General features: G+C 46.6%; 46 protein-coding genes and 1 tRNA gene (1 of these 47 running past the window's edge). 28 read left to right on the top strand and 19 right to left on the bottom strand.

The features are described 5' to 3' along the window. Together QUB04_RS16180 and QUB04_RS16175 are read left to right on the top strand one after the other, a co-directional pair. Positions 1-27: the final stretch of a glycosyltransferase family 4 protein gene (locus QUB04_RS16180; RefSeq protein ID WP_333285798.1), read on the top strand. The gene continues 1,161 nt to the left of window position 1, outside the view; only the last 27 of its 1,188 coding nucleotides appear in the window; its start codon lies off the left edge, out of view; it ends in the stop codon at positions 25-27. A gap of 320 nt (positions 28-347) precedes the next feature. Then, positions 348-1,592 carry an MFS transporter gene (locus QUB04_RS16175; protein WP_333285796.1) on the top strand — a complete coding sequence of 415 codons (1,245 nt, stop codon included), beginning with the start codon at positions 348-350 and terminating at the stop codon, positions 1,590-1,592. Between the two features lie 284 nt (positions 1,593-1,876). Here the strand turns inward: QUB04_RS16175 and QUB04_RS16170 are convergent. Further along, positions 1,877-1,950 (bottom strand) — tRNA-Arg (locus QUB04_RS16170). A 78-nt stretch (positions 1,951-2,028) separates the two neighbouring features. Between QUB04_RS16170 and moaC the strand changes: the two genes are divergently transcribed. From moaC to QUB04_RS16155, 3 genes are all read left to right on the top strand, one after another. After that, complete coding sequence (moaC, locus tag QUB04_RS16165; RefSeq protein WP_333285794.1) at positions 2,029-2,550, top strand: cyclic pyranopterin monophosphate synthase MoaC; 522 nt, start codon at positions 2,029-2,031, stop codon at positions 2,548-2,550. An 88-nt stretch (positions 2,551-2,638) separates the two neighbouring features. After that, positions 2,639-2,896, top strand: coding sequence for a 2TM domain-containing protein (locus QUB04_RS16160; RefSeq protein ID WP_006633890.1), 258 nt, complete (start codon positions 2,639-2,641; stop codon positions 2,894-2,896). 64 nt (positions 2,897-2,960) lie between these two features. Continuing rightward, complete coding sequence (locus QUB04_RS16155) at positions 2,961-3,263, top strand: DUF3181 family protein (protein WP_333285792.1); 303 nt, start codon at positions 2,961-2,963, stop codon at positions 3,261-3,263. Between the two features lie 76 nt (positions 3,264-3,339). Here the strand turns inward: QUB04_RS16155 and murJ are convergent, their stop codons facing one another. Further along, complete coding sequence (gene murJ / locus QUB04_RS16150; RefSeq protein WP_333285791.1) at positions 3,340-4,953, bottom strand: murein biosynthesis integral membrane protein MurJ; 1,614 nt, start codon at positions 4,951-4,953, stop codon at positions 3,340-3,342. A gap of 67 nt (positions 4,954-5,020) precedes the next feature. On the opposite strand from murJ, the gene QUB04_RS16145 reads away from it, so the two are divergent. From QUB04_RS16145 to QUB04_RS16115, 7 genes are all read left to right on the top strand, one after another. After that, positions 5,021-6,190 (top strand): DUF3095 domain-containing protein, encoded by a 1,170-nt coding sequence (locus tag QUB04_RS16145; protein WP_333285790.1) that lies wholly within the window; start codon positions 5,021-5,023, stop codon positions 6,188-6,190. Between the two features lie 74 nt (positions 6,191-6,264). After that, entirely contained in the window at positions 6,265-6,996 is a 732-nt protein-coding gene (gene sfsA / locus QUB04_RS16140) for a DNA/RNA nuclease SfsA (RefSeq protein ID WP_333285788.1), read from the top strand. Positions 6,997-7,614: 618 nt separating this feature from the next. Further along, positions 7,615-8,937 carry a 3-isopropylmalate dehydratase large subunit gene (locus QUB04_RS16135; protein ID WP_333285787.1) on the top strand — a complete coding sequence of 441 codons (1,323 nt, stop codon included), beginning with the start codon at positions 7,615-7,617 and terminating at the stop codon, positions 8,935-8,937. Between the two features lie 282 nt (positions 8,938-9,219). Next, the gene (locus tag QUB04_RS16130) at positions 9,220-10,008 is read left to right on the top strand and encodes a hypothetical protein (protein WP_333285785.1); all 789 of its coding nucleotides are present in this window, start codon (positions 9,220-9,222) and stop codon (positions 10,006-10,008) included. 42 nt (positions 10,009-10,050) lie between these two features. Then, complete coding sequence (locus QUB04_RS16125) at positions 10,051-10,812, top strand: DNA-binding protein (protein WP_333285783.1); 762 nt, start codon at positions 10,051-10,053, stop codon at positions 10,810-10,812. 335 nt (positions 10,813-11,147) lie between these two features. Beyond that, positions 11,148-11,846 (top strand): aquaporin Z, encoded by a 699-nt coding sequence (aqpZ, locus tag QUB04_RS16120; protein ID WP_333285781.1) that lies wholly within the window; start codon positions 11,148-11,150, stop codon positions 11,844-11,846. Positions 11,847-11,985: 139 nt separating this feature from the next. Next, positions 11,986-12,474, top strand: coding sequence for a gluconokinase (locus QUB04_RS16115; RefSeq protein WP_333285779.1), 489 nt, complete (start codon positions 11,986-11,988; stop codon positions 12,472-12,474). Positions 12,475-12,736: 262 nt separating this feature from the next. On the opposite strand, the gene QUB04_RS16110 is transcribed toward QUB04_RS16115, so the two are convergent. Next, positions 12,737-13,714: a carbohydrate kinase gene (locus tag QUB04_RS16110; protein ID WP_333285777.1), complete on the bottom strand. Its 978-nt coding sequence runs from the start codon at positions 13,712-13,714 to the stop codon at positions 12,737-12,739. A 166-nt stretch (positions 13,715-13,880) separates the two neighbouring features. Then, a complete protein-coding gene (locus QUB04_RS16105; protein ID WP_333285776.1) occupies positions 13,881-14,102 on the bottom strand; it encodes a hypothetical protein in 222 nt (73 codons plus the stop codon). Positions 14,103-14,155: 53 nt separating this feature from the next. Between QUB04_RS16105 and QUB04_RS16100 the strand changes: the two genes are divergently transcribed. The 7 genes from QUB04_RS16100 to QUB04_RS16070 all read left to right on the top strand — a co-directional run bounded on the left by QUB04_RS16100 (position 14,156) and on the right by QUB04_RS16070 (position 20,266). Then, positions 14,156-14,431 carry a photosynthetic electron transport-dependent transcriptional regulator PedR gene (locus QUB04_RS16100; RefSeq protein ID WP_006633901.1) on the top strand — a complete coding sequence of 92 codons (276 nt, stop codon included), beginning with the start codon at positions 14,156-14,158 and terminating at the stop codon, positions 14,429-14,431. A gap of 34 nt (positions 14,432-14,465) precedes the next feature. Further along, positions 14,466-14,747: a hypothetical protein gene (locus tag QUB04_RS16095; protein WP_190742066.1), complete on the top strand. Its 282-nt coding sequence runs from the start codon at positions 14,466-14,468 to the stop codon at positions 14,745-14,747. A 123-nt stretch (positions 14,748-14,870) separates the two neighbouring features. After that, complete coding sequence (gene hisS / locus QUB04_RS16090) at positions 14,871-16,148, top strand: histidine--tRNA ligase (protein ID WP_333285774.1); 1,278 nt, start codon at positions 14,871-14,873, stop codon at positions 16,146-16,148. Positions 16,149-16,420: 272 nt separating this feature from the next. After that, positions 16,421-17,170 (top strand): Uma2 family endonuclease, encoded by a 750-nt coding sequence (locus QUB04_RS16085; protein ID WP_333285772.1) that lies wholly within the window; start codon positions 16,421-16,423, stop codon positions 17,168-17,170. A gap of 96 nt (positions 17,171-17,266) precedes the next feature. Continuing rightward, positions 17,267-18,391, top strand: a complete 1,125-nt coding sequence (locus tag QUB04_RS16080; protein ID WP_333285771.1) for a DNA cytosine methyltransferase — start codon at positions 17,267-17,269, stop codon at positions 18,389-18,391. Between the two features lie 73 nt (positions 18,392-18,464). Then, entirely contained in the window at positions 18,465-19,688 is a 1,224-nt protein-coding gene (locus QUB04_RS16075; RefSeq protein WP_333285769.1) for an AAA family ATPase, read from the top strand. A gap of 2 nt (positions 19,689-19,690) precedes the next feature. Beyond that, positions 19,691-20,266, top strand: coding sequence for a hypothetical protein (locus tag QUB04_RS16070; protein ID WP_333285767.1), 576 nt, complete (start codon positions 19,691-19,693; stop codon positions 20,264-20,266). Positions 20,267-20,287: 21 nt separating this feature from the next. Here QUB04_RS16070 and QUB04_RS16065 read toward each other — a convergent pair whose 3' ends face one another. The 4 genes from QUB04_RS16065 to QUB04_RS16050 are packed head-to-tail and all read right to left on the bottom strand — an operon-like array spanning position 20,288 to position 23,289. Continuing rightward, entirely contained in the window at positions 20,288-21,523 is a 1,236-nt protein-coding gene (locus tag QUB04_RS16065; RefSeq protein ID WP_333285765.1) for a class I SAM-dependent methyltransferase, read from the bottom strand. 35 nt (positions 21,524-21,558) lie between these two features. Beyond that, positions 21,559-21,786 carry a type II toxin-antitoxin system HicA family toxin gene (locus QUB04_RS16060; RefSeq protein WP_333145324.1) on the bottom strand — a complete coding sequence of 76 codons (228 nt, stop codon included), beginning with the start codon at positions 21,784-21,786 and terminating at the stop codon, positions 21,559-21,561. Beyond that, positions 21,786-22,064, bottom strand: a complete 279-nt coding sequence (locus QUB04_RS16055) for a type II toxin-antitoxin system HicB family antitoxin (RefSeq protein WP_333145323.1) — start codon at positions 22,062-22,064, stop codon at positions 21,786-21,788. Before QUB04_RS16055 ends, QUB04_RS16060 begins: the two co-directional genes overlap by 1 nt. A gap of 40 nt (positions 22,065-22,104) precedes the next feature. Next, a complete protein-coding gene (locus tag QUB04_RS16050) occupies positions 22,105-23,289 on the bottom strand; it encodes an NAD(P)H-quinone oxidoreductase subunit H (protein WP_333285764.1) in 1,185 nt (394 codons plus the stop codon). 57 nt (positions 23,290-23,346) lie between these two features. Here QUB04_RS16050 and rsmH point away from each other — a divergent pair, with 57 nt between their 5' ends. The 4 genes from rsmH to QUB04_RS16030 all read left to right on the top strand — a co-directional run bounded on the left by rsmH (position 23,347) and on the right by QUB04_RS16030 (position 28,665). Further along, positions 23,347-24,249 (top strand): 16S rRNA (cytosine(1402)-N(4))-methyltransferase RsmH, encoded by a 903-nt coding sequence (gene rsmH, locus QUB04_RS16045; protein ID WP_333285762.1) that lies wholly within the window; start codon positions 23,347-23,349, stop codon positions 24,247-24,249. Positions 24,250-24,360: 111 nt separating this feature from the next. Then, positions 24,361-25,452 carry an RNA-guided endonuclease TnpB family protein gene (locus tag QUB04_RS16040; RefSeq protein ID WP_333285761.1) on the top strand — a complete coding sequence of 364 codons (1,092 nt, stop codon included), beginning with the start codon at positions 24,361-24,363 and terminating at the stop codon, positions 25,450-25,452. Positions 25,453-26,076: 624 nt separating this feature from the next. Further along, positions 26,077-27,750 (top strand): SpoIIE family protein phosphatase, encoded by a 1,674-nt coding sequence (locus QUB04_RS16035; protein ID WP_333285759.1) that lies wholly within the window; start codon positions 26,077-26,079, stop codon positions 27,748-27,750. A gap of 492 nt (positions 27,751-28,242) precedes the next feature. Further along, positions 28,243-28,665, top strand: coding sequence for an ATP-binding protein (locus QUB04_RS16030; protein ID WP_006633914.1), 423 nt, complete (start codon positions 28,243-28,245; stop codon positions 28,663-28,665). 530 nt (positions 28,666-29,195) lie between these two features. On the opposite strand, the gene QUB04_RS16025 is transcribed toward QUB04_RS16030, so the two are convergent. Continuing rightward, complete coding sequence (locus QUB04_RS16025; RefSeq protein WP_333285757.1) at positions 29,196-29,621, bottom strand: nuclear transport factor 2 family protein; 426 nt, start codon at positions 29,619-29,621, stop codon at positions 29,196-29,198. 130 nt (positions 29,622-29,751) lie between these two features. Here QUB04_RS16025 and QUB04_RS16020 point away from each other — a divergent pair, with 130 nt between their 5' ends. Beyond that, entirely contained in the window at positions 29,752-29,931 is a 180-nt protein-coding gene (locus QUB04_RS16020; protein ID WP_333285755.1) for a hypothetical protein, read from the top strand. Between the two features lie 160 nt (positions 29,932-30,091). Here the strand turns inward: QUB04_RS16020 and QUB04_RS16015 are convergent, their stop codons facing one another. Then, positions 30,092-31,054 (bottom strand): orange carotenoid protein N-terminal domain-containing protein, encoded by a 963-nt coding sequence (locus QUB04_RS16015; protein WP_333285753.1) that lies wholly within the window; start codon positions 31,052-31,054, stop codon positions 30,092-30,094. A 209-nt stretch (positions 31,055-31,263) separates the two neighbouring features. Here QUB04_RS16015 and queG point away from each other — a divergent pair, with 209 nt between their 5' ends. Both queG and QUB04_RS16005 read left to right on the top strand, forming a co-directional pair. Next, positions 31,264-32,229, top strand: coding sequence for a tRNA epoxyqueuosine(34) reductase QueG (gene queG, locus QUB04_RS16010; RefSeq protein ID WP_333285751.1), 966 nt, complete (start codon positions 31,264-31,266; stop codon positions 32,227-32,229). A gap of 177 nt (positions 32,230-32,406) precedes the next feature. Next, on the top strand, positions 32,407-33,045 hold the full coding sequence (locus QUB04_RS16005; protein ID WP_333285749.1) for an HAD-IA family hydrolase: 639 nt from the start codon (positions 32,407-32,409) through the stop codon (positions 33,043-33,045). 151 nt (positions 33,046-33,196) lie between these two features. On the opposite strand, the gene QUB04_RS16000 is transcribed toward QUB04_RS16005, so the two are convergent. The 3 genes from QUB04_RS16000 to QUB04_RS15990 all read right to left on the bottom strand — a co-directional run bounded on the left by QUB04_RS16000 (position 33,197) and on the right by QUB04_RS15990 (position 39,566). Beyond that, positions 33,197-34,024: an SWIM zinc finger family protein gene (locus QUB04_RS16000; protein ID WP_333285747.1), complete on the bottom strand. Its 828-nt coding sequence runs from the start codon at positions 34,022-34,024 to the stop codon at positions 33,197-33,199. 227 nt (positions 34,025-34,251) lie between these two features. Beyond that, positions 34,252-39,039, bottom strand: a complete 4,788-nt coding sequence (locus tag QUB04_RS15995) for an SNF2-related protein (protein ID WP_333285745.1) — start codon at positions 39,037-39,039, stop codon at positions 34,252-34,254. 320 nt (positions 39,040-39,359) lie between these two features. Continuing rightward, positions 39,360-39,566, bottom strand: a complete 207-nt coding sequence (locus QUB04_RS15990; protein WP_333285743.1) for a hypothetical protein — start codon at positions 39,564-39,566, stop codon at positions 39,360-39,362. A 245-nt stretch (positions 39,567-39,811) separates the two neighbouring features. Here QUB04_RS15990 and QUB04_RS15985 point away from each other — a divergent pair, with 245 nt between their 5' ends. Continuing rightward, positions 39,812-41,965, top strand: a complete 2,154-nt coding sequence (locus QUB04_RS15985; protein ID WP_333285741.1) for a polyribonucleotide nucleotidyltransferase — start codon at positions 39,812-39,814, stop codon at positions 41,963-41,965. A 744-nt stretch (positions 41,966-42,709) separates the two neighbouring features. Further along, positions 42,710-43,087, top strand: a complete 378-nt coding sequence (locus tag QUB04_RS15980) for a hypothetical protein (RefSeq protein ID WP_333285739.1) — start codon at positions 42,710-42,712, stop codon at positions 43,085-43,087. Positions 43,088-43,148: 61 nt separating this feature from the next. Here the strand turns inward: QUB04_RS15980 and QUB04_RS15975 are convergent, their stop codons facing one another. The 6 genes from QUB04_RS15975 to QUB04_RS15950 form a co-directional block, all read right to left on the bottom strand. After that, positions 43,149-44,339, bottom strand: a complete 1,191-nt coding sequence (locus tag QUB04_RS15975) for a Rid family detoxifying hydrolase (RefSeq protein ID WP_333285736.1) — start codon at positions 44,337-44,339, stop codon at positions 43,149-43,151. A gap of 302 nt (positions 44,340-44,641) precedes the next feature. Then, positions 44,642-49,963 carry a response regulator gene (locus QUB04_RS15970; protein WP_333285734.1) on the bottom strand — a complete coding sequence of 1,774 codons (5,322 nt, stop codon included), beginning with the start codon at positions 49,961-49,963 and terminating at the stop codon, positions 44,642-44,644. A 51-nt stretch (positions 49,964-50,014) separates the two neighbouring features. Beyond that, complete coding sequence (locus QUB04_RS15965) at positions 50,015-50,917, bottom strand: HNH endonuclease (protein ID WP_333285732.1); 903 nt, start codon at positions 50,915-50,917, stop codon at positions 50,015-50,017. A gap of 57 nt (positions 50,918-50,974) precedes the next feature. After that, entirely contained in the window at positions 50,975-54,067 is a 3,093-nt protein-coding gene (locus QUB04_RS15960; RefSeq protein ID WP_333285730.1) for a methyl-accepting chemotaxis protein, read from the bottom strand. A 147-nt stretch (positions 54,068-54,214) separates the two neighbouring features. After that, positions 54,215-54,748, bottom strand: coding sequence for a chemotaxis protein CheW (locus tag QUB04_RS15955; RefSeq protein WP_039887356.1), 534 nt, complete (start codon positions 54,746-54,748; stop codon positions 54,215-54,217). Between the two features lie 701 nt (positions 54,749-55,449). Next, positions 55,450-56,688: a response regulator gene (locus tag QUB04_RS15950; protein ID WP_333285728.1), complete on the bottom strand. Its 1,239-nt coding sequence runs from the start codon at positions 56,686-56,688 to the stop codon at positions 55,450-55,452. Positions 56,689-57,671 lie beyond the last annotated feature (983 nt).

Below are 57,671 nucleotides of genomic sequence, written 5' to 3'. Positions count from 1 at the left end.
GAGGAAAGGGCTGAGGTTGATTGGTAAGAATGTTGACAGTTGACAGTTGACAGTTGACAGTTGACAGTTGACAGTTGACAGTTGACGGTTGACGGTTGACAGTGAGTCGAATATGGGAGCATCTCATATTTGTAAAAACACTTCTTCTGGCTCCTTCCTTCTTCCTCTTTTCTCCTGGCTCCTGACTCCTGACTCCTAACTCCAATTTCTAGCTTGGCGGCAAAAGTGAGATGCTCTCGTCGAATATCAAGTTTTTTTGGTGCAAATCTTAAGGATTTGTAACACAATGATAGAGACACTCGAACTTACTTTGAGTGCACTCGGAAGATTTAAAGGGAATTAGCATCTTGAATATTTTTAGGGAAATCGATCCCCAACCCAGACGCAGCTTACTGATTTTATTCACCGCAGGCCTGCTATTCTGGTCGAGTTTGGCTTCGCTACTGCCAACTTTGCCGCTGTATGTTCAATTTGTGGGCGGCACAAAACAGCAAATTGGCTTTGTGATGGGTGCATTTGCGATCGGACTTTTGCTATCGAGGCCACAATTGGGCAAAATAGCCGACAGCAGGGGGCGAAAACAAGTTTTGCTTCTAGGTGCGTCAGTTGCTGCGATCGCCCCTTTGGGCTACCTGTTAACTCAATCTATCCCCTTACTGTTACTTATTCGCGTTTTTCACGGCATTAGTATCGCCGCTTTTACTACAGCTTACAGCGCTTTGGTAACAGATTTGTCGCCACCAGGAAAGCGGGGCGAATTAATCGGTAACATGAGCTTGGTGAATCCTATTGGTCTAGCAGTTGGGCCGGCTATTGGCGGATTTGTGCAAGCTTGGGTTGGTTATACTCCTTTGTTTGCGATGTCGGCGGCTTTCGCTGCAACGGCTGTATTTTTTACCTGCCAAATTGCGGAACCTAATTTTGCAGATTTAACAAAATCGGACTCGCTATCTGAGGACAAAAATAGCCAAAAATACTGGAAAATGCTCTGGAATCCGAGAGTGCGGATTCCGGCTTTAGTGTTATTGGTGGTTGGTTTAGTATTTGGAACTTTGAGCACTTTTATGCCTTTGTTTATCCAAGAAACCAAGGCTAATTTGAATCCAGGATTATTTTATTCTACGGCGGCTATCGCCAGTTTCGGTATACGGTTGCTCACGGGACGGGCTTCGGACAAATACGGTCGCGGCTTGTTTATTTCGGGTGGCTTAATCTGTTATGCCGTATCTATGTTATTGTTGTATTTTGCTAACAACACCAGTGCTTTTTTAATAGCAGCTTTGGTTGAAGGTTGCGCTGGCGGTACGGTTTTGCCGATGATGGTAACGCTGATGTCGGACAGGTGCGAACCTCATGAAAGGGGCCGCTTGTTTTCGCTTTGTATTGGCGGATTTGATTTGGGTATTGCGATTGCGGGGCCGACTTTAGGCTTTGTGGCTGAACAAGTTGGCTACAGAAATATGTTTGGTTTTGCGGCTGGACTCGCTGGCTTGGCTTTGCTGATTTTTATTACTCAGTCTAGCAAGGGCTTGTCTAATTCGATGAAATTTGCGATCGGTCGAGGCAAAGATGTTTATGCTTTGCATCGATGATATAACAGAAGCAAGAAGGAAGAGGCAATCGTGGGACTTACCAAAAAACCCGGTTTCTCCCAAAAATCGTGAATCTATGCGACAGATATTGAGACAGAAACCGGGTTTTTGTTCCCGCGCAGCATTCTGAAAAACAGGCAAGATGCCTGTTCCACAAAGAGTGAGTTTTCTGTAAAAGGTACAAATTAAAAAAGTTCTGAGTTTTAAATCGTGAGCTGAATTAATTTCTTAATTCAAAACTCAGAAGTCAAAACTCAGAACTCACAGCTTATAACGTTTGTCAATGGGCTTGGAGGGATTCGAACCCCCGACCTCATGGTTCGTAGCCATGCACTCTATCCAACTAAGCTACAAGCCCCTGTTGAGTTCAGATTTAATCTAAAATTGATTAAGTTCTTTTCTCACAGAATCTAACAGTAACACCATTACCAAAATAATGCAAGACCTTTCGCAAACTTTTTCTAAATTGCCCGATGTGGCACAGCTAACTCACCTCGACAACAGCGGGGAAGCCCAAATGGTGGACGTTTCGGCGAAGGTGCCGACTGTGCGGCAAGCTGTGGCTGCTGGCCGGGTGCGGATGCTGCCGGAGACGTTTGCGGCGATTGAAGCGGGGAATGCGCCGAAAGGTGATGTGTTGGGTACTGCAAGGCTGGCTGGAATTATGGCGGCGAAACAGACTGCACATTTGATTCCTCTGTGTCACCCTCTGCCGCTGAGTAGCGTGGAGGTGCAGGTGATGCCGGATGCTGAGTTGCCGGGGTATCAAATTCGGGCGACGGTGAAAATTAAGGCGGAAACAGGGGTGGAAATGGAGGCGCTGACGGCGGTTTCGGTGGCGGCGCTGACTTTGTATGATATGGCGAAAGGATTGGAAAAGTCGATCGCCATTGAGTCAATTCGCCTGGTGAGTAAAAGTGGCGGCAAGTCTGGAGACTATGAAAATGTAGAGGCATAAGTTTCCTGCCGAAAGAGGGATGCAGCATTCAAAAAGCTGCACTTATGATTAAAATAGGCACTGAACTACTAATATCCAGTGAAAAACTATGCCTCCTCGTTGGCCCCGCAAACCCGATCGCAATGATCCAGAGTACCGCCGTTTAGATGACCGGATGAATTTTGCTATCCACGTCGGTCTGTTTTCTGCTACCAATTCTGGTTTGTGGTTTGTTCACAATTTGCAAAAGGCTGATTGGCCTTGGGCAATTTCGGTAACGGGTGGATGGGCTCTAGTAGTTTTGGCCCACGCGATTTACCATTTTGCGATCGCCGATTATTCGCCCCTCACTAAAGATTCGGGCTGAAGGCAGTTGGCGGCGATTTGTTAAGTCTTTTGATTGATAACAAATAACTTTCGGCTTTTTTGATATGGCTAATACTACACAGGCGATCGAATCCTTAGCAGCCGAAATTGGCGAAAATGTCTACATTGACATTGCCAAGTGGCATTTGTATCTCAATGATGCCCACCTGCATACAGTTGTTGCTGAACAACTTTACCGGATGCTGGAAGATGGCGATTTAGATGCTGACAAAGTTGCACAAGTTTTGCAAGGAATTCCTGTCAAGTTGGGCGGCGGCAAGCGGGAAGTGCCGCTTGCCGATTTGATTCCGATGCAGTGTCAAGTTCAGTTGATGGATGTGCTTGAGGAATTTCAGCGGAAGATGTAGTAAAGGGCGGGTTTTGTACGCAGATTGTGGGCGTTGTGCCTGGTAGTTCGCCCTTAACCCGCCCCGACAATTTTATTTATTTGCGAAAACGCCCGCGAATGCGATCGACAAACATATCAACTTCCGGCAACTTCATCTGACTGACAAACAGGGCAAAAACCCCTAACCCTACAAAACTTGCCACACTCAACTGCACTAATTGAATTACCAAACCTTCAGTACCCAAAACTCTTTGACACGCTTGCAGAGTAGCCAAGGTAACGAAAGCAGTTAGAGAACTGCCCGAAGTTAACCCCAGAAAAGGCAAACTCCACTCCCCCCAAGGCAGGCCACCCAGCTTTTTATTTAAACAGTACAAAAGCATAATCATCGAAATAAGATTCACTCCCACCGTCGCCAAAACTAATCCGGGCGCGCCAAAGGCTCCTACTAACAAATAATCCAAAAGACCGTTTAAAAAGATATTGATTATACTGATGCGAAAAGGGGTTTCTCCGTCTCCCAAAGCGTAAAATACCCGTACCAAAACGTCGCGTCCCAAATACACAAACATTCCAATACTGTAAGCCATCAATATCGGCGTGACAAACTGCGACGCCGATCGATCGAAAGCATAGCGCTCGTAAACCACGCGGACGATCGGCCCAGCCAGCGTTACCATTAAAGCGCTCAGCGGCAGCATCGTAAGGGCCGTCAAAATCAAAGATTGACGAATTCGAGCTTTTAATTCCGGCCAATCTCTCGGATCGGTGAGGCGAGAAAATATCGGTAGAAATGGCACTAAAATTACATTAGAAATAATGCCTAAAGGCGTCATAACTAACAAGCCGCTGTAACCCATCGCAGAGGCAGCTTGAGGGATGTAGGATGCGAAAAATAGGTCAGTATAAACATTAATTTGTAGCATTCCTGATGATAAGGTCGCAGGAACCATCACCTTAATTACTTCTGGCACTCCCGGCCGTTTAAAATTAAACCGCAAACGCAATGTTCCCAAGCCGGCGCGCCACTGCGCCACCAGTTGCACCAACCACTGCAAAACTGCGCCCGCTAAAGTTCCCCAAGCTAACACTAAGCCGCCCATTAGTGCGAATTCTGGCTGAATAATTTTGTCTCCGAGTTGCAGTGCGAGAATCCCCAAACCGCCGACAAGTGCAACGCTGGAAAATAAAGGACTAATCGAAGGCAGCCAGTACATATCGGCAGCGTTGAGAGTGCCGAAACCAATGCCGATTAAGCCTGAAAGTAATGCCATCGGCGCCATAATCCGAAATTGCTGGACGGCAATTGCTTTAATTTGTAAGCCTTCTGCTGTTCTATTTAATCCCGGTGCCACCAAATCGATCAGCGGATCGGCAAAAATAACTAAAGCGACTGTTACCAACAGCAACAAGCCGCCGACTAAGGTGGTGATAGTCTCGACTAAGGGTGCTGCTTCTTTTTTATCCCGGCGGGCTAAAACACTGACTATGGCGCTGTGAAATGGCCCGTTAATCCCTCCGAGCAAAATAAATAAGAAACCAGGGATGACGTAGGCGTAGTTGTAGGCATCGACGGCGACACCGACTCCAAAGGCTGCGGCGATCGCAATTTGGCGCACCAATCCAAAGACTTTGCTAATTAGAGTGGCGAGTGCGACAATGCCGGCAATCCCTGCGAGGGAACGAGAGGGCTTCTGTAATTGGGACACAAATGGTTACAAACGCTAATGCTAAAAGGATTCACTTATTTTAATCGCGAATCGGGAGAATGATAACATGAATTCCGAAAACTTCTATTCCCAATTACCTTTACTGGACAATTTTATCAAGATTACCGATCTGGGTAATTTTGTTGACGTACCTGATGATTGGTACATTGTTGTCACAGATATTCGCGGTTCTACAAAAGCGATTGAAGCTGGAAAATACAAAGAAGTTAACTTATTGGGGGCTTGTTCAATCGTTGCTGTTTTGAATATCGCCGGCAAAACTGAGATTCCGTTTGTGTTTGGTGGCGACGGCGCTTCTCTTTTAATGGGGCCATCGCTTTTACCCGCTGCTAAGATTGCTTTGCGGGCCACTCAACAAATGGCTAAGACTCAATTTGACATGGATTTGCGAGTTGGGGCCGTCCCGGTTCAAGTTGTGGCAGCTAATTATCCGGTTAAAATAGCTAAGTTTAAAGTTTCAGAAAATTACAGCCAAGCTGTTTTTAGTGGCGGCGGCTTAACTCGTGCTACTGAACTTATTAAAGATCCGGCGCCTGGTAATATTTACAGTATTAAAAATAAGGGCATTTCTGCAACAGCCGATTTTTCGGGATTGGAATGCCGGTGGCAGGATATTCCCAGCAAGTATGGGGAAATAGTAACGCTGCTGGTAATGGTGCGAGAAGATTTTGGTCAGCAAAGTCATCAATTATATAGAAAAATTATCAAAAAAATTAACTACATTTACGGCAAGGAAAATTGTTTAAATCCTATCGATCGTAAAAATCTTAAATTGACACTTAATAGCACAAAGCTGATTAAAGAAACTCTAGTTAGGGCGAGCAATGCTAGTTGGTTAGACCGCCAGATGTATTTATCAAAAATACAGTTAGAGACGGCGCTTGGTTCGCTACTAATGAATTTGAAGGTTAAGACAGAAGAGTTAGATTGGGGAGTTTATAAAGATATTGCGATCGCAGCTACGGATTACCGCAAATTTGATGATATGTTGAGAATGGTAATTTCGGGCAATGAGTGGCGGCGAAAAAAATTGACGGGGTACTTGGAAAGGAATTACCGAGAAGGCAAGCTGGTTTACGGTTTGCACGTTTCTGACAGAGCGTTGATGACTTGTCTGGTGTTTGAACGCAACGGTCGCCAAGTGCATTTTATAGACGGTGCTGATGGAGGTTATGCTTTAGCTGCTAAGGATATGAAACAAAGAATGCAGGACTAAAGTCCTTACTACAAACCGTCGTTTCATGCTATGATGCCTCACTCTAAAATCTAAAATCTAAAACCTAAAATCGAATGACAGACTTAATTTACAAATATCCTCCTCTTTTACCCGGAATTCTCATCAAACGTTACAAGCGATTTTTTGCCGAAATAGAACTAGATTCGGGAGAAATCATCACCGCGCACTGTCCGAATACGGGCCCGATGACAGGTGTTTTGATTCCCGGCAATCCAGTGCTAGTATCTCCCAGCGACAATCCTAAACGCAAGTTAGCTTATACTTGGGAATTAATTAAAGTGTGCGACACTGTGCCAACTTGGGTGGGAGTTAATACTGGGCTGCCAAATCGAGTAGTTAAATTAGCTTTGGAATTGAAATTGTTTCCAGAGTTGGGCAATTACAATTTAATTCAACCGGAGGTTGTTTACGGCACTGATAAAAAAAGTAGAGTGGATTTTTGGCTAACTGGTGAGGAAAAACCGATTTTTCTGGAAGTGAAAAATACAACTTGGGTAAAAGAGGAGTTGGCTTTATTTCCCGATACAGTGACGGAGAGGGGACAGAAACATTTGAGAGAATTGATGGAAGTGGTGCGGCAGGGTTCGAGGGCTGTAATGCTGTATTTTATTAATCGCGGGGATTGTACGGATTTTGCTCCGGGGGATAGTGCCGATCGCCTTTACGGAGAATTGTTCAGACAGGCTATAAGTGAAGGTGTAGAGGTTTTGCCTTGTCGGTTTGACGTGACACCGGAAGGTGTTCGGTATTTGGGATTGGCGAAGCTAAATCTTTATAGCCTTTAATCGTAGTGAAAAAGTGGGATTTTATAAGTTTACTAATACTGCAATAAACTTTCCTTGACCTTTCATTAAAACTAATAGTTCGCTCGCGCTTGACTAAATAAGTTTTTGGCGGATGAACAATAACTTCACAATCAGGCGTACTCCCACTTTGAGGAGAAGACGCTCATATTCATAAAAAATACTCGGTAAGTGGGAAACGAGCGTGGCTTCAGCCCGCTCGTGGAAAACGACACGGCGATTTCAATCGCCTTGAATCCCCTTGCGGGGTTAGAGGGGTATGGTTGCCCCTCTATGGAGATATGGTTGTCTCCGAGTCCCTTTCGGGTAATGTTAGCTTCGCCAAGGTTATAAGAGCTTTTTAGACCTGCAACACTGTCGAGCGTGACTTTAAGACTGTTTAATTGCTTCGGACAGAGCGGAAAACTAGCTTCGCATTCGCCGGTGTCGTGACTCAAAGAACGTAGTCAGTTAAGACTTAGGCTGGTCAGAATAGCTTGTAATTTCTTACAAGCTCAGTGGCTTTAGCCCTGAGTTCCTGACAATAAATTTCCTCTCAACATCAGGCGATATTTCGTACAATACACTATGTAGCATCTAATAAAAAAGAGCGATCGCACTATGGGAATGACTCTGACCGAAAAAATATTAGCCAAAGCATCAGGCCGCACTAAAGTCGAGCCCGGAGAAAATATTTGGGTAGAAACAGACGTGTTGATGACCCACGATGTCTGCGGGCCCGGCACCATCGGCGTTTTCAAACGCGAATTCGGTGAGAATGCTAAAGTCTGGAACCCTGACAAAATCGTCCTCATTCCTGACCACTACATTTTCACGAACGACGAACGCGCTAACCGCAACGTCGATATTCTCCGCGATTTTGCCGCCGAACAAGGGATAAAATACTTTTACGACATCACGGATCGATCGGACTTCAAAGCAAATCCCGACTACAAAGGAGTTTGCCACATCGCGCTAGCACAAGAAGGCCACACCAGACCAGGGGAAGTGCTCTTCGGCACAGATTCCCACACCTGCAATGCCGGCGCTTTCGGACAATTTGCCACTGGTATCGGCAATACAGACGCGGCTTTTATCATGGGAACCGGCAAACTGTTAATCAAAGTTCCCGCAACCATGCGCTTTGTACTCAACGGCGAACTGCCGGATTATTTGTTAGCAAAAGACCTAATTTTGCAGATTATTGGTGATATTAGCGTTGCCGGTGCTAACTACCGGACAATGGAATTTGCGGGCGATACAGTTGAGCGTTTGACGATGGAAGAACGGATGACGCTGTGCAATATGGTGATTGAAGCTGGCGGTAAAAACGGCACGGTTGCGCCGGACAAAACTACGTTTGATTACGTTACTTCGCGGACTGATAAAGCCTTCGATTCATTTTACAGCGATGGGGATGCTAAATTTTATAGCGATCGCACCTACGATGTCACCCAATTAGAACCAGTCGTCGCCAAACCGCACTCTCCCGACAACCGCGACTTAGCGCGCAACTGTCGCGATGTCAAGATCGATCGAGTTTACATCGGTTCCTGCACCGGCGGCAAAACCTCCGACTTTCTGAATGCCGCCCGCATTCTGAAAGGAAATCAAGTCAAAGTTCCGACTTATTTAGTACCAGCAACTCAGAAAGTTTACGAAGATTTGTTTGTCACAAAATACGATGGTCAAACGCTTTCGGAAATCTTCTTAGCTGCTGGCTGCATCGAACCCGCAGCGCCTTCTTGCGCCGCTTGTTTGGGCGGCCCGAAAGATACTTTTGGGCGGATGAACGAACCAGAAATTTGTGTATCTACAACTAACCGCAATTTCCCCGGCCGCATGGGGAATAAAGAAGCGCAAGTTTATCTAGCTTCGCCTTATACGGCGGCCGCTTCTGCGCTGACTGGGTATGTCACAGATCCGCGCGAATTCCTGTGTTAGAAGTTGTTAGCGATGTTTAGAATCTTAGATCCTCCACTTCTTAAAGAAGTCGAGGATCTGGGTATTCTGTTTTTTTAGATGGATTTACCGAGCGCTGAACGTGACAGCGATCGGCTAGTTAGAATAAAATAACAATAACTATCTAAGCAGATGAGCGGTAAAATACATAAGTATGTCATTGTTCGTTAAACGTCGCAATTCGCTTGCGCTTATGATAGCTTTACATTCTGTTGCATACCAAAGTTTATTGCACCTACCTACTTATCTCAAATCTAAAAACTCATGATAAATCATAATATTTATCGTAAGGTGGTCACCACATTGGCCCTAATTGCTATTACCCTATCATGCAGTTCAACCAAGATAGTAACTCAAGCACAGAAAAAAGCAGAAAAGCTACAGCCACAGGTTGCTTACGACGATTTAATCGTTGACCCTGAATCAGAATATATTATGATTCCAGTTATCCTATCTAGCGATGAAAAAAAAAATGGACACAATCCTATCTCATCAAAATTAAGTTTTTCAAGGGGCAGTCGTATGATTGGTTATAATATGATTTTTTATAACAAAACTAACGGAGAATCTAATATTCTATTAAATAGAAAAGCGTTAATATCTAAATTTGAATATTTGCCAGGTAAAAAAGATATAGAAAATCCCAGCCATCAAAATGAACAAACAAATCAACCGAAGCAAAATCCCTCAAAAAAAGTATCCAGCAAGCCTCAGAATCAATTGCTGTTGTTTCATATCATAGATAGCGACACAAATGCTGATGGCAAACTTGACAGGGCGGACGCAATTATTGGATATTTATCTAACTTGGCAGGCAAATCGCTTCAGGCAATCACTCCGCCCGATACCCAGTTAATGAGTTGGGTATTTGATAAAAAGAGCGGCGGGATTTTTGTTACAATTAGAAAAGACTCCGATGGCGATCGCAAATTTACCGAAAAAGATGATATCGATTTTGTCCGAGTTAATGTCAGCAAACCCAATGTTGGCAAAGAGATAATCGACGGTAAAACTCGGCAAAAATTGCAAAAAAATATTCTTAGTTCAAAGTAAACATAAGGTGCACACCCTACTTGAATTGACAGGAGATTTACTTTGAAAACACTATTTTTGGCTTGGCAAAGCCCGGACAGCGGTTCTTGGTTTCCGATTGGTCGATTGACATTTAACGGTAAAGAATACCAGTTCAATTATACAAATGGTGTTCTAGAAGCTAAACTTAAGTGCGGGTTTCAACCTTTGCCATCTTTCCCGGATTTCAATAATGTTTACACTTCACAGAAACTGTTTGCGTTGTTTTCTAATCGAGTGATGGCGCGATCGCGCCCTGACTACCCTGAATTTGTACAGTGGTTGAATATCCCTGAACACGAACATGACCCAATTGCTTTATTGGCGCGCAGCGGAGGCAAACGGGTAACTGATAAATTTGAAGTGTTCCCTTGTCCTGAACCGGATGAAAATGGACGTTACTGTATCCATTTTTTTGCAGATGGACTGCGATACCTTTCAAAGTCGGCAATTGAACGGATTCATCGGCTTCAAGTGGGCGAACTTTTGTATTTAGCCCACGAATTTAAAAATCCGCGCCCTTCTCGTCTGCTTCTGTGTACTAAAGATCACTGGATTGTCGGCTATTGTCAGCGCTATCTGGTGGATGATATTTTTGAAATTATTTCGCAGCATCCAGAATTGGTTCGCGTAGAAGTTGATCGCGTCAATCAACCCCCAACGCCGCTACAATTCCGCTTGCTGTGCAAGATGACTGCCGATTGCCAGCAAGGCTTTCGCCTCTTCTCCAGTCAGATGTACCAGCCGGTTAGCAGTGATGTTTTAGCTGCAAGTGCGATCGGATAATCAGCAACAATAAGTAAAATTACGATCGCACAATTAGGAAAAAAGTCAAGTTAATTATTGTGAATTGAATACAGAAGATTGCACAATTTATACAAATAATTGGCTCACTCTTGACATTTTTTCCATAATAGAGTATGTTTGAGCTAATTTATCGATTCCCAATTCCGCAGTCTCAGTTTAAGCCCAGAGAATTTATGAAAGTTAGAGCTACACGTTGCTAATGATTTCCATTAGTATTGTGGCGCTTAGTGAAACAAATTCGAGTTCTAATTTTTAGAATTAGAACTCGTAGGGGTGTGAAATAGACAGATCAGAAACTTCCGAGAATTGTGAGTATGAACAAAAAAATAAAGATTGGGGTTGCTGAAGCTTTTGGTACTTTTGTGTTGGTATTAGGTGGATGTGGCAGTGCGGTTTTAGCTGGAGACAAAATCGGCTTTTTGGGAGTGTCGATCGCCTTTGGTCTATCCCTCTTAATCATGGTTTATACCATCGGCCCTATCTCTGGATGCCACATTAATCCGGCGGTAAGTATCGGTTTAGTAGTTGCGAAACTGATCGATGCTGTTTTGCTTCCTTATTATATAGGAGGTCAGATTGTAGGGGGAATTTTAGGCGGTCTTGTTTTGTACTTGATAGCATCAGGAAAACCTGGTTTTGATGCGGCGGCTTCGGGATTTGCGTCTAATGGTTTTGCAGAACATTCTCCCACGGGTTACGGACTTTTGGCAGCAGCTTTGACGGAAGTTGTACTGACTGCTTTTCTGTTATTTACAATCATGGGTACTACCCATCCCAAATATCCCGTCGGTTTGGGCGGAATTCCGATCGGCTTGATGCTGGTGTTGATTCACTTAGTCGGAATTCCCATAACCAATACTTCAGTTAACCCAGCTAGAAGTATCGGTGTCGCACTTTTTCAAGGCGGATGGGCAATCCAACAGTTATGGGCGTTTATTGTATTCCCTGTGATGGGTGGAATTATCGGCGTTTTGGCTTATAATTTCATTAAACCCACTCTGGAAGAAATTTGAGCGAAAATCATAAATAAACCGGGTTTATTGAATTTTTTAGGGTGGTAGAATTCATCCGGCAACTTAAGAAACCCGGTTTGTCGATCGCACAACTTGATAAAATTGCAAGTATATTGCAAGTATTCGGTAAATAGGTGCCATGATTACGATCGTGATGGGAGTCTCCGGTTCCGGCAAAACTACTGTTGGCAAGTTGCTGGCGCAATCTCTCAACTGGGATTTCAGCGATGCTGACGATTTTCACCCATCAGCTAATATCGATAAAATGAGTCGGGGCATTCCTTTAGAAGATGCGGATCGCCTTCCTTGGCTGTTACAATTGCAAGGTACAATAGACAGGTGGCTGTTAGAAAATAAAAATGTGGTTTTGGCTTGTTCTGCTTTAAAAACATCTTACCGCGAACTGCTCTACCGAGACCAAAAGCGCATGAAGATAGTTTATCTAAAATGTTCTTTTCAGCTATTAGCCGCAAGGTTAAAAAATCGCGAAAACCACTACATGAAAGCAGACTTGCTGTTAAGTCAGTTAGACAGTCTCGAAGAACCCGAAGATGCAATTATCATAGATGCTTCGCAGCCACTAGAGTTAATTGTGCGCCAAATTAAAAATCATCTGATGTGCGGTTAATTGCCCCAAATAAAACCTATAGCCTTTCGAGTTCTCATATGAGGTACTCATGGGCATAGGGCATAGGGCATAGGGCATAGGGCATAGGGCATAGGGCATAGGGCATAGGGCATAGGGCATAGGGCATAGGGTATAGGAGTCGCCCCCATACCTCACAACGCTTGAGAACCGCTATATATATAACAGTTATTTTTTTCCTAGCAACCGGGTTTCTGGATCAAATTTAGCTCCCTCCCCGTTTTCGGGGGAGAGGTTTGGCGTGCTAATTTTTGTACAAATACAAGAAAGCTTCTACTTCAGCGGCGGTTGGTTGAGCCGCAATTGCACCCGGTTTCATCGCTGTCATCGAACCTACCGCATTCGCATAAGTTACAACTTTTTTTGTTATTTCGGGAGTGGCTAAACTCTTAATTCCCACCTTGCACAATTGGCTGACAAAACCAGCCAGAAAACCGTCGCCGGCACCTGTTGTATCCTCAACATCTACTTTAAAGGCGGGGATTTTTCCTTCATTTTCCGAGATACAATAGGCGCAACCTTTCTCGCCCGCAGTCACCAAAACGCCTTCTACGGAATCGAGGCGGTAGGTAATAGCTCCAGCGTCGGTAGTGTCAAACAACCATTCGGCTTCTTCCTCGGATAGCTTGACAAAATCAACTTTTTTTAATATTTTTCTAATGGGCGCTTTGGCTTCGTCTGGATTTGGCCAAAACACGGGACGCCAATTGATGTCAAGTATAATTTTAACGTCGTACTGTTCTGCTAGTTCGATCGCTCGGACGATCGCCTCTCGACTTTCAGGGTAAGCTAATTCTAAAGTGCCTAGCACTAAATATTCGGCATTTTCAAACAGCACTTCGGGTAGTTGTGCAGCGAGGAGGCGGGTGTCTGCAAAATCCGCAGTATCAAATTCGCCAAAACCGGCAAAAGATCGATCGCCCGCTTCATTCCGCAAGACATAAACTTGCCGCGTCGGCGCATTTGGATGTCGCTGCACTCCAGCAATATCAACCCCTACTTCTTGCAATACTTGCACTAGGGAATTTCCCAATTCATCCCCACCTACAGCACCGATAAATCCCGCCGCCGTCCCCAATTTAACCAAAGCACAGGCAACATTAGCAGGAGCACCGCCGGGATATGCCGTCCAAGATTCTACCTCTTCGAGAGATACTCCTGGTTTGTCTGCTAAACAATCAAATAAAACTTCACCCAGACACAGAACGCGAGGATAAGTCATAGAAATTTGAGATTTGAGATTTGAGATTTTAGACCAGCAGTAGACAGGTCAATAATGATTTTTAACCCATCCCAGAAAAATTGCAAGCTATTTTTTTATGGCTGCTCCTATAATATCAGACGTACTGATATTGGCAGTTACTCCCTCGCTGAAATATAGTGCGGGCTTATAAGTTAGTTGTTTTACGCGCAAACATCTGCAGGTAGGGCCCGGATGTCAGATAGGCGTAGGTAAAGGCAGCATCCGCCACCCGACGCACAACCGGTGCAAGTGGCTGTGCGTCTTTGTGTCGGCGCTGGCTTTGCACCCCTGGCGATTCTGCAAACGAGTTGGTGCTTCGGCCCCGAAAGAGTAGCACAGCAAATTTAATTTTCTCTTCATACTTCATCCCTCATCCTCTAGAATTGTAGATAGGTAAATATGCAGACATAGGAAAAATTTATGAGTGGGATTGTCTCTGGGACCCCTGTCACCCTGTCGGACAGAGAATTGCAAGTGGTAGAGTTAGTAGCGGCGGGATTGACTAATGAGAAAATTGCCGAAAAGTTAGAGATTAGCAAGCGTACAGTTGACAACCACATTAGCAATATCTTGAACAAGACGCGCGCTGACAATCGAGTTACCCTTGTACGCTGGGCGTTGCAGTGGGGAAAGGTATGTTTGGACAATATTAACTGCTGTCCTCTACCGCGACCGATCGATAAAGAAGTATCTTAAGTAGGGTTTCTGGTTGGGAACAGACAAAGAAATGATGCAAACGGCACAAGAAAAACAACTCCGCTATCACATTCAATCCCCTGGATTGCCGCTGGCGGTGTATCGGGAAGTGGCGACCCATTTGCGTCAAGTTGAAGGGGTGCAAACCGGTTTAATCCCGCAGCAGTCGCAGCGGTTTGATTACAGCGACAGCCAAATTGGGGGTTTGTGGATACAGTATCCTGAAGGGTTCGATTTGGCTGGTCGCGAGCGGGTCGATCGCATTTTGGCTTATTATGGCGATCGTTATGGAGCGTGGGAATTATTAAGTCATTAGTTATTGGGAATTGTTAGCTGTTAACTGTTGACTGTTGACTGTTGACTGTTAACTAATAATTAATGACTAATTACTAATGACAACTGCCAACTGACAACTGACAACTGACAACTGACTAACAAAATGAGTGCAATTAAAACTTTACCGGGAACGCGGGATATTTTGCCCGCTGAAATTCAATATTGGCAAAATATAGAAGAAGTCGCTAGAACCATTTTAAAAAAAGCGGCTTATCGGGAAATTCGGACGCCAATTTTTGAACAGACATCTTTATTTGAACGCGGCATCGGCGAAGCTACCGATGTTGTAGGCAAAGAAATGTACACTTTTAAGGATAAGGGCGATCGATCGACTACTTTGCGTCCAGAAGGCACCGCCGGAGTAGTGCGAGCTTTTATTCAAAACAGTTTGTACGCGGCGGGAGACGTGCAGCGTCTGTGGTATGCGGGGCCGATGTTTCGCTACGAACGCGCGCAAGAAGGAAGACAGCGGCAGTTTAATCAAATTGGCGTGGAAGTCTTGGGGAGTGCGAATCCTCGTGCGGATGTCGAAGTAATTGCGATCGCCTGTGATATCCTGCAAACTCTCGGTTTAAAAAATTTGCGCCTCGATATTAATTCCGTCGGAAATAAGCAAGACAGACAAAATTATCGGCAAGCATTAATAGATTATTTTACACCGCACAAAGACGAATTAGACGCCGATTCTCAAGACCGATTGACTCGCAATCCGCTGCGGATATTGGACAGCAAAAATCAGCGGGCTCAAGAAATTGTAGCTGGTGCGCCTAGCATTTTAGAATATTTGGGAGAGGAATCGCGAGCTCACTTCGAGCAAGTGCAGCTTATGCTCACAAATTTAGGAATTAGCTATCAGTTAAATCCCAGATTAGTGCGCGGTTTAGATTACTATACCTACACCGCATTTGAAATTATCTCCGACGATTTGGGAGCGCAAGCCACAGTTTGCGGGGGCGGCCGCTACGACGGTTTAGTAAAGGAATTGGGTGGCCCAGATACGGCGGCAGTCGGTTGGGCAATGGGTATCGAAAGGTTGATTATCCTGCTGCAAAAGTTGCAACCTTTGCCCGCGCCGAAGTTAGATTTTTATTTGGTATCCAGGGGCGCAAAAGCAGAACAGCAATCGGTATTGTTAGCTCAAAAATTGCGGAGTGCGGGGTTTAGTGTAGAGATAGATTTGAGTGGCAGTGCTTTCGGGAAACAGTTTAAAAGAGCCGACAGAAGCGGTGCGGTTGCGTGTTTAGTTTTGGGAGATGCGGAAGCTGAAAACGAGACGGTACAGTTGAAGTGGTTGGCGAGTGGTGAACAAAGTGCGATCGCCCAATCGGAACTACTAGCAATGACAAACGAGCTACAGCAGAAGATTATAGCTGCATATTAAGTCCGGCAGGGAATGAATTCCCTGCCTCAAAGCTAAAGTCCTCTGAAGAGGACTAATTATTTTAACAGTCTTCTTCTCAGTCCTCTTCAGAGGACTTTAGCTATGAGCCAGGGGTTTCAACCCCTGGCGGACTGTCGGCTTAAGTCGTTACTAATTGGCTCTGCTTGGTAACGCAGATCCAGAGGCTCTGCCTCGTCATTAAGCCATTAACATTAATCCCAAAAACCAAGAGATATAATTTAAACATTAAAACATTTAACCTCTAATAAACTATGTCTGTAGCAACAAAAAATTATGAAACAAAACTCACAATCACCTGGCCGCTACTACCAGAAGATTTCCAGCTACCAGACGACCCCGTAGAAGACGAAAGCCAACCATTATTAGCCGCCGCTTTGCGCCAGCCGTTAACAGGATTTCCTGAATTAATGCAGGATGCCTTAATTGTTTGCAACTTTGCCTTGTGTGCCGGCATAAGTTTCCCAGGTTCAAGCAGCGACGAACAGCGTATTATCTGCCAAGCACCAGATTGGATGTACGTGAAACCCGTCAATCCAAAAAATGTATCGCAAGTACGCCGTAGTTACACGCCACACACAGAAGGAACCATCCCTCAAATCGTGATGGAATTTCTTTCAGAAACCTATGGAGAAGAATACTCCGTTGAATTTACCTCGCGGGTGGGAAAGTGGTATTTTTACGAGCAAGTAATCAAAGTCCCCCGATACGTCATATTCCGAGCGAAAACAGCTCAGTTAGAAGTTTACGCTTTAGAATCAGAGCACTACAACTTGCAAAAACCTGATGAAAACGGACGTTATTGGATACCCGGATTGGACTTATTTTTAGGTATTTGGGAAGGAACCCACGAAGGAAGGACAGGCTGTTGGTTGAGATGGTGGAATCCTGAAGGCGAGTTGTTGCTGTGGTCGGAAGAACGAGTAGAACAAGAACGACTCCGCGCGGAAAAATTGGCCGAAAAATTGCGTCAAGCCGGGATCGAGTTAGATGATGAAGAGTGAAATATCAATTGATGAGCCGAGTTCGATCGTGTTTTGGTATGATGACACTCTTGTGGTGGGGGCATCCAGCCCGCCCTTGGCTAACTTTGCACTCCTATGTTAATCGAACGTCTCCAGCCGATCGCCTGGACAAAAAAACCGCGACTCATATCCTTATTTTCTGGTTGCGGCGGCATGGATTTGCCCTTCCACCAAGCCGGATTTGAGGTAGTTTGGGCGATCGACTCCAATCAATACGCCTGCAAAACATTCAGCAGAAACATTGCTGATGTCATCATCAACGACAGCATAGAAAATATAGACATTGCACAAGTTCCAGAAGCTGAAATATGTATAGGAGGATTCCCCTGTCAAGATTTCTCCCTGATTTGGAAGCGCCCCGGACTTGAAGGAACCAGAGGCAATTTATATACATACTTTCTCGATTTTGTCAATAAAAAAAAGCCCCAAGCTTTTGTAGCAGAAAATGTCAAAGGCTTATTAAGTGCAAATAATTATCAAGCAATAAAACAAATAATTTCTGACTTTGAAAGTATCGCTCCCGGCTACTTAGTTAAACCTAAACTATACAACTTTGCGGATTACGGAGTTCCGCAATTTCGGCAAAGAGTGTTATTAGTTGGCATTCGGATGGATACAGGATTTAACTTTGTGCATCCTCAGCCAGAATACGGTCAAAATCGCAAAAATCCTTATCGAACTGCGGGCGAAGCACTCAAAAATGTGGAAGCAGTTCTTGACAATAACCAACATCATAAAATTCAAGCCCGCACCGTTGAAATTTTAAATCGAATTAAACCGGGAGGCAATTTCTCTGATATTCCCAAGGATAGTCCATACTATGTCAAAGGCATGATCAGTCACGTTTATCGGCGAATTCATCCAGATAAACCATCTTCGACAATCATTGCTGGTGGAGGTGGCGGAACTTGGGGTTATCATTATTTAGAACCGCGTTCTTTGACAAATCGTGAAAGAGCAAGATTGCAAACATTCCCCGATGATTTTGTTTTTGAAGGTTCTACGACTGAAGTGCGGCGGCAGATTGGAAATGCAGTGCCACCGCAGGGAATCGCTGCTGTTGTTGAGTCTTTAACTCCGCTATTTAAGGGGGATTATCCGAAAGTGGATTTATATGAAATGAGTAAAAAGTTGCAGGGGATGTCAATTCAAGAACGATTAAAATGGGCTGAATTAGAACCAAGTGAAAATATTTTATAATCAGCAAGTAGTTTATAGTACAATATTTCTAAATATTGAGCTAATTATGTAGCTGATAGAGTGAATATTCAAAATGCTGAAAGAACTTCATCTAAAACAAGTCGGAACCGCCCCCCAGTTCGATGTAGAATTTGCCGATCGCATTAATTTATTTACTGGCGACAATGGTTTGGGGAAAACTTTTTTGCTTGATGTTGCTTGGTGGGTACTAACTGGAAAATGGGCGGATAGTCCAGCTTGGCCACAGCAGGGACAGGGCAATTCCCCGGAAATCACTTCTCGTTTAAGCAATCAAAAAAAATCCGATAAATATCGAAGTCTGTTTAGTTTCTCCGAACAAAAGTGGTTAGACAGTGGCAAGTATTCTAGTTTCAAAGGGTTAATTATTTACGTCCGTGTTGATGGATTTTCAGTCTTAGATCCTGCCCGTAATCGCTTAGCAGCTTATCACTTCAATTATGATAGTCTTTGGAATGGATTGATTAATTCCGAAGGAAAATTTATCTGTAATGGTCTAATTCATGATTGGGTGAACTGGCAACGTCAACCAGACCGATCTCAATTCCAACTATTATCTCGCGTCATTAAACAACTTTCTCCCGATGCTGATGAATGGATGGAACCGGGAGAACCAATCAGGGTTTCTGTTGAGGATGTGCGTGAGATTCCTACCTTAAATTTTCCCTATGGCAATGTTCCGATTATATACGCATCAGCGGGCATCAAGCGAATTTTAGGATTAGCTTATTTGTTAGTATGGACTTGGTATGAACACACAATGGCTTCTAAGTTGCGGCAACAAGAACCTCTGGATAAGATAATTCTTTTAATCGATGAAGTTGAAGCTCATTTACATCCACAGTGGCAACGATCAATCTTGCCAGCTATCTTAGAAGTAGCAACAAACCTCGAAAATGAAATGAAACTTCAGCTAATAGCTACAACTCATTCTCCGCTGCTACTTGCCTCAATCGAGCCTGAATTTGATGAGGAGCAAGATAAGTTATTTTTGTTTGAGTTACAAGGTAAAGATGTAACTCTTAATGAAGTTCCTTGGACAAAACATGGCGATGCTGTTGGCTGGCTAACTTCAGATATTTTTGGGTTAAAACAGGCTCGTTCCCGCGAAGCAGAAATAGCCATTGAGGCTGCGTATACCTTCATGCGAGGAGAAAGCATAGAGACTTTTCCTGAATACCTGAGAACTAAAGAGCAAATTCATCAGGAACTCCTGCGAGTTTTACCAGAACACGATCGCTTCTGGCCGCGATGGATTGTGAGCACCGAGGTAGAGTAAAGATGATGCGATTTACTCCGCCACCGGAACCACCGGATTTTGAGCAACAGGTGCGAAAAGCAGGCAATAATTGGTTAGTTAAAAATCCTGGTAAAGAACCAAAAGATTTTTGGTCTACCTTCAAACCTCAATTAGCTAAAGAGTTCCAACATCTTTGTGGCTATTCAGTTATGTACATACCGAGTCGGATGGGTACTGTAGATCATTATTTGAGTAAAAGTAAAGCAGAAAATCGGCATTTGATTTATGACTGGAAAAACTATCGCTATGCTTTGCAACGGGTAAATAGCTGCAAAGGAACTTACGATAGACAAATTCTCGATCCGTTTGAAGTAGAAGATAATTGGTTTGAGATTATCCTACCTTCTTGTCAGTTGGTTTTGACTGATGCGATTCCTTCCCACCAGCGTGATCGAGCCGAATTTACCCTCAAAAAGTTACAGCTTCAGAATAGTGAATGGGTTATAGAACAACGTCAGGAGTGGTATCGGATGTATCTAGAGAACGAACTTAATTTAGAAGGGTTAGAAAAGAAAGCGCCTTTAATCGCTCGTGCGGTAAAAAAACAGCTTAATTAGTTAATAATCAATCTAAAATAATCACTCAGGCACCATCAAACCCTTCAAAATTCTCCCCTTTTCCTCCTCCCTCAACCCCTTCGACTGTACCAACACCCCAAAACCCCCCAAACCCATCGGATCGATCAATTGATGCAAAGCCTCCCTGCGCCGCAAAAACGTTGCCACATCCAATACTTCCGCATCATTTGTAGATAGAGAAGCAATACGATCGCCCAAACCCAACGCCATCAAAAACAAAGCCTGCTGAGTAAACCCTACCACATCCAAACCGCACAATTCCCCCTGCCTTTCCAACGCCGTAAAATTAACATGAGCCGTTAAATCCTGCCGCCCCACATTAATATAAGGATTGCTGTGATATCGGTGGCGATAATAACACTGTAGCGTCCCCTCCCTGCGCCTCGGATTGTAATAGCGGTGCGCCGGATAACCGTAATCAATAGTTAACAAATATCCCCGCTGCAACTTTTGAGCAACTGTACTCATCCAGTCCAAAGCAGCCAAATTTACCTCACTGCGATATCCATCTCCATAAACACTCGCCGACAAATCGATGCCCACCAAATCCAAATATTCGGCAATTTTAGGGGTGGAAACTTCGCCAACTACTTCAACAAATTTTATCTCTTCTTGTTCATTTTTTGGGGTTTCTGCGGCAACATAAATCTCCCTAACTTGCCCTTCTTCCAGAATGAATTGATGCACTGGCAAAGCATCCACTAACTCGTTAGAAAAAAAACAACCGACTATTGAATTATTAACTATCTCATCCCAATTACACCACTTAACACACTTAATATCGGCTAAAGTTTGCCGCTGTTCCGCTTGGAGTCCAGGGGAAACTTCAATAATAATGTATTCTAAAATATGAAAGAAATCGGGATGTTGCCGTTGCAGATATTGCAGCACATTTTCGGCAAAATTTCCCCGCCCAGCGCCCATTTCTACGATCGCGAAATTGAAAGGGCGATCCTCTTCGAGGGCTCCGCTAACGAGAAATTCCCACATTTCTACAAACTGATCCGCCAAAACCTCAGCAAAATCAGCACCCCAATGAGACGACGTGATAAAATCGCCTTGTTTGCCGATCGACGGGCGATCGCTATTGTAATATCCGTGCTGCGGATGATATAATGCCCAATCCATATATTCAGCAAAAGTAATACGCTGCTGGGGAGTGGCGGCAATTCTTTCGCCGATTAAAGCGCAGAGATCCGGGTTGCTGTCATTGATATCTGGTTGCTGGGATGTCATAATTTTTATGAGGCACTTAATCAAGCTGAACAAAATCATTCGAGTAGTGCTATAAACTCTTCCCTTGTGAGTTCTGCATCCCGCAGTATCTTGCGGAGTAAACCTCTACCTATGGTTTTGCCAGCATGGACAGGAATCGTTACTACCCGTCCATCTGCATGGATCATTCGCACATGACTGCCCTTTTGTCTAATCGTCTGAAAGCCTGCATTTTCTAAGGCGCTAATAACTGTATTTCCTATTAAAGCTGGTAGTTTTGGCATTAAATCATCACCCTTTGAATACCTACAAATTCAGGTAATTTTTCATTACCCTCTTCTTCTAAACAAAGTGCAATAACTTCTTTAATATTCGCAATCAACTCATCAATAGTCTCACCTTGGCTATAACAGGCTTTTAGCTGTGGGACTTCCCCGACATAATAGCCATCTTCATCTCGTTCAATAATGACGTAGAACTCTTGCTTGCTGACATTCATTCTGCAACCTCTTTGTTCTTTAAATGTTACTCTATCATTATTAACAGTCAGGGCTTTAGTCATACTCGTTTAATAACTAAAGCCCTTACTGCTAACAGCGGATCTACCTGTCAACCGAGCCCATAATAATGTCGATACTCCCCAAAATTGCCACCAAATCGGCAATCTTCACGCCGCGCACAATGTGAGGCAAAATCTGCAAATTATTAAAATCCGCAGCCCGAATTTTCCAGCGCCAAGGAAACACAGTATCATCCCCGATAATATAAATCCCCAACTCACCTTTGCCGCTTTCAACGCGGACATAATGTTCGCCCTTGGGAATCTTAAAAGTCGGGGCAACTTTTTTGCCAATAAACTGATAGTCAAAACCATTCCATTCAGATTTTGGCCCGCTTTCTAAGCGCTTGGCTTCCAAATTCTCGTAAGGGCCGCCGGGGAGTCCTTTCAAGGCTTGATAGAGAATCTTAACAGACTCGCGCATCTCCCGAATCCGTACTAAATACCGGGCTAAACAATCGCCTGCAGCTTCGGTACAAACTTCCCAGTCGAAGTCGTCATAACATTCGTAATGGTCAACTTTCCGCAAATCCCAATTTACGCCGGAACCGCGCAACATGGGCCCGGAAAGTCCCCAGTTAATCGCTTCGTTGCGAGAAATAGTACCCAGCCCTTCAATCCGGCGGCGGAAGATTGGATTGTTGGTAATTAAACGTTCGTATTCGTCAATTTTGGGAACGAAATAATCGCAGAAATCTTGGCACTTATCTACCCAACCGTAGGGCAAATCGGCGGCGACTCCGCCGATGCGGAAATAGTTATTATTCACCATGCGATAACCGGTCGCTGCTTCCCACAAGTCGAGAATTGGTTCGCGATCGCGCATAGTATAGAAAAAAGGAGTTTGCGCGCCCACGTCCGCCAAAAACGGCCCTACCCACATCAAGTGGTTAGCAATCCGGTTCAACTCCAGCATGATTACCCGAATATAACTAGCCCGTTTGGGGACAGCAATATTTGCCAACTTTTCCGGCGCATTTACTGTCACCGCTTCGTTAAACATCCCCGCAGCGTAGTCCCAGCGGCTCACGTAGGGCACGTACATCACGTTGGTGCGATTTTCGGCAATTTTTTCCATCCCCCGGTGCAGATAGCCCAAAACAGGCTCGCAGTCCACCACATCTTCCCCGTCTAGGGTGACGATTAACCGGAGTACCCCGTGCATGGATGGGTGGTGCGGCCCCATGTTGAGCACCATCGGTTCGGTTCTAGTCTCAATTCTTGACATAATTAAATGAATTAATGATTACTAGCTATTGTTGATTTTTGTTTGGCTTTTATGATTATGAAGGATATCGAGCTCTCTGAGAAGGAGACCCTTGGATCGGATGTCAGTATTGACACCTATCACGTTCCAGTTTTGGGTCAAGAATTAATTGCGGGTTTGGCTGTGCGTCCAGGCGGGCACTATTTGGACGCGACGCTTGGGGGCGGCGGACACACGAGTTTGATTTTAGCGGCGGCGCCAGATGTTACAGTGGTGGCGATCGACCGCGACGAACAAGCCATCCGTTTTTGCCAAGCCCGATTTGCCAACTCGCCCGTTGAGTTTTGGCACGGCAACTTTGCTGAATATCAGTCCCCAGAGGCCGAATTTGATGGTATCATAGCAGACTTGGGCGTCAGCTCTGCTCAGTTCGATACACCGGAACGGGGATTTAGTTTTCGCCACCCAGCTCAACTAGATATGCGTATGAACCAGCAGCAATCTTTGACGGCAGAAGAGATTATCAACCACTGGGAAGAAGTTAAACTAGCAGATATTATTTACAAGTACGGCGAGGAGCGACTGTCGCGGCGCATCGCGAGGCGGATTGTGCAAAGCCGTCCTTTTCAAACTACAACAGAACTTGCAGGGGCGATCGCCTCCAGCTTCCCCCCCAAGCAGCGCAACGGCAGAATCCATCCGGCCACCCGCACTTTCCAAGCTTTAAGGATAGCCGTCAACTCCGAACTCGCTTCTTTAGAAACTTTCCTAAACCTTGCCCCACGGTGGTTAAAACCCGGTGGGAGAATCGGTATCATTACCTTTCACAGCCTGGAAGACCGACCTGTCAAGCACCAACTCAGAGGAACACCCAGTTTGCAGGTACTGACAAAAAAGCCGATCGTGCCACAATCCGAAGAAGTCGCTAGAAATCCCCGCTCTCGTTCTGCTAAGCTCAGACTGGCAGAAAGATTAGCTTGATTCGGCAGTAGTAATATGCTTGCTGCAAAAAGTTCAGAGATTAGGGAGCAAAACTTAAGTGCCAAATACTTTGCTAAACTTATTCACAGTTAATCACCGAGAGGAAGTTTCATGTTTGCTGTCAAGCGGGCGCTAAAATTAAATAACAAGGAAGCGACGTTGATGGCAAAACACGCAGGATTCCGGCGCGTAGTTTTCAATTTTGGGTTGAGCCTGCGAACTCAAATGTACAGTGAGGGGAAATTTACCGACTCGAAGGTACTCAACGAAGTCAAGAAGGTTCTCACCAATCACGTCAAGAAAACGTCTGAATTTGCTTGGATGAACCAGTTGTCTAGCCGAGTTTATCAAAACGCTTTGATTGACTTAAAAGATGCTTTTAGTCGATATCGTTCGGGGAAAGCAGGTCATCCGAAGTTCGCCAGCCGCCGAGACGGTCAATCTTTTACGGTTGATTCATCTAACGGTAAAGTTTTGTTAGTCGCTGGTAGCACTATCAAGATTCCTACGTTGGGAACTTTTCGACTTTTTGAGCCGTTAGAATGTGGTTTTATTTCTCAAACTTTTACGGTTTCAAAAGAAGGGAATCGCTGGTTTGTTTCCTTTTGTGTTGATGCAGAGCGCCTGCCCGGTGGGCAGTCTGAAGGTTCTGTGGGAATTGATGTCGGCATCAAGTATGCGGCCACGCTATCAACCCAACAGAGTTTTGATGCACCAAAGCCGCTAAAGCAAGCGAAAACCAAGCTTGCTACTTTACAGCGCCAAGCATCTAAACAGGTAAAAGGCTCTCGAAATCAGCGCAAAACCTACAACAAAATTAGTCAGCTCCATGCACGAGTCGCTCGTATTCGCTTAGACTTCCTTCACAAGTTAACAACTTACCTAGCTAAAACTTTCAAGCTAATTAAGATTGAGAACTTGAATGTTCAAGGAATGATGGCGAATCATAAGTTAGCTGGAGCAATATCTGACCTGGGATTTTACGAATTCAAACGTCAGCTCGACTACAAATGCCAAATGTATGGAGCTAGTTTAGTGCTAGTAGACCAGTGGTTCCCTAGTACGAAAACATGCTCAAATTGTGGCACAAAAAAAGATAGGCCACTAAGCGTTCGGACTTTTGACTGTCCTACTTGTGGCATATCTTTGGATCGGGATTTTAACGCAAGTTTGAATATTTTAAATTGGGAACCCTCGGCTTGAGGGGAATAGCCTACTTATCTTGGGATTAGCCGTCTACCCAACAGCGTAGGAAGTGAACTCGAATTGTGTCTAAAAATGAGTTTAGACAAGTTTAGATAAGTTTCACGAAGCAGACTTGGATGCAGCAATCAAGTACGATTCGGCGATGTAGGGAAGAGCGCCAACAACCCACCACTAACCCTCCGGGTACAGTGGGGCTTGAAATACAGCCGGTGTTGACCAGACTTAGGTAGCAATACCTGCGTTAGTAGTAAGTGTTAAAATTCACACCGAGGACAGTGCCCAGCTAGTTCAGAACTCTGCAATCAGAGCATTAATTAGCCGTTTTGAATGCTGGTGTGTTTAGAAAAGTACCGACTGCTAACAAGGTCATTGCTCGTATCACAGCGTGAAAGCTGACTCGGGAATTTTCCCTATTGAAGCGGCCTACCGAGGCGGGTTACAGTATCGAAAGCCTCTCATCTGTGCGAACAGATGGTGCGAAAGGAATGCTCACCTTGAGGTAAAACGGGTTTCTTTAACTCAACTTGACGTAACTGATATGTTGCATATATCCAGCCCCCCTTTTCCTCCCGCTACCTTGCTGATTACAGCTATGGTGGGGGTTTTCAAGGGGGAAGAAAGATGAGTCGGGGAGATGGAAGCAAGCTGAAACTGATGGTAGTCGATGACGAACCCGACAACTTGGATTTATTGTACCGGACGTTTCGACGCGACTTTCAGGTTTACAAAGCAGATAGCGCCCTCAGCGCCCTGGAAGTTCTAGACGAACAGGGCGAGATGGCGGTGATTATATCTGACCAGCGGATGCCAGAAATGAATGGCACCGAGTTTTTGGGGAAAACAGTCGAGCGATTTCCCGATACGATTCGGATTCTGCTAACGGGATACACCGATGTTGAAGATTTGGTTGAGGCCATCAACTCAGGTCAAGTTTTCAAATACATCACCAAACCGTGGAATCCAGAAGAACTCAAATTGGTGATCAATCAAGCCTCAGAAACTTACAAATACTACAAGCAGCGCAGCGTTGCATTGCGCCGCGCTTTACGCAAGGAATCTCTGTTCAATGAGGTAATGAGCGTGATTCGCGGGTCGCTAGATTACTCTAGTATGGTACAAACTATTGTTCAAACCGTAGGTCAAACTTTTGAGGCCAACTATTGTATGCTGCGGCCGGTAGAGACCGATCGACTATTACCGAGTACCTTCCCCTACCAAGCCCAAACCGACGATGCCAGTAGCTTTTCTTTTGATGAAAATTTGCTGGTTCAAGCTGTAGCCACCCGCCAAACTCAAGTGAACTCAAACAGTGGGGGGAATGGTAACTCGGTTGAGATTGCCGTGCCCCTGACTTACCAGCAAGAATTGCTGGCGGTACTGGCTTTGTGCCAGATTGGCGGCACTAACCCTTGGTCGGCAGAAGATATAGAGTTAATAGAAGGTGTAGCAGCTCAAGCTGCTCTGGCACTGTCTCAAGCTAAGCTATACCAGCGCACTCTGGATTTAGCCAAGCAGATGCAAAACGAGTTGGAAGTGGCTCGCCAAATCCAAACCAACTTGTTGCGCCAAAGTTGGCCGGAGTTTGAAACTGTCAGAGTGCAAGCTTGCTGCTATCCCGCGCGGGAAGTTGGTGGCGACTTTTTTGAAGTCTACGTCCACTCCCAAGGGGATATTTGGATAGCGGTGGGAGATGTTTCGGGTAAGGGAGTTCCGGCTGCTCTATTTATGGCGAGCGCGATTTCGGTGATGCGGCGGGAACTTTCCCAAGAAGTTTCTCCAGAGCCCGATCAAGTTATGCAGAACATGAATAGCAGTATGTCTGACGACCTGATCGGCAACAACCATTTTATTACAATGGTTGTAGCTCGTTACACTCCGTCCACGGGACACCTCGCCTTTGCTAATGCCGGTCACATTTACCCGATTGTTTGGTCTCACTCGGAGGTGAAAGCTCAAGCTGCTAGCGGTAAAACGCCAGCCGAGCCGAATTTCCTGAAAGCTCGTGGCATTCCCTTGGGGATACTACCAGTTTGGAGAGGCAAAGCAGGTGCGATCGAATTAAAGTCAGGAGATGTATTTCTGCTGACGAGTGACGGGATTACTGAAGCTAGCGTGACAAGTCAAGCGGTCGCAGGGGGTGTACCAACCCGTTCTATGCTACAACAAGAAGGGCTTTGGCAACTCTTGATTCAGGAACCTGGTTCTTTCAACTTGGACAATTTGTTGGCTCACATCCGAGCCGATAATCCCGTTCAGGAAGACGACCAAACCATACTCTCTCTGGAGGTTCTTTGAATCTGTCAGCGACTCCCGACGCATAGTCGGGGGTGAGAGCCGAAAAAACTTAAGCCCTCCTTGTTGACGGCCCATAGAGTAGTCCTGCAAAGGACGGGGTTATCGTCAACAGTCAAAAACCTAGCCGGCGATGGCGCAGCTAGTTTCCTGAATCGCTTTCCTGGGGGATTAAATACCTGTAAAGGGTTAAGGTAGAAGGCATTCGTCAGAAAAAACCAACGCTTAAAAGCTAAGGATTGAAACACAGATTTTTTATACCTCGCTGCTTGCAGTCTCGGTATAATTATCAATTGTTAAGGGGCTTTAGGCCCATAACAAAAGTTTTCAACTATACTCTTAACTTCTGCCTTCTACCGAATGACGAATGCCTGATTTTTAAACAGAAAAGGCTAGTATCCCCCGAGTAGCGACAAGTATTGAGGCCGAATCCATTCGGCGCGTCGTATTTCATACCTGGAAGACACAGGGTTTTCAAACTTACGGGATTTTTTTATGAATACTGAGCTTCATGTGCCAAGCGACTTGCGGTTTTTAACAATTGTTGAAAATTGGTTGCTGAGCAGTTTAGAAGTAGAGCTAGGAGAGCACGTCGATTGGCCGCGTCAGTCGAATCGTTTGCGCTTGGTGTTAGCAGAAGCCTATTCTAACGTGATCCGCCATGCTCACAAAGATCAACCCAATTTGCCCGTGTTAATTCGCTTGAATTTAAAAAATAGGGATATTGGTTTAGAAATTTGGGATTACGGTAAAGGTTACGAAATGGATACTTACAATCCCCCGAGGCCGGAAGCTAAACAGGAAAGCGGCTACGGCTGGCTGATTATGAGCAGACTTATGGATCGGGTGGACTACACTTTGCAAATAGACGGTCGCAACTGTCTCAAGTTGGAAGCGAGTTTGCCGGAAAAATCTTAATTAGTCGTTAATCATGAGTCATTAGTCTTGAGTGATTAATGATTGGCAATGCACTTTTAGACTCGCTTTGGCTGTCTGTCGCACGCGCTGCGGTGACAGCCACTTTTTCGTGCAGTATCGTCAATCGATTTGAGATTTGAGATTTGAGATTTTAGATTTTAGAATTGAAGCATTGACCCCACGGATAAATTCGGGGGGCAAGTTTCTCGGAGACAGGTTTTTTATTTCACCGGTCCTGAGTCTGCTTTCGGAATGAATCCGGGGGCTTGTATCCTGGATGCTTTCGGTCAGCCCAAGGCGAGACTGTAAGATTGTAGGGGTACAGTCCCGATCGCACAAATACCCCAGAAACGGGATTTTTATACCGTGAGTGGCACTTCACCAAAGATTTGAATAAAAACCCGGTTTCTGCCTCATTCTGGCGATAAAAAGCCGATTTACCTGTCGATCGCACGATTTTAGCTATTACGTGCGATCGACAGGTCAAACCAAAATAGACAATTTAAATGTGAAACACCTTATCAAACATCTCATTTCTTATGTGACCGCAGATTTAGCAATTCTTGGGGAGAAGCTAACAGTTTGACGGTGACAGAAAGGATTTTTTGGTCAGAATTGAGCAACAACAGCCATCCGACATTAACACCAAATGCGGAAGTTTGCACCCGGCCACTGACCTGAACTTCAACATTGCCATATTCTAAAATTTGGGTGACACCTTGCTGGGGTTCAAGCTTCATTCCTCGCGCTTCTGTTTTTAGATAAGTGGCGATCGAGCTGCTACCCATAATTGGCTCTTCAAACGGCGCGTGCAGAACCCCATCATCGGCAAATAAATTAGCCGTCGCGTCAAAATCGCCCGCGTTTAAAGTTTCAAAATATCGCAGTACCGTTGGGTTTGTGATGCCGGCAATCTTTATAGAGCTAGTTATAATAGGTCGAGTTGTTGCGGTCATAAAAGAATTGATTTTAGATGAATGAGTATACTGTAATCATTCTCTTTGTCGCAGCAAATCCCTCAAAAGATATAAGTAGGGCCAGGAAAATAATTCTCCGAAAAAAGGAGGAACCGGAGGGAGCATCTCAATGAAAGCAGCAAAGCTCGAAATTGGAATTAGGAGTCAGGAGTCAGGAGCCAGGAGAAAAGAGTCAGAAGGAAGAAGAAAGAAGTGTTTTTGCAAATATGAGATGCTCCCGAACCGGAGAGCGTCGATCGCAGCTTTCAGAGCGATCGACCAAAATCAATATTACTTTCAAAAAATGTAAGGGTAGCCAAGGTGTAAACCCTGATACCATCAGTCATTTCCCATCCTTCAATTCTTGAATCTAAAATTTAAAATCTAAAATCTAAAATGATAGAAACCCAGACACCTGAAGGCATCTGGGTTTCTGGCCAAGTCTGTTTGACAGACCGAACCCGAATATTCTATTTGCGGATCAAATTGAGCAATTCTTTAGGAGATGCCAACAAGTCGATCGCCACAAAGAAAATTTGACCTTGGGGATCGAGCAAAAACCGCCACGCAATGTTCATTCCCACATTCGCGCCGAACCAGGGAGTTTCGACTTTGCCAGTGACTTTCACTTGTCGGTAGCCATCTTCTGCAGGTTCCGATACGCCTTGCTGGGGCATCATTTTCAGTCCGATGCACTCTTCGCGCATATAGTTGAGGATAGCGTCGCGACCGACGATCGGCTTTTGGAAAGGTGGTTGCAGGGCACCTTCTTCAGCAAATAAACCGACGGCTGGGGTGAAGTCGAAGGCATTCATGTAGTCGATGTAGCTGAGCACTGTCTGCTCGCTGATACCCTCAATTTGGGTTTTCACCCGCTCTTCTGGAGCGGTGGGAGTGCTGCGGGGGGCTGAGCGTTTGGCGTACTCTTGGTTAAAAGCAGGGTCATAGCCCATGTTAACTACGGTGTTGCGAAGTACGGTAATTTGCTGGCCCGGATCTAGTTTCTTGATGGTTTCAAGGACTTGGGTGGCTTCGGGAGACATTTGATAGCCAGCGGGGATCGGAGCGACAACGCCCTGTTTCATCAACTGTCCCAACTCGTACCAGAAACCGAGTTTGGTGTTGACGCGCAACGAAGTGTAAATCCGGCCAATTGTTGTGTCGGCGTTGCTGGCTAGGTCAAACATGGTTTTGCTTTGAGCAGCCGGCGACATTTGCTTGATTTCGCTCAGGATGCCTTCAACAAGCGCCATGCTGGCTACTCCGGGAGCTGCTGCGGTGATGGAAATACCCATTTCGGTGTAGGCATACCAAAGTAAGGCTAGTTGGTCTTCAACGCTGAGTTTGTAGAACGCTTCCGTGGTAGCCGGAACAACGCTAGCAATCTCGGTGTTGGAAAAAATAGATTGAGCTGATTGAATACTAACTGCCATATGTATCCTGTGGGATTCGCTGTCGGTTTTACTTGCGTACTTGAATTTGCGAATCGAATTCTCCCTTAATTAAATTATGTGACAGTTTTGACATTTTAGAGTTCAAATTTATAAATATAAAGATTGTGGAAGTATTATCAATTATCTCCCCAAATTAATCTGAAAATTACTAGACTTATAGCGCAATTTGTGCTATCGTTCCTTACCCGATGAAAAAATCAATTAATAGCGATCGCATTAAGCAAAAAGCCCTTGAGTTGGGATTTCACAAAGTCGGGATAGCCTCAACAGACACGGATTTAGATATAGAAAAACAAAGATTGCAAGCTTGGCTGGACAAGGGTTATCAGGCGGATATGGCATGGATGGCAAACCCGAAACGGCAGGATATTCAATTGGTGATGCCAGAGGTGCAGTCCTTAATATGTGTCGCCATCAACTACTACACGGCTCACCAACGCCCCTCAAATCCCCCTTGTGAGAGGGGGGTCGAGGCAGAGGTCGAATATGCTAAAATCTCTCGCTACGGTTGGGGGCGGGATTACCATAGAATTTTGCACAAAAAACTGAAGGTTTTGGCAAATTGGGTGCGATCGCAAGGCGAGGGAATTGAAGCGCGGTATTATGCTGATACCGGGCCGATTCAGGATAAAATGTGGGCGCAACGTGCGGGGATTGGCTGGATTGCCAAAAATGGTAATGTAATTTCGCGCGAATACGGTTCTTGGGTGTTTTTGGGCGAAATCTTGACTAATTTGGAGTTAGCGCCGGATGAGTCTCATACGGAACATTGCGGTACTTGTACTCGCTGCATTGAGGCGTGTCCGACGGGAGCAATTACTGAGCCTTTTGTGGTGAATGCCGATCGATGTATAGCTTATCACACGATCGAGAATCGAGCCGAAAAATTGCCCGACGAAATTGCATCTAATTTACAAGGTTGGGTAGCAGGCTGCGACATTTGTCAGGATGTTTGTCCTTGGAATCAGCGATTTGCTAAACCAACTGATGTTGCCGACTTTGAGCCTTATCCTGAAAACATAGCGCCGACACTTGCAGAATTAGCCGACATTTCCGACGAAGAATGGAACCGCAGATTTACAGCTTCGGCGCTGCGACGCATTAAACCCGAAATGCTGCGGCGAAATGCGAAAGCAAATCAAATTAACCCTTAAAAGTTGAGAATTTTGTGCTTAGGAGGCACTTTACCCTATAGATAATAACCCTAGGGTGTTTACGGCTCGCCAAGAGACAATACATTCTGCCGTAAGTCATTCCCCATCTAAAATCTAAAATCTAAAATCTAAGATATAAAATTGTATGCTTCCCCGTTCCTTATTTGCTATTGTCCAATGACCAAAGTAATTATTTTTGATTTTGACGGTACTTTAGCAGATACAATCGATATTCTTCTAAGCATCACCAACCGTTTGTCAGTACAATTAGGCTTTAAGTCTGCCACCAAAGACCAAATCGCTCAACTGAGCAATTTAACTTCTTGGCAAATTCTTCAGTATTCGGGCATTTCTATCTTCAAATTCCCGCTGTTGATTAGAATGTTGAAAGCAGAGTTACGCAGCGAAATTCCCAATATTCAATTATTTCCGGGGATTAAAGAAGTTTTACTGGAGTTAAAAACACTGGGATTTCAACTGGGAATAATCACATCTAATTCCAGAGAAAACGTCTTGGGAACGCTGGAAAAAAATGGTTTGCAAGACACTTTCACATTTATTTACTCTGGCTCAACTTTTGGCAAACATAAAGTTATTAATAGCTGGCTAAAAAGAGAACATATAAATGCTAAAGAAGTCGTTTATGTGGGAGATGAGATTAGAGATATAGACGCTGCGAGAAAAACAGGAATTAAGGTAATGGCTGTAGCTTGGGGTTTTAATTCTCAGGAGGCTTTGGCTGCACACAATCCCGATTTTTTGATTAAACGCCCCCAGGAATTGATAGAGATTATGAGTAATTTGCGGGAAGTGTAAACTGAAATTGCAAAAAGTAAGACTCGTCGGTTGAAATCTATTCTAGACAAACTCTCTTTCCACCAAAGAGGGACTAAAGAATAAAATGGGTATTAAAGCCTGATTTGTTATCCGCCATATTTCCTAGTATCATCTCTGCGAATAAATTATGTTAATCTCCTTCGCTCCGTTTCAGTGCTGCTAAAACTGCTTGCTGGCTAACTGCTTGGTAGATTTTGCTAAAATGCTGCTTCAGGGCGTCTGATGCGGGCGAGGATTTGCTAGCCGTTCCTTTTCCGTCGGTTGCGAGGGGGATTGGGCCTAAGATATCTAATACTGTTTCGCTGCTGGGCGGCGGTACAATCACTACTAAAGATGATTCTAGCTGCTGATTGTATTCCCAAAAGCGATCGACCTTCGGCAATTTAGAATTCGTAGTCGGGGCATTTTCGCCGGAGTTGAGTTGGGAATTTTCCTCTCCTTGCGTACCTCGTCTTTGACGGAGTGCTGTCAAGATTTGCTCTTTGGTTCTCCCCCGCAGTTGAAAGAGTACGAAGGGGTCTTCACTGAAGCGATCGCCCAATAAGTAGTATACTGCACTGATGTGTTTGCAAGGGTTTTGGGGGTCAGGACAGCTACAGCGCGATCGAATATCAGATAAACTTAACGGAAATAGCGTTTTGCCCGCTGCTGCAAATACATCTTCAATATTGTGCGGCATTTCTCCTGCTAGTAATTTAGCTGAAAAAACTGCTCTTTGCGACATATTTTCAATCACATAATCCCAATCTTCATCGCTCAATGTATCGAGTCCTAAAGAAACTTGATAGGGTTTGGGATCTGTTCCTTGAACTATGGCAATTACTTCTTGATTGGGAAATTTAATGCTGAGAACTTTACCTTCGCGTGCATATTGCCAGCCACGTTCTAAGCGCTTTTTGAAGCGGTAGGTATTGATTAAATCTAACCACTGTTGTGTCCACCATTCTCTGTCAATCATAAGCCGAAGGAAGAAGGAAGAAGGAAGAAGGAAGAAGGAAGAAGGAAGAAGCAAGGAGGAAGAAAGCTTTAGTTATCTAGGAGAGTCAGAAACCGGGGTTTTTACAGAACCACTGGACTCTAACTTTTAATTCTGGTAGAAAACCCGGTTTCTGTGGTCAGAGTGTGTAATTCCTCTGATTTTTTAGAACTAAAGTCCTCACGAGAAACCGAAGAAAATTAAACACATTATTCTTCTTCCGTTTCTATAATAGCATTGCGATCGAGAATTAGTAAATTGCGAAGTTGGTCTGTATCTAGCTCGGTGAGCCAGTTTTCCCCGGCGCTGACTACTTGTTCGGCTAGAGCTTTCTTACTTTCGATCATATCGTGTATTTTCTCCTCTAACGTACCTGTGCAGACAAATTTGTGGACTTGCACGTTGCGAGTTTGACCGATGCGAAATACGCGGTCAGTTGCCTGATTTTCTACTGCGGGATTCCACCATCTGTCATAGTGGAAAACGTGGGTTGCTCTGGTTAAGTTCAAACCTGTGCCGCCTGCTTTTAAAGATAAAATCATAATCGGCGGGCCTTGGGGGTCGTGCTGGAAGCGATCGATCATTTCTTCCCGCTGCTGTTGCCGAATTCCTCCGTACAAGAACAAAACTTCTCGCCCTAAATGCTGTTCTAGATGCGGTTTCAGGAGTTTTCCCCATTCGGCAAATTGAGTAAAAATTAAAGCCCGATCGCCCTCAGCGAGCACCTCTTCTAACATTTCCACCAACCGCTGCAATTTCCCCGATTCCTGACTCTTAATCTCCAATTCTTTCGGCTTAGCTTCTGCTTTCACAAGAGCCGGATGGTTGCAAAGTTGCTTGAGTTTTACCAGCAAAGCCAGAATCATTCCCCGGCGCTGAATGCCTTCGGCTGACTCTAATTCAGCTATTGACTCTTCGACTATTTTCTGATATAAAGCCGCCTGTTGAGCCGCCAGCCCGCAAAATACAGTCATCTCCTGTTTTTCGGGCAAATCTTGGATGATTTCTTTGTCGGTTTTCAGGCGGCGGAGGATGAAAGGCCGAACGAGCGATCGCAAAGTCTGCAAAGATTCCCTATCTCCGTATTTCTCGATCGGAATTGCAAATCGGCGCTGAAAGAAATTGCGCGGCCCCAAATAGCCAGGATTGAGAAACTCCAAAATAGACCACAATTCTTGCAGTCTATTTTCCACCGGAGTTCCCGTCAGCGCAATTCTAAAAGATGCCTCGATTTGTCGCACCGCTTGCGACTGCTTCGCCTCAGAATTTTTAATATTTTGCGCTTCATCTAAAACCAATCCTTGCCACTTAATGCCTTGAAATTCTTTCGCATCGCGAAACACCAGCGCGTAACTGGTAATTATTAAATCCTTTCCCTTAATTGCCGTCGCAAATGCTTTGCCTTTAGCGCGTTGGTCTCCGTGGTGTAGCAAGACTTTCAGCGTCGGGCCGAACTTCTTGACTTCGCGTTCCCAGTTGCCCAATACCGATGTCGGACAAACCAGTAATGTCGGCCCTTCCAAGGAATCTTTTTCTTGTAAATGCAGGAGAAAAGCAATTAGCTGAACAGTATTGTGGCACAAAATATTATTGGCAACAAAATTGTGATGTTTGCCCACCTCAAAATCATAGACCCACCCACTGTACTCAAAATCCTCAATTTCTTCTATTCTGCAATAAAATACTTCGCGATCGAGTATAAGTTGCAAATTTTCTCGGACAGTATCTAGCTGCGCTACATTGAGATTTGCATAAGCCTCTAGGGTCTGATTCGTCCATTTAGAAGGCTTTAGCTGGCGGTACTCCTGTTCTGCGGAACCACAAAGCACATTTTCCATACCTGCTACCACCTTTTCTAGACTGATGCGGGAAAACTGCTGGGAACCGTTAATATAAACAGGATTGTGCATTCCGAAATGCCGTAGCGGCAGTTTGGTCATCTCCACTGCATCGGCAACAATATCCGAAACCGGAATTCCTTCGACATTTGTATTGGCAGTAACTTCGCAAATTTTCTCTAATTTACGCTGTTTTTCGGGATAGCAGAAGCCAATTTCCTGCAAAAATATGCGCGCTGAGTTACCGCCGAAAGTACCGATGTAATACGTGCGAAAAATTCCGCTGCCATTGGTGGCGCGTTTCTGTTTAGTGGCGATTCGCAGCCAAATTCCAAAGCGCCGCAGCAATGTAGAAAGTTGTTGGATTATTAAAGGCGAAGCGGTGCTAATTTCGACAGTCCGCATTTTAGGAATGACAGAACCTTCAGCATCAAAGTAGTTTTTGAGGAAACTCCGAATGCTATCAAGATTGGCTTGCATGATAAATTGTGGGAAGCTTTTCTCGGCTGACAGTTTCCCCCACTCGTAGCCTTTAGACTCAAGAAAGCTTTGGTACGATCTACTGCATACAACCAAGTCTGCTGCTCTCTGCTTAGCACGAGTACGAACAGCAGGATTATTGATTTTTACTCCATACTTTTCGCTGATCCGGTGCAGTGCGACACGTAACTCTTCCAGAACTGTCGCATCTTTTTGTGCTATCGAGAGTACAGCTCGATCGCGCTGCTCATATCCTTCAGCAATCTGCCAAGCCAGAAACTTGACCAAATCGGGATCTTCCGGCTTTCCTTCCCAATACAATTTAGCAGGAACGCAAACATAATCTCCCACCTTGAGGTCATTTGTCCAGCCATCGCGTCCTAACAATTTGTGGCGGCGGGTAATTGTGATGCTGCTACCATCTTGTAGTTTGATGGTTCGCAACTTTTCTTGCACTTGCTGGCGGTAAAGTCGTCGAATAGTCGCCTGTACAATTTTGCCTGTTTCCTGATTTATGGAATTTACCAGTAATTGCTCGTTAGGTTCAGACCAAAAGCCCTCACCGTCGAATTCTGTTTTTCCGGCATAAGTTTCCCATATTTTTTCAGCTTTTTGTAAAAAGCCATTGACAAAAAGCAAAGTATGTGGTAAGGCGCATTTACCCGTTCCCATATCGTCCGCGAGACAAGCACCCAAACCCCAGCGTTCTAAGAATGCTAACCAGCCTGCTCCTAGGGCTTGATAAGGCCGCAATTGTCCTCGGAAACTAGCCGGAGTTGCGATCGCACTTACCGCTTGATTATCGCTCAAAGTATTCAACAATTCCTGAAGTTGACCCGTAGCCTCAAAATTCACCACAGGCAATTTCTCGATCATCTGAGAATCGCCCGACGCCAAACGCAAAGCATCCTCCAAAGAAAGAGTCATTTGCTCTTTGCGGCTGGCAAAAAAAGTTTGAGCCGCTTTCACATCCGGCGCGCGCAACTCCACCCACTCGCCGTTAATTTCCACCAAAGGCGAATTCAACGCGATCAATCTGTCAAATTCTGCCTTAGAAAGGCGCTGTCCGCCGATCGTCAATTCCCACTTAAAATTTAGCAGACTTTGCAATCCCAACCCGCCTTTCGCCGGAGTCACTTTCGGAGTTTCCGCTTGAATGCTCAAACCCAAACGACTCGCCCAACCATCCGTCTTTGTCAAACTCGGCGGCAAAACTACGCCCAACCCGCTATCAGCAAACCGCCAAGCTACAGACTTAATAAACTCGTAAGCTTGCAGCGGATTTAATTGGCAAGATTGAGGCCGCTGTGCTTGCAAACTCGGTTCAATTAACGGATAAAGTTTCGAGGCTAAACCCAAGCCGCTGAGCAAAGTTTCTTGAGGCAATTCTATTGTGCGCCCCGCATAAGCCAAACGCTCGACTGAGTTGTTCCAAACAGTTGTCGCGTCTACCACAAATTCCGCTTCATCTGCAGCTTGCAAGCAATAATTTAAACTCCAGTTGGCTTTACCAGGAGACGGCGGTATGAGTTGAAAGCAAGTGCGAAATTGACTTTGTTGAGATAATTGATTTTGCAGCGGTGCAGTCCAAGCACTCAGCTTGGTTGCCAAGTTTTCCAATGCTGCTGTTTCTACTTGAACTCTCCCAGATTCCTGCTGCAAAGCTTGCAGCCAGTCGCGCACAGGAGAAACTGCTTTGATGTCTAAAGTAGAGCTACCAGCAGATCGCACTTGACTATCTACAATACTGCTCAAAAAGCCTAACACCAATTCCTCAGCCCCCCTCGGCAAATCCACCGCTAAAGGCAATTGACTGGATTCTTCTTCCTTTTCCCCTCTTCCCTCTTCCTTATTCCCTCTTCCTTCTTCCTTTTCCCCTCTTCCTTCTTCCTTCTTCCTGGCATCCGTTACATCCGTTACATCCGTTACAGAATCCGTTGCCGAACTTCCTTCTTCCTTCTTCTGATATGTTCTGCAAGCCGTCGGCATTTGCTTGACAAAAGTGGCGAGGCGGAGTATGTCTGTAGAACTATCTAACAGCGGTTGCCATTTGGCAATAGCAGAACCGTCGGACTGTTTCTCCAATGCAGGCAAAAATTTGCATCTTGCCAACAAATCCAAACTCCACCTAGCAAGATGAGACCAAAAACGCAAATCTGAGCCGACAAAAGAGTCGGGTTCCGTGCTGTTAAGCGGTAGTGATTGCAAGAAAACAAAAGCGGCTTGAGGGTTGAGACAAAAACCCTCGACTTGCCAGGGATAAAGGTAAATTTCCTCGGTTTTAGCGGGTTCCTCAAGTGCTGCTGCTGAGTGCTGCGGCATCAGATTTGCGTTCGATTCTGAGATTTGGGTGGGAAGTGCGATCGCCCGAATTTCCTTTTGAATTGAGGAGTCTTGGGCGGGAATTTCTGCGTTGGGAGTTTTGGGCGATCGCCTAGTTTTTTTGTTTTTTTCCGGTGGAGTTTCTGCGGTTTCCGGTAATTGCCAATCCAGTTTTCCCGACTGCTGCAAGGAATTTAGGAAAGTCTTAAATTCCGATTCGGTCATTGCTAAGGGATGCGGTAAATTTATCCCCGATTCTATGGTTTCAATTGCCCCTATTTTTCGCCAAGTTTCTCCCCAAATAAATAAGCAACTTTTTTCATTCTCTAGGAGCCAACTGCCGTGTAAAATAGCCATATTTTTTTAGCCTGATTTTATATTTAATTGCGAGGTTGACTAGAGCATTTATATGGGATTTATGAAAATTTTATTTAAAACAAACCGAGGAAATTTTAAGCCTGATAGAAATTAGGTAGAACCTGTATATTTAGGTACTTATGGCACACATTACGGCTTATTCCCTGACTTAGATAACTAAATCCCTGTTCCTTCTTCCTTCAACGTCCCAATTCCCAAACGAAAATTCATCGTACCATCTATGGAAGGCGTTTAGCGGACGATCGACCGGAGAATCGAGCCCAGACTGCAAAAAATAATTTTCGAGTATATAGCGGTTCTCAAGCGTGGTGAGGTATGGGGGCGAGTCCTCTGCCTATGCCCAATGCCCAATGCCCCATGCCCAATGCCCCATGCCCAATGCCCCATGCCCAATGCCCAATGCCCAATGCCCAATGCCCCATGCCCCATGCCCAATGCCCCATGCCCCATGCCCAATGCCCTATGCCCCATGCCCAATGCCCCATGCCCAATGCCCAATGCCCCATGCCCTATGCCCAATGCCCCATGCCCAATGCCCAATGCCCTATGCCCAATGCCCTATGCCCTATGCCCTATGCCCGCGTGAGCACCTCATGTTACTGAGAAAGGCTATAAATGCTTATAAGCCAGACACAGACAGTCGATCGCGAGGCGATTATCCCTGTCTTTTGGCGTCGGACTCTCAAACATCCTGTGGTAATGTTACGATCCCGACAGAGAAAGAATGTGGTAGATAAGGAAGCAGTGCTACATGGTAGAGATAGACAAGTCAATATCCTTCGATGGACGGGATATTAGACTGAAGATTGGTTTACTAGCGCCTCAAGCAGGCGGTGCAGTTTTGATTCAGTCGGGTGACACGGCGGTTTTGGTGACAGCGACTCGATCGCAGGGGAGAGAAGGAATTGATTTCCTGCCCCTGTTGGTGGATTACGAAGAGAGACTCTACGCTGGCGGTAAAATTCCCGGTGGATTTTTGCGAAGGGAAGGGCGTCCCCCAGAAAAAGTGACTTTGACTGGCCGTTTGATCGATCGACCGCTGCGCCCGCTATTTCCAAGCTGGCTGCGAGATGACATCCAAGTTGTAGCAACAACGGTTTCGATGGACGAACAAGTGCCACCGGACGTTTTGGCGGTGACGGGGGCTTCGGTGGCGATACTGCTGGCGAAAATGCCGTTTTACGGGCCGATGGCGGCGGTACGAGTCGGTTTGGTAGGGGACGATTTCATCATCAACCCCACCTACAGCGAAATCAAAGAAGGCGAGTTGGATCTCGTGGTAGCCGGTTCTCCTGATGGAGTAATCATGGTGGAAGCCGGCGCTAACCAATTGCCGGAACAGGATATCATCGAGGCGATCGACTTCGGCTATGAAGCAGCCTGTGACTTGATTCAAGCCCAGCGCGAAATTATGGCCGAATTGGGCATCGATTTGGTGGTAGAAGAACGGCCATCCCTAGACTCTGCCCTGGAAAACTTTATTCGCGATCGCGCCCAAGAACCCATCCGCATCATTTTGTCAAGATTTGAAAAAGACAAAACAATACGGAATGCAGCTTTGGACGAAGTTAAGGCAAATGCAGTGGAAGCTGCGATCGCCGAACTCCCGGAAGAGGACCCGGTAAAAGTAGCGGCCACCGCCAACAGCAAGGCGATCGGCAACGTTTTCAAAGACGTTACCAAAAAAATGATGCGGAAGCAGATCCTCGAAGATGGCGTCCGTGTAGACGGTCGCAAGCTAGACGAGGTGCGACCCGTTTCTTGTCGCGTAGGCGTGCTGCCGTCGCGAGTACACGGCACTGGGTTGTTTAATCGCGGGTTGACTCAAGTCTTGTCCGCAGCTACCCTGGGAACCCCAGGCGACGCCCAAGACTTAGGGGACGACTTGCACCCGCAGCAAGACAAACGCTACCTCCACCACTACAATTTCCCGCCGTTTTCGGTAGCAGAAACCAAGCCGATGCGATCGCCCGGACGCCGAGAAATCGGTCACGGAGCCCTCGCAGAACGCGCTTTACTGCCGGTTTTGCCATCCAAAGAAGATTTCCCCTACGTGATTCGCGTAGTTTCAGAAGTCCTTTCTTCCGACGGTTCCACCTCAATGGGTTCAGTTTGCGCCTCAACGCTAGCATTAATGGATGCAGGCGTTCCCCTTTCCCAACCCGTCAGCGGCGCGGCAATGGGCTTAATTAAAGAAGGCGATGAAGTCCGAATTTTGACTGACATTCAGGCAATTGAAGACTTTTTAGGCGACATGGACTTCAAAGTAGCGGGTACCGACACCGGCATTACTGCTTTGCAGATGGACATGAAAATCAAAGGTTTGCCCTTAGATGTAATTGCCAATGCCATCCGCCAAGCCAAACCGGCCAGACTGCACATTTTAGAAAGAATGCTGGCAACCATCGACACTCCCCGCAAGGAAATGTCGCCGTTTGCACCACGTTTGCTAACCCTGAAAATCGATCCAGAATTTATAGGTTTGGTAATTGGGCCTGGTGGCAAAACGATCAAAGCCATCACCGAAGAAACCGGTGTCAAAATAGACATCGAAGACGACGGAACCGTGACAATTGCCGGCAACGACAGCGAAAAAGCTCAGCGGGCTTACAACATTGTCCAAGGCATGACACGCAAGTTGAATGCAGGAGATGTGTATGTCGGCCGCGTAACTCGAATTATTCCGATCGGCGCTTTTGTGGAAATTTTGCCCGGAAAAGAAGGAATGATTCACATTTCCCAGTTAGCCGACTACCGCGTTGGCAAAGTGGAAGACGAGTTAGCTGTGAACGATGAAGTGATTGTCAAAGTGCGAGAAATTGACAATAAAGGTCGAATTAATTTGACCCGCTTGAATATTCATCCCGACGAAGCGGTAGCCGCCCGCGAAGCGCTGAATAAATAGTTTACAGTTGGTAATTGGTAATTACTTATAGAGTAATTGCTAATTGCTAATTGCTAACTCGTGATTAGTAATTGCTAATTGCTAGTTGAGATTAAATCTGATTGTTTCAGATTGATTTGGGAGTAGGTGCGCGACAGCGACAGATCGACAAAAGTGCGATCGGCTGTAGAAGTTAATAAAGTCGCGCACTTTACCCTCGGCGGTTGAAACCGCCACTACATAAATGAAGTCCCCGCAGAGAGGGACTGAATAAAATATAAAGTAGGCTTAGATAGTTAGTATAAATGATAGGATATAGGCTTGTAAACCGCAGACATCGCAGGTGAAAATAGCAGGTTTTATTTTCATCAGCGTCTGTAGAAAAACGCAGATAAAGATGACATTAAGACCTCGCTACGATCCAGACGAGAATATTAGCCAATACGGTTCAGTTAAGCTCGATCCCCCCTAGCCCCCCTTAAAAAGGGGGGGACAAGAACCTACTCAAAGTCCCCCTTCTTAAGGGGGATTTAGGGGGATCTCGCCCGGAATAAATAGTTTTAACTGAACCGTATTGGAATATTAGCCGTCATAGTGCAACTGATCCAGAGAAATGCGATCAAATGGCTAAGCGTCAGGGATGGGAATTAATCCGATGGGAAAAAACAAACGGTTCGATACTTAAGGTTGATTGTGTCTTTGAAGGGTTGACAGAGTTTCCACCGAGTCCATACGAACCCGAACACGAGAGAAAGGAATAAATCAATGCCAAAACGGTTGATCATTTTCAAAACAGAATCGCTTTCTTCCCCTGGATGGGAGGATAGATTGCTTTCCCATACAGGTGCTCTCACGAGTATCCTAGCAGAACACTACGACTACTCAAACAAACCTCTGCCTAAAACGGGCGATCGCCTGCGAAACTTTGCCCAATTTAAGGAGAGTGCAGATCCTAAATCCCCTGCGGCGAGCACTCACGTTCGCTGGGGAGATTGGGAGGTTTCGCGCGTAGAGGAGTACAGGCCTGAAATTCCGAATGCTGAATATGACTGTTTAGCGGTGTGCTACTGTTGCTACTCCCCCATTGATCCCGAATGGAAAGAATTGCCGAAAATTCAAGTTTCCCAACTGCAAAAACATTAAAAAAACAGAATTCCAGATGCCCGACTTCTTGAAAAAGTCTGGCATCTAAAAGAAGATGAAATCAAATCACAGCAATACAGTCAATTTCAACTAACACATCTTTCGGCAAACGCGAAACCTCCACACAAGCGCGCGCCGGTGCAGTTTCCGCATCAAAATATTTCGCATAAACCGCATTCACAGCGGCAAAATCATTCATATCTTTAAGGAAAACCGTAGTTTTTACCACATCCAACCAAGTAGCGCCGGCTTCTGTGAGAATCGCTTCGATATTTGCCATAACTTGTTCGGTTTGTTTTGCCACATCGTCGGTGTAGACAATATCGTTTAGTCTAATATCGATCGCAATTTGACCAGCTACAAACAGCATAGTGCCCGTTGCGGCGATCGCTTGATTGTATGGGCCCACGGGTGCGGGTGCTTTGTCAGTACGAATAATTTTGCGCGACATAGATGTTACTTTTTGGGATTCTTGTTGAGAGGTTTCTTGGCGGGAGATTTTTTGATCGGAGGTTTCTGGCTGGTAGATTTCTCCATCGGGCATTATCGCACCAGTGAAGTCGGCATTTTTGATGTCCCAACCATAGGTTTGAGCATCACTCAAGTCTGCTTTCAGACAGTTGGCTCCTTCCAAACTTGCCATCATTAAATTTGCTTTTTGAAGACTCGCTCTTTCGAGATTTGTCCCTGCCAGACAGGCTTTTTTTAAGTTTGTCCCTGTGAAGTCGGCTGCCGTAAGATCAGCCTCAGCCAGATTAACGCCTGATAAGTTAAATGCAGACAGATTAACGCCTCGGAGTTTGGCTCTATGAAAGTTGGCATCTTGGAGGCTCGAACGTTCTAACTTTACTTGACTCAATTGTGATCCTGTCAAGTTTGCCTTGGTCAAATTTGAATCGCTCAGATTGGCTCTACTTAAGTCTGCTTCCTTCAAGGAGGCTTTAGTTAACGATACAGAGTTTAATTGGGCATCACTCAGATTTGCATTGTCCAGCTTAGTATTACTCAAATTGGCATTGGTGAGGTAAGCCCTACTCAAATCAGCACCGCTGAGGTAAGCCCTACTGAAGTTTGCTGAACCCAGGTTTGCCTTAGTAAAGATTGCCTCACTCAACTCAGATCCAGACAAATTTGCATTTTGTAGGTTTATTTCACTCAAGTCTGCACCTTTGAGGTCTATCCCACTTAACTGTGCGCCCTTAAAGTCGCGTTGTCCTGCTGCATATTTTTCTAAAAGTTCTTCAGCTTTCATACATTAACCTCGATCGCCCTTCCGCTACACCCCACATTCCCAGCCTACCACCAAAACCGAAAGCGCGATCTAAATCCGCATCAATCCATTTTCATCTGCGGTCAATCAACTCCCTTTTTCAACCGCAGATAAACACAGATAAACGCAGATAAATTATATCAAATTCCTCCTTCCTCGGAATCATCGCTCTCTCTGTTCTCTTTCTCTGCGTTCTCTGTGTCCTCTGCGGTTTAATCAATCCAATTTCATCTGCGGTTAACAAATTCCCATTTTTTAACCGCAGATAAACGCAGATTTACCTATTACACACCAACCGGAGCACCAACAACCTCACCTTTCAACATCCGAGAAGCAGCATCAAGCAATTGCTCCTCCAAATAAGGCTTAGTGAAATAGCCTTTCGCGCCCAAACTGTAAGCCATTTGGCGGTGTCTGTCAGCACCGCGAGAAGTTAGCATCGCGATCGGCAATTCACACAAAACAGCATCCTTCTGCATCCGAGAAAGTAGTTCCAAACCGTCCATTCTCGGCATCTCAATATCGCAGAAAACGATATCGCAAGGCAGACCAGATTTCATCTTTTCCCAAGCTTCCTTACCGTCGCGAGCTTCTTCAACACGATAGCCAGACTTCTCGAAAGTAATCGACAAGAGCGATCGCACGGTAATCGAATCATCCACAATCAGCACAGTCGGCTCAGTCTTCTCGATTTCCGCCTCCGCAGCAGCCCGATCGCCCTCATCCCAAAGCGTTCCGCCAGTGTCCTTCCGCAGCCTTCCCGTAGCCAAATCGATCAGCTCCAGAACGTCCGCAATCGCCACGATCCGACCGTCTCCGAGCACGGTAGCCCCAGCAATCCCGATCGGCTTCGGCACCGGCCCTTCCAACGGCTTGATCACAATTTCCTGTTCCGTCGAAACCTGATCCACCTGCACCGCCAAGAAATTGCCAGCAGAGCGCAGCACGATCACCGAAATCATGTCATCGTCAGTATTAAACCCGTAAACACTGCCCCGACCCAAATGGCGACTGTAAGCCAGCAGATCCCGCAGCGGCCGGAACGGCAAGCTTTGACCCCGCCACTCAATGCAAGGCAAACCATCCGCCCCCGTCGTCACCTGATCGCGAGGCACATCGATCATATCTTCGACCCCATCCATCGGGAAAGCAATGCGAGCGCGATCGCTAATGCAAGTCAGAGCCTTAGAAATACTCAACACCAGAGGCAAACGGATGGTAAACACAGTCCCCTTGCCGATCGTCGAATCGATCGACACAGTGCCCCGAATTTCCTGCAAGGAAGTCTGCACCACATTCATACCGACCCCCCGGCCGGCGTACTCCGTCGCCTGTTCCTGAGTGCTGAAACCGGGCATAAACAGCAAATCGTAAACTTCCGAGCGAGACATCCTCTGAGCCTGAGCCGCCGTCAGCATACCCTGCTTAATCGCCTTCGCCTTCACCTTTTGCGGGTCAATTCCGGCCCCGTCGTCTGAAACCGAAACCACGGTTTGGTTCCCTTGGTGGAAAGCACGAATCGTAATCCTGCCGACTGCAGGCTTCCCAGCCGCCAGACGCACCTCCGGCGCTTCGATCCCGTGAGTAATCGCATTGTTCACCAAATGAGTCATCGGGTCATAAAGCTGATCCACAATCATCTTGTCGATCAAAATCTCCTTACCCTCAACCTGCAACTGAGCCTGCTTCCCGCACTTAATCGCAATTTCCCGCACCGCCCGGAACAGCCTGTCCGTCGTCTCCGCAAACTGCTTCATCCGGGCGCGAGTCAAACCTTCTTGCAGTTGAGTAGTGACTTGTCGCAGTTGGCGAGTCACCTGATCCGCCTCATCCACCAAAAACTCAATGTCCGCCGCCGACTCCCGCACCCGCACGATCAGCTCAATAATCTCTTGAGCCAAACTGTGGAAAGGAGTAAACCTGTCCATTTCCTCTGGTCTCCAGGCACTTTCCCGGGTGTGGGCCGAATCCTCAGAGCGCCAGGCTGATCGGTGTCCCTGGCGGTTTGCCAGCAAAGCAATCTCCAAAAGACTCCGCTCGTAGAAATCCTGAGTCCGCTGGCTCACATCGCTCAGCAGCGCCACCTGGTGCAGCAAATTGTCCAAAAACTGCCGCATCCGTTCTTGGTCTTGCTCCAAACTGTTGCGGTTCACAACCAGTTCCCCCATCAAATTGCTGAGGTTGTCGAGTTGCTTGACCGGCACCCGCATCGTCTGGTCGCCGAGCCCGTACCCGCGCATATTGCGCCTGGGTCTGTTGATCGCTGACTGCCCCATATTGCCTTCCCCTTGGCGGCCGCCGTCCTTGGGATCTTCCAGCAGTTTTTCCAAATCGCCAAATTCGTCGTCGCTCTCATCGGCAGCAGGGCGCGGAGCTTTACTAGCAGTTGTCGTCGGTAGCGCGTGAATTTCCGGCATAGTTGCGCTCTCGCTGAGGAGCTCTTCGAGATCCGAGAAAACTTCTGTATTTACCGGACTCTGATTTGTGCTTCCAGAAGCTGCTATGACAGCTCCTGCACCCCCTGCAATTAACAGTGCTTCTAAATCGTCAAAATTGCCTTCGGCATCATCTTCATCGCCTGATTCGCCATCGGCAAAAAAGTCTGCCAGCGAGCCCTCTTCCAACTCCGAGGAATCTGCCTCGGCCGAGTCGTCCTCAGCGTCCCAAAAGCCGGTCGTCAGTTCCGAAGTCACCAGAACCTCAGCATCGATCGAATCCAACAAATCATCAAAACCCTCCAACTCTGCGTTGTTGAGAGTAGCCCCGGTTTCCATCGCCGAGAGCAAGTCAGCATCGCCCTCCAACATACCATCGAGAGATTCTGCAGGCAGCGGCTCTAAATCCGCACTCAAAAAATCCGTTTCCAGGGCATCAAACAAATCATCTTCGCCCTCAGATTCCCCGGCGCCATCTGTTTCGGCAGAGAGAGCAGCAAGTTCCGCACCATCCTCGTCGAACAAACCCTCGGCAGGTTCGGCAGACAACTCCTTCACATCCACAGCCGCGCCGTCATCTGGCGCCGTTCCAGCATCGCCTGGGTGCACCATGCCTTCCCCAAACATATCCTCCAAGAAATCGAAAGCTGCGCCCTCATCAGATTCGACATTTGAAATTTCCGACTCAGGACGATCTTCTGATAAAGCCCCAAGTTCAACCTCTGCCGAATTTGCCCAGCCTTGGTCGGAAACAGCCGCACCATTGTTATTGTTGTCGAACAAACTCCCCAAGTCGCCCTCATCAACTCCCACATCGGCACTCAGCAATTGTGAATTCCCATCATTGAGCCAACGCCCACGGCCTTGCCCCGAAGCTTCTCCGTCATACTCAGTACCCGTAGGTACAGAACCGAAAAGCTCAGCCAAATCGGCCGCTTCTCGGGAAGTAGCCATTCCTTGCCCATCCCGCACAGTCTCTTCATCCTCAGAAATCGCGCCCGAGGTCATATCCCCAAACAGCGCATCTAAATCCGTATCGTCCAGATCCAGGTTGAGCGATTGCACAGACTCGTCTTCCATGCCGAAAGCCTCTTCTAGCCAGTTTCCATCCGCAGAGATATCTAAATCAGAATTTGATGTCATGTTAAGAACGTTGCCCATTTCCTCATTTTGTGGGATGCCTGCAGCTCGATCTCGATCGCCCCCGTTCTCCCCAGCTTCGTCTTCTGAAGAAAGGAAATTAGAAGTAATCCCCAACAGCTCGCTCAAATCCGAATCCTCGCCAAGCTCAGAGAGCAACTCGAAATCATCCATTGCAGGCAGAGCAAGGGCTTCGGCATCCCCTGAATCCTTGCCCCCCCCTGCAGGCTTCTTCGATTGTCCGTCTAAAGCCTCAGACTTCAGGGAATACTCCGAAGAGACTGCCGGCCCACCTGTTGTCTCAGATAAGCCTAAATCGCCGAACAAGTTCTCGAAATCAGCATTGTCCTCCGTACCACCTGCAGAAGTTTGGGCAGCCACTTCGTCCAAAAGCGTACCGAGAGCATCTTCCTCAGCTTGTCCCCTGGCTGGGGCCACCGTGTCGTCTCGCAGCTCCAAACGGCCCTTACCGTTACCCGTTTTAAGCTGTTTGCGAGTTAACCGCTGGCTGGAACCATTTTTCTGATCGGCAGCTACTGCCGAGCCCTCTGCCTCCTCTCCAAACAGCAAATCCTCCCCAAACAAACTCGTCAAATCGTCAATCGGAGGCTTCGTGTTCGTTTCGGAACTTGCCGCATCGTATTCGTCAAACAACAAATCAGTAAAATCGCCGGAATTGTCCTCGTCTAACCCCAGCATTCGGGCCGCCGATATCCCAGAAGACTGTGCATAGTCGAGGTCTTCTTCTTCTTCCCAAGCGCCGTCGAGATCCGGGGACTCGCCGTCAAACAAGTCCGCTAAAGTGTTGAGTTCTGCCGCGCCCACTTCCGGGCCGGTGCGGGTCGAGCCTCTAAAAGCACCCGTCTCCATATCCGATTCTGCGAAGACGGAATCTTCGTCGAAATGGGACGATCGAATGCCATTGTCATCGTTGCTGTCGCCGCTGTCGAGTTGGTCGAACAGCTCGTCTATACTCAGCCCAGAAATAGTCGGCAGCAACTTGTTCAATCCATCCGGGGAATCGCCCGAACCCACCATATCCCAGGCCTCATCCTCAACAGAAACCACATTTTTCCCGGATTTACTCGGTTGAGCAAAGGCCAGCAAATCTTCAAAATCCGTTTCTGGAACCAGAACAGCCGGCTGCAGCGACAGAAGTTTTGCGCTTGGTGCGATCGACGATTCTAGACCAGAAATTACCAGTTCTTGCGCTTGTTTGATGTCTTTGATCACCGTTGGCGCTAAGGTGCGGTAGGTATTTTCTGGGTTGGCGATCGCCTTGGATACAGCTTGGATCAATGCTATCCAGTAGGGCAGTTCAAATTCTTCCCCTGCCCTGAGCAAGTTCCGACAAATGTTCTTGAGTTGCCGCCTGCTTTCTGGCCCTTCGGGCTGTTTGAACTCTTGCAGCAGTTCCCGCATCCTCGCCGGCACGTCCGACTCAAATACTAGCAGCAGCGCGCTGTCTTCTGTTGCTCTGACATCAGGTGCGTAAACTGACCGCGAATCTGGAAAACTCCTTGATGAGGCAAACGCCCCGACTCCCACCCCCGCCATAACTGGTTCGGGTACGGCCAGAGCGCTGCTCTCGTCTGCATGGTATTCTCCGTGTCCAACGAGTCCCCCCAAATGCCCGTTGAGCTCTTCAAATACTGGTTCTAATTCTCGAACCATCTGTTCTCCCAATTCTTCTGTCAGTCCAAAAGGCCCCGACAGTTGCTCTAACAGCCCTTGCAATGTGTCAAAAATTCGCAGAAAAAGGGACTCTAGCTGTTGGTCTACTTTAACGCTGCACTCTTTTAAAACTTTAAAACTATCTTCTAGTCTGTGAGCTGTTTGCTGAATGCTGGTCAGCCCCAGCATTGCTGCTCCTCCTTTGACAGAGTGAGCGGCCCTAAATACTTCGTTGACCAGTTCTGGGTCTTCGATCGTGGTTTGCAAATTCAGCAAGCCTTGTTCGATCGTATTGAGGTGGTCTTTTGCCTCCTCAATAAAGTAGCCCATTATCCTCTGTTGTTGCTCCGGTAGCATAGTTTTATTCCTGATTTTAATCGTTATTGTATTGGGTCTATGTTAGTAGTTCTAGAGAAGGTCTTTGTATATCTCGCCCCTTGCCAAGAGAATAATCTGACTGCGAGATATGGCAAATCTCCTGGCTATTTTTGCTTTCGATATGCCCTCACTTAAAAGATAGCGAATCTGCTGCACTTGTTCGGGTTTGAGTTTGCGGTTAGGACCTATCTTGCCTGGAACGAAAGGAAAGCGGTTTTTTTCTATAGCATCGCGGGAGTTATCGGCGGGGGTTCCTTCCCACAAATGGTCGGGATTGATACAACCGCGATCGTCGCAACTGTGACACGCAAAATAACCGGGTTTAACAGGTCTTCCCAGTCTGTGTTCCAGTACCAGTCTGTGAGCGTAGAAGCTTTGAGTTTTGCCCTTAATTTTAGTACCTTTAATGGCGTAACCATCACTTCTTTTAGCCAAGGTACAAATCATGCAGCCGTTCGGCTGTATTTCAGCGCGAATGCCTGGAATTACTTCTATGCCTCGCACTTGTTTTTGAGGTTTCGGCGCAGATGTACTTCCTACATCTTTAATTCGTCCTTTCTTAAACCTATCTTGAGAATTTTCCAGTCTAGAACCTTCCCATAAATGGTTTGGATTAATGCAGTTGCGGACATCACAAGTGTGGCAAGCAAAGTATTCTGGTCTAATCGGACGACCTAAGATATTTTCTAATACTAAACGGTGGACAGTAAACGTTTTCCATTCACCGTTAATGCGAAGTCTTTTATTGGCATAGCCACTGCTAGATTTGGTTAGGGTAGAGATAATACAGCCCGTCGGCTGAACTTCACCAAAGATGCCCGGTATTACCTCTACTATGTTATCGTCCATCTGTGCAACTCCTACTTTGTTTAGGTGTTGGATTGGCATCCCCGCAGCGGTTTCAAGACTGCGAGGTTGCTTTTTGTCTGCCATTGTTGCCACACTAACGTGCTTGTAAATCAGCCAGCAAAAAAAGCATTAGACAATTGATTACTGCCTTTCTGCTGTTTCTACTCGGAATCTTTCCACCGATGTCAAAAGGTCGCGAGCAACGCCCACCAAATTTTGCAAAGCACCCGAAACTCGCTGCGCTTCTTGGGACGTTTCCTGAGCGGTCAGCTCGACAGCCTGCATCACACTGGCGACCGCGCGAGCTGTTTCGTTTTGCTCTACAGTGTCGGCAGTAATCGATCGCACTAACACGTCAATTCGGTTAGTTACTTGAATGATATCTTCAAGCGATCGCTTCGCCTGTTCTGCCAATTTTGTCCCCTCAATAACCTGCTGCGTCCCTTCTTCCATCGCCGTCATTACCGCGCCGGTTTCGCTTTGAATTTGCATCACGATCTGTTCGATTTCTTTCAAAGACTTGGCCGATCGGTCTGCCAATTGTCGCACCTCGTCTGCCACGATCGCAAAACCCCTGCCCGCTTCCCCAGCTCTCGCCGCCTCAATACTGGCGTTGAGTGCCAACAAATTCGTCCGGGAGGCGATCGTCGCAATTAAAGCCACAATCTTAGAAATTTCTTGAGAAGCTTCCGCCAACCTCTTGACTTTTCTCGTGGTTTCTGCTACTGTTTCTCGAATTTCCAAAATCCCGGCCACCGTCCGCTCCACAGCCTCGCCCCCTTTCAGAGCCGTTGCCGCCGCGCCCCGGGCCACTTCTTCGGCCTCTCTAGCGCTCTCTGCGACCCGCTGAATCGCGTCGGTGAGGACTTGCACGGAATTCAGCGTTGCCGCCAGTTCCTCAGCTTGCCGCAGCGCGTCGGAAGACAAATCGCCCGCAAACTTAGCACTATCCGTAGCGCCTTTGCTGACCTCCCGAGCCGCCTGCTTCACCTGATGGACAATTTCGCGCAGATTTTGAATTGTCAAGTTAAACGAGTCAGCAACAGCACCCAAAACGTCTGCGGTCACTTCCGCAGTCACCGTCAAGTCACCCCGGGCCGCTCCTTCCACGTCGTCTAGCAAGCGAATCACTTGGCGCTGCAAGTCTTCTTTTGCCTGTTCCTGCTCGTCAGACTTGCGCCTGGTATCGCTAATCGTGGTTTGGATGACCTTCGCCATGTGGTTGAATTTAGCAGCCATTTTACCAAATTCATCTTCCGAGTAAACCGTAGCGCGAGCATCCAAAGTTCCTTGAGATACGGCATCGAACTGAGCTTGCAAATTATCCGACGACTTGCGTACCTGCTTGGCGATCAACTGGCCGATGCCCCAAGAAGTTAAAAAGCTCGTAAAGCCTGCTGCTGCGGTCATTACCCAGCCTGTTTGGCGCAGGTAAACGATCGCCTCCGGTTTGTCTTGCCGCAGAGCTTGATAGGAGGCAATGTTGGTGACAAAAGCCACAGCTACCAGAGAAACCAGTCCCGCCCCGATTGCCGTGTACAACTGTTTTGTAAACAAAGGGGCATTTTCCAAGAAAGCCAGTCCCCCCTGTTCTACTGTTACCGAAGTATCGACCGCTTCTGTTTCTGTGGGAGAAAAAGTCGATACAGACGTATCAGCCGGGCCGCTTATGCTAAATATTTCGTCATCCCGAATTGCTGAGCCATCGCTGTTGTCAAAGTCCAGGCTGCTGCCTGTCGTTCCCATCATGCCGCTGGTCGAGTTGCCGAAATTGGTGTTACCTCTAGTCAATATCGAACTGCTGGCATCTTCTGAGATATCAAAGTCCGGCAAATTGCCTAAATCGTCAAACTCGTCAAATTCGTCTAAAAAGTCGCTGTGTTCTTGAGCGTTCCCAGCTTTTGACGACCAGGCGCTGTGGTTCTTGTCGGACGCCCCGAAAGCTGTCGCTTGTTCGTTTTCGTCGAAAGAGAAAGAATCGCTAAAAGCGTCGTCTTCAAAAGCATCTAACTCGAAGTTGTCTCTAGAGCCAAACGCCGGGGGTTCCGAGTCCCTGTAACCGTTGCTGTTGGCGGAGGCGGGATCGACTGAATTAAATTGTCCCCGGCTCGACCTTTGACTTTGAGAGTTGGGGACAGCACCTCCCATCAACAGCGTTTCGTCTTCCGCCAGCGAATAGTTTGACGAGTAGTCCGACCCGTTATTCGGCTGTTTGTTTTGAGGTCGAGAAGACCCGAAACCCGACGAGGGCATTGCCTCGGCAAAGGGGTCTTCCTCTTCGGCATAGGGTGCGTTATGACCGTAATTTTGGCCACTCTGGGGCGGGGATTGGTAGTCGTAGTCCGAGTTATCGTCGAATTCGTCTGGCAAATCGAGCGCAGCAAAAGGTTCGCCAAAATTGTCCGAGGGCCCGATGGGGGAGTCTAGTTGGTTCGAGTCGAAGGAATTCCCGACTTCTGAAGAGGCAAAACTTTGACCGTTGAGCATCTGAGTCGGAGCTTCTGAAAACGAATCTCCTGAGTAAGATGCGCTTTTCCCCGACAGTTTGCTGCTAGACACGTCAGCAGCATCAAACCCTCCATCATCTAAGGCAAAGGGATCTCCAAAGTCCGAGTCGGCAAACTCGTCTATGTCTAGCGAGTCGGAGTTCTCAGCATAAGCTGCCATTCCGCCGCTGTCGCCACCAAACGGGTTAGAATGTGAGGCTAAATCTGGGACTGAGCCTGCGCCATCGTCCTCTTCTGGTTCCCACCCCAAGCCACTCATGCCCAAGTCTGCCAAGTCCTCGTTTTCCATGTCGTCTGGGGATTGACTTCTATAGGAAAGCGATGGTGAATTTCCTTGGAAAAGTCCCAAATCCGGGTCTTCTAACCCTTCATCGAGAGATAAGTCTGGGTAGAATTCTAATTCCGTTTCAGCAGACAAAGCCTCGAAATTTTCCGTTTGCAGTTCTCCAGATAAAAATTGGTCTGTGTAGGTAATTCCGTTGTGAGCGTGTTCCACCAAACTCGGGTCGTCACTCAGGCCTAGCACAACCGTGTACTGTTCCCGCGCCACCTCATACTGTTGCAGTCCGTAGCAGTAAATGTGTCCGCACAGCAGGCGAGCGCTGGGGTCTTCGGGAAAATCTTCTACTAATTGATAAACTAGGGCTGCGGCTTCGGAATAATTGCCATCCATGTAGGCCGCTTCTGCCCGTTGGTAGTCCTGCTGAAAGTTGGTACTTGTTGCCATTTGCCGCCCTCTTTGGATTTTAGATTTTAGATTTGAGATTTTTGATTTTTATCTTGAATTGAATGTTTAGATGCGCGCCTCAAGTCGTGTGACTGTTGATGGTTAGACCCCTATCGAAAATCGCAAATCGCAAATCTAAAATCGATTTCACGCTGCCCACCGCGCCGAGCGCAGAATTTTCACTTGATCTAGCAGTCGGAGCACTTTCTGAGCTGGTGCACCTAACATCCATTCTCCCCTCAGAAATGGAATCATGCCGTCTGGTGCATTGTTCTGAGAGTGCAGTTGCTCTACGTCGAGCCAGTCCATCCCCACAATTCGATCGACTGCCAGCCCCAAAATCGTGTCTTGGTCTTCCACAGCCACGATTGGGATTTCGGGTCTATCTGTGTTCAGAGGTGTTTGGTCTCCCAGAAATTGGCCGAGGTCTGCCACCCAAATCACTCGTCCTCTCATATTTAGCGTACCTAAAAGCAAAGAGGAAACGTTGGGGATCGGTGTCATGCGGTCTGGGGACGGGGATAGGACCTCTCTAATCCCTGTCGCCGGCAGTGCGAACTCGTTCCCCGAAGGAACGTAGAACCGCAGGTGCAGCTCGCCTTCGGGAGTTTCTAGTTCTTGGAATTCCGGAGCCGGATCTACGCCTAGTCCTGGTAATATAAAGTCTGGGCTACCGCTAATCATAATTCTGACACCTGCATTTCTAGCAAAAATTGTTGAGGTTTCCCGCCAAGAATAACCCGATCGAAACTTCGATGGTCGAAACTTGACACAGCCAAGCTTGACACAGCCAAGGGGTGAATGGCGCGACTGCCGCAGGCCCTTGGCAATAAATTTTGTCCGTCAATAATTGACTGCCATCAATAAATTCGCGCGACCAAGGCTTACAAGTTAGCTCAAATCGACTACGAACAATTAATTTGAAACCCCTAAAGCTTCACTTTGTATTCCCACCGCCGTCTCAATTGGTAAAACTCTGGGTAATTTCTGCGATGAATGCTAAACCGATACGGGCATTAGCGAGGAGTTGTTGACATGGCTGGTGTCGCGACAATCATGAACGGAGTCACTTAAGACTGAGAATTGGAATCTCTGACTTTGTACAGAAATACCTAGCCATAAGTAGCTCTGTACATCAGTTTTTCGGAGCGGCTGCAAGTGGAGAACAAGTATATTATATTTGCACTTTGAGCGTGTTAGACCCAGTTGGGTCTAGAAATTGAACAGAGTTTTACCGACGCCCTTATGCCAGCGCGCGGATTTATACATTCTAGTTTATGGTGCGATCGCCAAGAGTGCCCGCGAGCTTTCTCTTTGTGGCGGCCGAGACTCGCTCTAACCGCAGGTACAAAAAAGCTCCCATCATGGCATCGGTGCGAAAGTTATTTTTCTTCTAATTGGTCTTCTAGCGAGGGCTCTAATAATCTTTCCGAAAGATTGACCCGAGGGTAGCCCGGGCCCACATATTTTTCTACCAGCATCAATAACTCGCTTTCACCAAAAGGTTTCGTGTAAAAGTCTGTAGCTCCGGCCATGCGGGCTTTAACGCGATCGATAAATCCGTCGATGCCCGTCAGCATAACGATCGGCGTCTGCCGGAAAGCGCTAGAACTACGCAGCATAGCGCAAATTTCGTAGCCGTCGAGTTCCGGCATGGCGATGTCACACAGAATTAAATCGGGTTTGAGTGGAAACACCAAACTCAGGGCTTGGAGGGGATTGCCGATCGTAGTAGCTTCGTAACCGTGTTCATTTAAAATTGACTCGACTGTTTTGCGAATAGTATTGTCGTCGTCAATACAGACAACTCTGGGAACCTTGGTTTCTGGGGACGACCATTCTTTTTTGTTGTTGGTGGGGGCAACAGAGGGTTCGTAAAATACTTGCACCAATCCCTGCTGCACAAAGGGGTAAATCGCCTTAGCGACAGTCAGCACGTCTCGGTTGAGGTAGCGCGCCATTTGGCGGATCGAAGTGTGCCCGTCGGCCCAGCGTCTGAGAGTATTAAAGGTATTGACAGGCAGCGCGACTCGCAGTTCGGAGGGGTCTGAAATCACCGGGCATTGGTTGGGCGACTGAATGTGAGGGTGAAACTGCTTCCACTGCTGCACCTGTTTGACAATCTTGGCCAGCAGCGAGCTAATTTCTAAGCTGGTCAGTTGAGGAGCCAAAGCTGGGCCCATTTCAAAAGTGAAGGAACCCTGGTGGAGACTGAGCAAGTCAAAGAGGGTTTCGTGGATCATGCTGTGGATGATGTTGCGCCCTTGAGCTGGGGTGAGGATGTGGTTTTCTAGCAGGGCCCATAGATAGCCGTATTCTGGGGCATTGGTAGATGCCATATAGGGAACTTGGATTTTGTCGAGGGCGGTATCTGCTTTGTAGCGGCGCAGGTAGTCGCGCAACCGAAACAAACTGCCCGCACTCTGGGTAGCGTAAATAATCTGACCGTTGAAGCAGAAGACATACCAGGATTGTCCTGCAAGGGAGCGGGGGGTAGGTTGAGTACCCGTGCTGCTGCCGGTGGAGGTGTAGGCCTCTACGAACAGTTCTCCGGTTCGCTGACCTAACTCAATCAATTGCAGGATGCTGCGGATGTCTATTTCACTCAAATTTCCCTGCATGCAGCTAAAGTATCCTCCTTAAAACCGTTGGCGTCTGAGCTCGGAAAGACTGTGTGCGGGCGAAAAGATTGACTTTAGTTTCCGTCAATAATTTACGCGCTGATGCTGATCTCACAATTGGGAATTGACGAAAGGGCGATACTTGCTGCCGATCCTCGGCCGCGCTACCAGTCCACAAGCTGAAACCGCGAAACTCGCGGCATTCTCTAAGTGTAGAGTTTCACCTTCTATTCCCACTGTTGCCTATTGCCTAAACTCGTAGAATCCACATCGCACGCTGGCACGGGTTCTTCGAGTGTGCAACGCTGGCATTCCCGACGGATTCAAGCCTTCGATGCCAAAGTTTTGAAGTTTTTGGCTGAGTATGCCGTCAGTTTATCCAACACATCTTGGCGTAGGTCAACTTCAAAATACCAAGGATTCTCTGGTTTTACCGCTGCTACCAGCAGCAAGTGCCGATCGAGCCCCTATGGGAACTTGAGGCTAGTCTGTTGGGTTGGATGAGTTGCGATCGAGGTTTTTTTTGGGTTTGCCACAGCCCTAAAATCAGGTGCAGTCAAAATGAACCTTGGTTGGCAGTTGTCAGGAAAACCCTCAGTGCCGATCGACCTTTTTGCTCGCCCGCGGCTCCGTCATAGGCTCGCGTCATTACCCTATTCTAAGGCAGCGCGGTTCAAATCCCTAGTCGGCCGAACCCCGGCGCCGGCTTGGGGGCAGTAAGGGCTTTTCTCACGATCGACCCATAACTAAAGCGTTGTAAAATCAATACAAACTTTTGGATCGAAACGCCAGAGGCAAGCTCATGGCTAACGACATGGGGATTTAGATTTGGGGATCAGTCGGTAGGGACTTTTAGATTGTGTTGCTAAAACCAGAGTGGTATAATTGGCACAGAGCAATTCGCCAGAGCAATCCCCAGGACAAGAGATTCTTAGACATTTCTGTAATAAGTCCGACAATTGGTAGATACTGAGATAATTCAC

This window comes from Microcoleus sp. D2_18a_B4 (assembly GCF_036702475.1).
In the GTDB taxonomy this organism is placed as follows: Bacteria; Cyanobacteriota; Cyanobacteriia; order Cyanobacteriales; family Microcoleaceae; genus Microcoleus.
This window is presented reverse-complemented; position numbering and strand designations above follow the sequence as displayed.

What these genes read in the sequence shown, in the direction of transcription:
- QUB04_RS15975 (WP_333285736.1), bottom strand. Translation starts at nt 44,339, where the DNA reads ATGAAAGCTGAAGAACTTTTAGAAAAATATGCAGCAGGACAACGCGAC.
- hisS (WP_333285774.1), top strand. Translation starts at nt 14,871, where the DNA reads ATGAGTGCAATTAAAACTTTACCGGGAACGCGGGATATTTTGCCCGCT.
- sfsA (WP_333285788.1), top strand. Translation starts at nt 6,265, where the DNA reads ATGACAGACTTAATTTACAAATATCCTCCTCTTTTACCCGGAATTCTC.
- QUB04_RS16015 (WP_333285753.1), bottom strand. Translation starts at nt 31,054, where the DNA reads ATGGCAGTTAGTATTCAATCAGCTCAATCTATTTTTTCCAACACCGAG.
- QUB04_RS16115 (WP_333285779.1), top strand. Translation starts at nt 11,986, where the DNA reads ATGATTACGATCGTGATGGGAGTCTCCGGTTCCGGCAAAACTACTGTT.
- QUB04_RS16110 (WP_333285777.1), bottom strand. Translation starts at nt 13,714, where the DNA reads ATGACTTATCCTCGCGTTCTGTGTCTGGGTGAAGTTTTATTTGATTGT.
- QUB04_RS16055 (WP_333145323.1), bottom strand. Translation starts at nt 22,064, where the DNA reads ATGACTAAAGCCCTGACTGTTAATAATGATAGAGTAACATTTAAAGAA.
- QUB04_RS16020 (WP_333285755.1), top strand. Translation starts at nt 29,752, where the DNA reads ATGAAAGCAGCAAAGCTCGAAATTGGAATTAGGAGTCAGGAGTCAGGA.
- moaC (WP_333285794.1), top strand. Translation starts at nt 2,029, where the DNA reads ATGCAAGACCTTTCGCAAACTTTTTCTAAATTGCCCGATGTGGCACAG.
- QUB04_RS16025 (WP_333285757.1), bottom strand. Translation starts at nt 29,621, where the DNA reads ATGACCGCAACAACTCGACCTATTATAACTAGCTCTATAAAGATTGCC.
- QUB04_RS16000 (WP_333285747.1), bottom strand. Translation starts at nt 34,024, where the DNA reads ATGATTGACAGAGAATGGTGGACACAACAGTGGTTAGATTTAATCAAT.
- QUB04_RS16155 (WP_333285792.1), top strand. Translation starts at nt 2,961, where the DNA reads ATGGCTAATACTACACAGGCGATCGAATCCTTAGCAGCCGAAATTGGC.
- QUB04_RS16070 (WP_333285767.1), top strand. Translation starts at nt 19,691, where the DNA reads ATGATGCGATTTACTCCGCCACCGGAACCACCGGATTTTGAGCAACAG.
- QUB04_RS15965 (WP_333285732.1), bottom strand. Translation starts at nt 50,917, where the DNA reads ATGGCAGACAAAAAGCAACCTCGCAGTCTTGAAACCGCTGCGGGGATG.
- QUB04_RS15960 (WP_333285730.1), bottom strand. Translation starts at nt 54,067, where the DNA reads ATGGCAACAAGTACCAACTTTCAGCAGGACTACCAACGGGCAGAAGCG.
- QUB04_RS16030 (WP_006633914.1), top strand. Translation starts at nt 28,243, where the DNA reads ATGAATACTGAGCTTCATGTGCCAAGCGACTTGCGGTTTTTAACAATT.
- QUB04_RS16130 (WP_333285785.1), top strand. Translation starts at nt 9,220, where the DNA reads ATGATAAATCATAATATTTATCGTAAGGTGGTCACCACATTGGCCCTA.
- QUB04_RS15980 (WP_333285739.1), top strand. Translation starts at nt 42,710, where the DNA reads ATGCCAAAACGGTTGATCATTTTCAAAACAGAATCGCTTTCTTCCCCT.
- QUB04_RS15985 (WP_333285741.1), top strand. Translation starts at nt 39,812, where the DNA reads ATGGTAGAGATAGACAAGTCAATATCCTTCGATGGACGGGATATTAGA.
- QUB04_RS16050 (WP_333285764.1), bottom strand. Translation starts at nt 23,289, where the DNA reads ATGTCAAGAATTGAGACTAGAACCGAACCGATGGTGCTCAACATGGGG.
- QUB04_RS16105 (WP_333285776.1), bottom strand. Translation starts at nt 14,102, where the DNA reads ATGAAGTATGAAGAGAAAATTAAATTTGCTGTGCTACTCTTTCGGGGC.
- aqpZ (WP_333285781.1), top strand. Translation starts at nt 11,148, where the DNA reads ATGAACAAAAAAATAAAGATTGGGGTTGCTGAAGCTTTTGGTACTTTT.
- QUB04_RS16145 (WP_333285790.1), top strand. Translation starts at nt 5,021, where the DNA reads ATGAATTCCGAAAACTTCTATTCCCAATTACCTTTACTGGACAATTTT.
- QUB04_RS16135 (WP_333285787.1), top strand. Translation starts at nt 7,615, where the DNA reads ATGGGAATGACTCTGACCGAAAAAATATTAGCCAAAGCATCAGGCCGC.
- QUB04_RS15995 (WP_333285745.1), bottom strand. Translation starts at nt 39,039, where the DNA reads ATGGCTATTTTACACGGCAGTTGGCTCCTAGAGAATGAAAAAAGTTGC.
- QUB04_RS15950 (WP_333285728.1), bottom strand. Translation starts at nt 56,688, where the DNA reads ATGCAGGGAAATTTGAGTGAAATAGACATCCGCAGCATCCTGCAATTG.
- QUB04_RS16085 (WP_333285772.1), top strand. Translation starts at nt 16,421, where the DNA reads ATGTCTGTAGCAACAAAAAATTATGAAACAAAACTCACAATCACCTGG.
- QUB04_RS16095 (WP_190742066.1), top strand. Translation starts at nt 14,466, where the DNA reads ATGCAAACGGCACAAGAAAAACAACTCCGCTATCACATTCAATCCCCT.
- QUB04_RS16065 (WP_333285765.1), bottom strand. Translation starts at nt 21,523, where the DNA reads ATGACATCCCAGCAACCAGATATCAATGACAGCAACCCGGATCTCTGC.
- rsmH (WP_333285762.1), top strand. Translation starts at nt 23,347, where the DNA reads ATGAAGGATATCGAGCTCTCTGAGAAGGAGACCCTTGGATCGGATGTC.
- QUB04_RS16080 (WP_333285771.1), top strand. Translation starts at nt 17,267, where the DNA reads ATGTTAATCGAACGTCTCCAGCCGATCGCCTGGACAAAAAAACCGCGA.
- QUB04_RS16075 (WP_333285769.1), top strand. Translation starts at nt 18,465, where the DNA reads ATGCTGAAAGAACTTCATCTAAAACAAGTCGGAACCGCCCCCCAGTTC.
- QUB04_RS15990 (WP_333285743.1), bottom strand. Translation starts at nt 39,566, where the DNA reads ATGGGGCATTGGGCATTGGGCATGGGGCATTGGGCATGGGGCATAGGG.
- QUB04_RS16035 (WP_333285759.1), top strand. Translation starts at nt 26,077, where the DNA reads ATGAGTCGGGGAGATGGAAGCAAGCTGAAACTGATGGTAGTCGATGAC.
- QUB04_RS16040 (WP_333285761.1), top strand. Translation starts at nt 24,361, where the DNA reads ATGTTTGCTGTCAAGCGGGCGCTAAAATTAAATAACAAGGAAGCGACG.
- QUB04_RS16060 (WP_333145324.1), bottom strand. Translation starts at nt 21,786, where the DNA reads ATGCCAAAACTACCAGCTTTAATAGGAAATACAGTTATTAGCGCCTTA.
- QUB04_RS16100 (WP_006633901.1), top strand. Translation starts at nt 14,156, where the DNA reads ATGAGTGGGATTGTCTCTGGGACCCCTGTCACCCTGTCGGACAGAGAA.
- queG (WP_333285751.1), top strand. Translation starts at nt 31,264, where the DNA reads ATGAAAAAATCAATTAATAGCGATCGCATTAAGCAAAAAGCCCTTGAG.
- QUB04_RS16160 (WP_006633890.1), top strand. Translation starts at nt 2,639, where the DNA reads ATGCCTCCTCGTTGGCCCCGCAAACCCGATCGCAATGATCCAGAGTAC.
- QUB04_RS16005 (WP_333285749.1), top strand. Translation starts at nt 32,407, where the DNA reads ATGACCAAAGTAATTATTTTTGATTTTGACGGTACTTTAGCAGATACA.
- QUB04_RS15970 (WP_333285734.1), bottom strand. Translation starts at nt 49,963, where the DNA reads ATGCTACCGGAGCAACAACAGAGGATAATGGGCTACTTTATTGAGGAG.